This window comes from Nocardioides korecus, from assembly GCF_054778395.1.
In genome coordinates this window covers 222,183-279,853 of sequence record NZ_BAAGZO010000006.1, presented here as the reverse complement: position 1 = coordinate 279,853, position 57,671 = coordinate 222,183, and the positions used below count along the sequence as shown (strand labels likewise).

Here is a 57,671-nt window from a genome sequence, read left to right as displayed (position 1 = left end):
TGGGAGCGCTCGAGCACCGTCAGGCTGGCCCGGTAGGCGAACCGGTTCCACACCTGGGGCCGCGCCAGCATGTAGTGGCCGAGCCGCCCCACGTCCACGAAGTCGGCGGACGCGGCCAGGCCCTGCGCCCGCGCGACGTAGTCCCGGGTCGCGGCGGCCGAGGTGATGTGGTCACGGCTGCCGTGCCCGGCCACCAGGTGCTTGCCGGCCAGCGCCTCGACCGGGTCGGACGGCTCGAACCACGGCGCCAGGCCGACGACGCCGACGACCTGGTCGTGGTCGGCGACCTGCGCCGCCGTACGGCCCCCCATCGAGTGACCCAGCAGGACCACGGGCTTGCCCGGGTGCGTGCGCGCGACCTCCTCGAGCGCCCAGCGCGCGTCGGGCAGGGGCGACGGCTCCGGCCCGACGCCGGCGTTCCACCCCCGCATCCCGAACTTCAGCAGCCACAGCGAGAGGCCGGCCTCGTGGACCCGCGGCTCGATCACCTGGCGCATCCGGTCCGCGCGCCAGAACGACCCGCTGCGTCCGGCCACCGGCTCGACGCCCGTCTTCGCGCCGCCGTGCAGCATCAGCACGACGCCCCGGGACTCCCCCTCGGGCTCGGAACGGGTCAGCGATGGCTCGGGCACGCCGTCATCCTCTCGGGTCGATGTCTCGGCCGTGAGGATTCGGCGTACCCCGTCCGACCGGATTGCCCGCCGTGACCAGACGAGCCCCCTCGCCCGCCACACGGGCCTCCTCGCCCGCCAGACGAGCCCCCTCGGACGCCAGACGAGCCCCCTCGCCCGCCAGACGAGCCCCCTCGCCCGCCAGACGAGCCCCCTCGCCCGCCAGACGAGCCCCCTCGCCCGCCAGATGGGCCCCCTCGCCCGCCAGACGAGCCCCCTCGGCCCCAGAGGCCTCCCGGTCGGGGTGGGGGAGGTCACGTCGCGGACCGGGAACCCTGCGGGGGGTCTGCGGCGTCGTACCTGGGTACGCGCACCCGATCCCCCAGGAACTCATGACCCACGAGGACACGACCACGACACGACAGCCCCGCACGACCCCGACGGACCCGACGGCCACCAGCACCACGGTCACGGACGCCCCCCGCCCGACGCGGCTCGAGCTCTCGCCCGCGCAGGTGCTCGGCAGCGCGCTCGCCGCGGTCTCCAGCGCCTTCTTCGCCTCGTGGGCGGGGACGGCCGGCACCCTGATCGGCGTCGCCGCAGGCTCGGTGATCGCGACGGTGGGCGCCACGACGTACACCTGGTGGCTGCGCCGCACCCAGGAGGCCGTACGCCGACGGGCCGCCGTCGTGCGCCAGACCACCCTGGCCGCCAACGGGCTCCCCCGCACCGTCTCGGTGGGCCCGCTGCGCCGCCGCGACGGCGCCACGGGGACCACCCGGGACCAGGAGCGTCCTGACGGGACCGACGGGACCGACCCGGGCCCGCTCCCGGGTCGCTGGGCCCTGCCGTGGAAGAAGGTCCTGCTGACCAGCGTGGCCGTGATGCTGCTGGCGACGGCGGCGATCACCGGCTTCGAGACCCTGACCGGTCGCACCTTCGCCTCCTACGTCGGCAAGGGCGGCTCGGGCAGCACGGTCGGCACGGTCCTGGGCGGCGACTCCTCGACGAGGAAGGCGCCGTCGGCCCCGCAGAAGAGCACGCCGACGCCCACGCCGACCCCGACGCCGTCCTCCACGAGCACGCCGACGGCCACCCCGACGGAGCAGCCGACCTCGACCGGCGCCCCGACCCCGACGCCGACGGTGCCGACCCCCTCGGCCACCGCCACGCAGGACCCCGGGAGCACCCCGACCACCAGCGGGTCGGGCAGCAGCACCGCCCTCCCCTGAGCCGCCGGCGCCCCCAAGCACAGCGCCCCAACTCTGCACGACCGGGCCACTGGGCCACCCGCGACTAGACCACCGAGGCCGCGGGAATGTTCGTGCGGCACCCTGGGTTGGGCCCCGATGGAACGAAACCGTTCCGTTCCATCCGACCCATCCGCCCGGGAGGTGCACCGTGACACCAGCCACGCCGTCGGTCCGCCCCCGCATCGAGGGTGACCGCGAGGACGAGATCCTCGAGGCGACCCTGGAGGTCCTCCTCGAGGTCGGCTACGACCGACTGACCTTCGACGCCGTCGCCAAGGCGGCGCGCGCCGGCAAGGCCACCCTCTACCGGCGCTGGGCCGACAAGCCCAGCCTGGTCGTGGACGCCATGGTCCGGGCCAAGCAGGCACCGGTCGTCGGGCACCACGACACCGGCACCCTGCGCGGCGACCTGGTCAGCACGTTCTGCGGCCACCACGGTCCCGGTGGCAACGACGCCACCGTCCTGATGGGGTCGGTGATCACGGCGCTCGCCAGCGACGCCGACTTCGCGGCCCGCTTCCGCGAGGCCTTCATCGCCCCCAAGGTCGCGGTGTCGCAGGAGATCTACCGCCGTGCCGTCGCGCGCGGCGAGATCCCCGCCGACACCGACGTCGACGTGATCGCCCCGGCCCTGGCCGGGATCCTGCTGCACCGCTCGTTCGTCCTGGGTCTCCCGCCCGACGAGCAGACCGTCACCCGCGTCATCGACCACGTGATCCTCCCGGCGGTCGGACTCTGCGTCCCCGCCCCCACCGCCTCCCACCAGAAAGCCTGAGAACCCATGACCGACGTCTCCACGGCCCCGACCGCGCCCACCACGCGCGACGAGGGAGCCCCACGCCACCTCGGGTGGGCCCTCGTGCTCATCTCGATCGCCCAGCTGATGGTGGTGCTCGACAGCACGATCGCCAACATCGCGCTGCCCTTCATCCAGCACGACCTGAACATCTCCCAGGCCAACCTGCAGTGGGTCGTCACCGGCTACGCGCTCGCCTTCGGTGGCCTGCTGCTGCTGGGTGGACGCCTGGGCGACCTCTACGGTCGCCGCAAGGTCTTCATGATCGGCGTCGTCATCTTCGCCCTCGCCTCGGGCATCGGCGGGCTCGCGCAGAACGAGGCCATGCTGCTGGCCTCGCGCGGCCTGCAGGGCCTCGGCGCGGCCATCGCCTCCCCCGCGGCCCTCGCGCTGATCACCACGACCTTCCCGGCCGGGCCCCAGCGCAACCGCGCGTTCTCGATCTACGCCGCCATGTCCGGCGCCGGCGCGGCCGTCGGCCTGATCCTCGGCGGCTGGCTGACCGGTCTGACGCCCGACATCCTCGGCAGCACCGTCGACGGGTGGCGCCTGACCTTCCTGATCAACGTGCCGATCGGCCTGGCCGCGGCCTTCGCCGCTCCCCGCCTGCTGGCCGAGTCCGAGTCGCACCCCGGCGAGCTCGACCTGCCGGGCGCCGTCACCGGCACCGCGGGCCTGGTCGCCCTGGTCTACGGCCTGTCCCGTGCCGGTGACCAGCGCTACGGCTGGACCGACACCTGGACCGTCGTCTCGATCGTCGTGGGCGTCGCGCTGCTGGCCCTGTTCGTGGCCATCGAGCGTCGCGTCGAGCACCCGCTGCTGCCCTTCCGGATCCTGGCCAACCGCACCCGGGCCACGGCCTTCGCGACCATGATGATCGTCCCGGCCGCGATGTTCTCCATGTTCTTCTTCCTCTCGCTGTTCGTGCAGAACGTGATGGGCTTCAGCCCGCTGCGCACCGGCTTCGCCTTCCTGCCGTTCAGCTTCGGCATCGTCGCCGGCGCCACCATCTCCTCCAAGCTGGTCGCCAAGATCGACCCGCGCTTCATCGCCGGCGTCGGCACCCTGCTCGCCGGCTTCTCGCTGTTCATGTTCAGCCGCATCGGTGTCGACGACTCCGCGTCCGCGATCTCGCGGGCCGCGGCCGCCGGCGGGGCCAAGCTGGGCGACTCGGTGAACTACTGGACCGCGATCTTCCCCTTCATCGTCGTGATGGCGGTGGGCATGGGCATGGTCTTCGTGCCGATGACCCTGGCGGCCGTGCACGGCGTCGGCTCGCGCGACAGCGGCATCGGCTCCGGTGTGCTGAACACCATGCAGCAGGTCGGTGGCGCCCTCGGCCTGGCGACCCTGTCGACCGTGGCCGTGCACTTCACCCAGGACAAGGCCTCCACGATCGGTGCCGCCCTCCGCGCCGCGACCCCGGGCGGCGCCCCCGCTCCCTCGGGCAAGAGCGCGGCGGCGTTCCAGGACGTCGTCGGGCAGGCGGCGTTCACCACCGGCGCCACGCACGCGTTCATCGTGGGCGCGATCATGATGTGGGCCGCCTCGGCGATCGTGTGGATCTTCCTGAGCGTGCGTCACCAGGAGATGGCCACCGAGGGCCCCGAGCCCGTCATCGCCCACTAGGACGACCGAGCAGCACGACGGCCGCCGCACCCCTCACCGGGGTGCGGCGGCCGTCGTCGTACGCCGTGGGGCTCAGCCCACCAGCGCGTCGCTGATCGCCTCGACGAAGGCGGGCAGGTCGTCGGGGTCGCGGCTGGTGATCAGGTTGCCGTCGATCACGACCTCCTCGTCCTTCCAGGTGGCCCCGGCGTTCCTCAGGTCCACCGCCACGCTGGCGAAGCTGGTCAGCGTGCGGCCCTCGGCCACCCCGGCCGAGATCAGCAGCCAGGGCGCGTGGCAGATCACGGCGACGGGCTTGCCGCTCTCGAGCGCCTCGCGCACGATCGCCTGGGCGTCCTCGTCCTGACGGATGGTGTCGGCGTTGACGGTGCCGCCGGGGACGACCAGGGCGTCGATCGTGGCGACGTCGAGGTCGCCGAAGGTGCCGTCGACCGACACCTGCTGGGTCGGGTCGGTGTCGTTCTCGACCGCCTGGATGGGGTCGGTGGTGGTCGAGTAGACCTTGACCTCGGCGCCCGCCCGGGCCAGCTCGTCACGGGGCGTGACCAGCTCGGCCTCCTCGAAGTGGCCGGTGGCGATGATGGCGATCTTCTTGCCGGACAGGTCGTTCATGAAAGAGCTCCTCGGGGGAAGACTGTGGTCGGTCCCCCTGCCCGTACCCGCCGTCCAGGCGACCAATCGCCTCTCAGCCGAGCTCGGCAGCGGCCTCGGCCAGGACGCGCAGCGTCTCCCGGGCGTACGCCGGAGTGGCCCCGGCCAGCCCGCACGCCGGGGTGAGCACCAGCCGGTCGGCGACCTCCTCGACGTCGTACCCGAGCATGTCGAGGAACCGGCGCACCCGCTCGACCACCGCCCGGGTCGTGGGCGTCCGGGGACCTGCGGACCGGACCACGCCGAGGTAGACCTGGCCGCCCTCGTCGAGCACGGTCGCGACCTCGTCGTAGGCCCGGGCGGGCAGCACGTCGAGGTCGACCGAGACCGCCCCTGCCCCGGCGCCACGCAGCAGCGGGACGGGGGCGTCCGCGGCGCAGCAGTGCGCCACGACCAGCGCCTCGCCGGCCGCCTCGACGAACCACTCCAGGGCCTGCGAGGCCTCGGGCGGCTTGACCGAGCGGTGCCGGCCGAAGCCCGAGGCGGTCGGGACGGCGCCGTCGAGCACGAAGGGCAGCGCCGGCTCGTCGACCTGCACGACCAGCTCGGCGCCGGGCAGGCGGCGGCGCACGTCGGCCAGGTGGCCGCGCAGCCCCTCGGCCAGCGCCTGGGCCAGGTCGCGCCGGGCCCCGTGGTCGGCGAGCACCTTGTCGCCGCGCGGCTTCTCCACCAGGCTCGCCAGGGTCAGGGGCCCGGTCAGCTGGAGCTTGAACCGACCCGTCCAGCCCTGGGTCTGCTCCTCGAGGACGTCGAGGTCCTGGGCCAGCAGCGAGCGCGCGCGTCGGTGGTCGACACCGGGCGCGTCGGTCAGCCGCCACCCGGCGGGCTGCAGGTCGAAGCCGAGGTCGGTGATCGTGGCCAGCGCCCGTCCGCTGAGGTCCGCGATGGTGCCGCGGTCGGGGAGCTCGGGCAGGTGCGGCAGGTCGGGCAGGCTCCCCCGCACCGTCCGCAGGGACTCGGCGAGGTCCTCCCCGGGCATCGACCCGACGCCGGTGGCGGTGGCGGTCACGGGCGGGCCGTCGCGGTGGCGCGCTCGGCGGAGGCGGCCCGGCGCGTGCGCGCGATCGTGGCCGACCCGACCACACGGCTGCCGTCGTAGACGACCACCGCCTGGCCCGGGGCGATCCCCTCGGCCGGGTCGAGGAGGTCGACCTCGAGGCCCTCGGCGTCCTCGGCGCCCTCGGGACCGGCGGCCGTCGGTCGTACGACGGCCCGGTGCTCGCCCCCGTGGGCCCGCAGCTGGACGGTGCACTCCAGCGGACCGGTCAGCGGGGTGCCGCACCAGCGGGGACGGATCGCCTCGAGACCGTCGACGGCGAGCTCCTCGCGCGACCCCACCGTGACCGTGCCCGAGACCGGCTCGATGTCCAGGACGTAGCGCGGCCGTCCGTCGGCCGCGGGGGTCCCGACCCGCAGGCCCTTGCGCTGGCCGATCGTGTAGCGCCAGGAGCCCTCGTGGGTCCCGAGCACCTCACCGGCCGAGGACACGATCTCCCCGGAGCGGTTCACCTCGTCCAGCTTCTCCGAGAGCCAGCCGCCGGTGTCGCCGTCGCTGATGAAGCAGATGTCGTGGCTGTCGGGCTTGGCCGCGACGGCGAGCCCGCGGGCGGCGGCCTCCTCGCGGACCTGCGCCTTGGGGGTGTCGCCGAGCGGGAACAGCGAGTGCGCGAGCTGGTCCTGGGTCAGCACCCCGAGGACGTAGCTCTGGTCCTTGCCCGCGTCGACCGCCCGGTGCAGCTCGACCTGACCGTCGGGGCCGGTGCCCAGCGTGGCGTAGTGACCGGTCGCGACGGCGTCGAAGCCGAGCGCGAGGGCGCGGTCGAGCACGGCGGCGAACTTGATCTGCTCGTTGCAGCGCAGGCACGGGTTGGGGGTGCGGCCGGCGGCATACTCGTCCAGGAAGTCCTCGACGACGTCCTCGTGGAACCGCTCGCTGAGGTCCCAGACGTAGAACGGGATCCCGATGACGTCCGCGGACCGCCGAGCGTCGTTGGCGTCCTCGATCGTGCAGCACCCGCGCGCGCCGGTGCGGTACGACGCGGGGTTGCGCGACAGCGCCAGGTGGATGCCGGTGACCTCGTGACCGGCCTCGACCGCGCGGGCCGCGGCGACCGCGGAGTCGACGCCGCCCGACATGGCGGCGACGACGCGCAGGGGTGCGACGGGGTGCCTCGGGCCGGCGCCCATCAGGCGGGGGTCCGCGGGGCGTCGGTGCGCGGCCGGGTGGCGCCACCGGCGGCCGGGGTGCGGCCGGGCGGGCGGCGGGAGCGACCCGAGCGCGAGGAGAGCGCGGCGTTGCGGGCGCGCTCGACGACCGGACCGATGGCCTCGACCAGCGCCTCCACGTCGGCCGGCCCGGAGGTGTGGCCCAGGGAGAAGCGCAGCGAGGAGCGCGCGAAGCCGTCGGGCGCCCCCATCGCCAGCAGGACGTGGGAGGCCTGCGGCACGCCCGCGTCGCACGCCGACCCGGTCGAGCACTCGACCCCGCGGGCGTCGAGCAGCATCAGCAGCGAGTCGCCCTCGCAGCCGGGGAAGGAGAAGTGCACGTTGCCGGGCAGGCGGTGGTCGGGGCCGGACTCCGGGTCGCCGTTGAGGACCGCGTCGGGCACCACCCGGCGCACGCCCTCCACGACCTGGGAGCGGAGGTCCTCCAGGCGAGCGGCCAGCGCGGGCTGCCGGTCGACGGCGAGCTCACAGGCGACCGCGAACCCGGCGATGGCCGGGGTGTCGATGGTGCCGCTGCGGACGTCGCGCTCCTGACCGCCGCCGTGGAGCAGGGGCGTGGGGGTGAGCTCACGGCGCACGACGAGAGCGCCCACGCCGTACGGACCCCCGACCTTGTGGCCGGTGACCGTCATCGCGTCGACCCCGGACTCCGCGAAGTCCAGCGGCAGCTGGCCCAGGGCCTGGATGGCGTCGGTGTGCACCGGGATGCCGTGGGCGTGCGCCAGCGCGACCACCTCGGCGATCGGCTGGACCGTCCCGACCTCGTTGTTGGCCCACATCACCGTCACCAGCGCGACGCTCCCGGGGTCGGCCTCGATGGTGCGGCGCAGCGCCTCGAGGTCGATGCGACCGACGCGGTCGACCGCCACCAGCTCCACCCGCGCGCCCTGGGTGGAGAGCCACTGCAGCGGGTCGAGCACCGCGTGGTGCTCGATCGGCGTGCTCAGCACCCGCGTACGCCGGGCGTCCTGCGCGCGGCGGGCCCAGAACAGGCCCTTGACCGCCAGGTTGTCCGACTCGGTCCCCCCAGAGGTGAACACCACCTCACCGGGGCGGCAGCCCAGGGCGCGGGCGACCCGCTCGCGCGACTCCTCCAAGACCCGGCGCGAGTCGCGGCCCGAGGCGTGCAGCGAGGACGCGTTTCCGACCCGGGTCAGCTGCGCGGTCATGGCCGCGGCGGCTTCGGGGATCATCGGCGTCGTCGCCGCGTGGTCGAGGTAGACGGTCATCGCCGGCCAAGCCTACGCGGGGGCAGGGCGCCGTCGTCCGGGCCCGGGCTCCCGGTGCGCTCCGCCCACACATCTGTGCAGGCACCAGCCCCCTCCGGGGCTTGCCGTGGTCGGTCCGCTACACGAAAGTGTGGACCTGCGCACCCACCCCGTCCCGCCCCATCCCGCCCCATCCCGCCCCACCCGCCGCCCCCGCCGCCCCCGCCGCCCCCGGGAGGATCCCTCGTGATCACCGTCGACCTCACCTCGCCCACGCCGCCCTTCGAGCAGGTGCGCGAGCGCCTGCGCGAGCAGATCGAGGCCGGGGAGCTGGAGGTCGGGACCAAGCTGCCGACCGTGCGTCGCCAGGCCGACGAGCTGGGGCTGGCCACGAACACCGTGGCCCGGGCCTACCGCGAGCTCGAGGTGCTGGGGCTGATCGAGACCCGCGGGCGGGCGGGCAGCGTGGTCACCGGCAGCGGGGTCGAGCAGGCGACGCGGCAGGCCGCGCACGACTACGGCGTCCGCGCCCGCGAGCTGGGCCTGGACCTCCAGGCCGCGCTGGAGCTCGTGCGCCGCACCTGGGGCTGAGGCCGGGCGGGACGCCGGACGCCCCGGCCGCACCCTCGCGAGAGGGACGACCGGGGCGTCCGAGGACCTGGTGAGCTCAGCCCTTGCGCTTGGTGATCTCCTCGGTGGCGGCCGGGAGGACCGTGTGCAGGTCCCCCACGACGCCGAAGTCGACGAGCTCGAAGATCGGGGCCTCGTCGTCCTTGTTGACCGCGATGATCGTCTTGGAGGTCTGCATGCCGGCGCGGTGCTGGATCGCGCCGGAGATGCCGTTGGCGACGTACAGCTGGGGGCTGACGACCTTGCCGGTCTGGCCGACCTGGAAGGCGTGGGGCTTCCAGCCGGAGTCCACCGCGGCGCGCGAGGCGCCGACGGCCGCGCCGATCGAGTCGGCGAAGCCCTCCACCTCGGAGAAGTCACCGCCGGTGCCGCGACCACCGGAGACCACGATGGCGGCCTCGGTGAGCTCGGGACGACCCGAGGCCTTGCGGGCCTGGGAGGCGATGATCTTGGCCTTCTTGGCCGCGTCGGAGATGGTCGCCGCGAACTCCTCGGTGGCACCGGCGCCCTCGGACTCCTCGGGAGCCGCGGAGTTGGGCTTGACGGTGATGACCGGCGTGCCCTGGGTCACCTTGGCCTGCACGGTGTAGTTGCCGGCGAAGACCGACTGGGTGGTGACGGGACCGCCGTCGCCGCCCTGCACGTCGACCGCGTCGGTGATCAGGCCGGAGCCGATCTTGATGGCCAGCCGGGCGCCGACCTCCTTGCCCTCCGCGCTCGAGGGGATCAGGACGGCGGCCGGGGAGGTCTTCTCCACCAGCTGCTGGAGCACCTCGGCCTTGGGGGCGACGAGGTAGCCCTTGATCTCGGCGTCGTCGACGACGTAGACCTTCTCGGCGCCGTACTTCTTCACCGACTCCGCGACCCCGGCGGCGGCGTCGGCCGCACCGATGAACACCGCGGAGGGCTCGCCGAGGCGCTTGGCGATCGTGAGCAGCTCCAGCGTGGGCTTGCGGACCTTGCCGTCGACGTGGTCGACGAGGACGAGTACTTCACTCATGATGGTTCGAATCTCCTGGGGTCGACGCTCAGATGAACTTCTTGGAGGCGAGGAAGTCGACGAGCGCCTTGGCGCCCGACCCGTCCTCGTCGGCGACGATCTCGCCGGCCGTGCGCGGGGGGCGCTCCTCGGTGCCCTCGACCGCGGACCAGGACGCACCCAGCCCGACGTTGCCGGCGTCGACGCCGATGTCGGACAGCGACCAGGTCTCCAGCGGCTTCTTCTTCGCCGCCATGATCCCCTTGAAGGAGGGGTAGCGGGCCTCGCCGGACTGGTCGGTGACCGACAGCACGAGCGGGGTGGTGGCGCCGATGACCTCGGTGGAGGTGTCTCCGTCGCGCTTGATCCGGACCTGGTCGCCCTGGCGCTCGATGACCGAGCCGAGGGTGACCTGGGGCAGGTCGAGGCGCTCGGCGAGCATGGCCGGGACGACCGAGCCGGAGGCGTCGGTCGAGGCCATGCCGCACATCACGAGGTCGACGACTCCCTCCTCGCCGATCTTCTTGACCGCGGCGGCCAGGATCAGCGAGGTGCCGAGGTAGTCCGAGCCGGCGATCGCGTCGTCGACGACGTGGACGCCCTTGTCGACGCCCATCTGCAGGGCCTTCTTGATGGCCTCGGTGGCCTCGTCGGGACCGACGCAGAGCGCGGTGACGGTGACGTCCTCGCCCTCGGCCTTCTCCTTCAGCTGCAGGGCCTGCTCGACGGCGTACTCGTCGAGCTCGGAGAGCAGACCGGGCACACCGGCGCGGTCCACGGTGTGGTCGGACTCGAAGTGCCGGTCAGCCGTGGCGTCGGGCACGTACTTCACACAGACGACAATGTTCATGTTCGATCGGCCCTGGGCAGGGCCCCTCCTGAACGTAGATGCGGGTGGGAGTGAGGCTCCTCGGCCGAGGTTACCGCCGAGTCACCAACGCAGAAACGGATCCGGTGGGTGGGGTCAGTCACAGGCCCGCTGCGGAGCGGCGGCGCTGCGGCTGGGGTCCGGAACGCCTCAGCGGGTGGTCTTGGGAGCGAGCAGGTTGGAGATCACGCGGCCCAGCACGAGGTAGACGATCGCCGCCAGGCCCCAGTTGAGCAGGGCGTTCTTCGGGACCGCGTTCTTGCCCGAGAAGTCGAAGATGCCGTTGGTGCGGCTGAACGGGCCCGAGACCGCCTCGGCGATGTCGGTGATCAGCTTGACGATCGCGTTGTTCTCGTTGATGTTGCTGCGCAGCACGACCAGGATCGCCCCGAGCGCCAGGATCGTGGCCAGCACCGTGAAGACGATCTTGACGATGCGTGCCGCCTGGGCCCGCACGGCGTCGGTGCTGGCGGTCGATCGCTTGCTGGACTTGTCGTCGGTGCGGACTCTGGGTGACACGGTGGGCTCCTGGAAAGGGTTCGGCCGGGCTGGGCGGGCGGGCTGAGCTGGCTGGGCGGGACGAGCGGGTGCTGCGGGTGCGTGGGGGTCAGCGGCCGACGAACTCGGCCTTGCCCGGTCCGCGCTCAACGAACGACCCCATGCCCAGGGCACGGTCCTCGGTGGCGAACAGGGCGGCGAACTGCTGGCGCTCGATCTCCAGGCCGGTGTCCAGGTCGACCTCGAGGCCCCGGTCGACGGCCTCCTTGGCGGCCCGGACGGCGTACGACGCGGCGGTGCTGAACTGCCGCGCCCACGCCACGGCCTCCTCGTAGACCCGGTCGGCCGGGAAGACCCGGTCGACCATGCCGATGGCCAGCGCCTCGTCGGCCTTGACGAAGCGACCGGTGAAGATGATGTCCTTCGCGCGGCTGGGGCCCACCAGGCGGCTCAGCCGCTGGGTGCCACCGGCGCCGGGGATGATGCCGAGGAGCACCTCGGGCTGGCCCAGCGTCGCGTCGTCGGCGGCGAAGCGCACGTCGGCGCACAGCGCGAGCTCGCAGCCGCCGCCCAGCGCGTAGCCGGTGATCGCGGCCACCACGGGCTTGGGGATCTTGGCGACGGCGGTGAAGGCCGAGGTCAGGCCGTGGGAGCGCTTGATCATGTCCGTGTAGGACATCTCGGCCATCTCCTTGACGTCGGCGCCGGCCGCGAAGACCCGCTCCCCGCCGTACACGACCACGGCCTTGACGTCGTCGCGCTCGGTCGCCTCCGCGGCGGCGGCGCGGATCTCCTCCTGCACCTGCACGTTCAACGCGTTCATCTTCGGGCGGTCCAGCCGCAACGTGGCGACCCCGTCCTCGACCTCGAGACGGACGAACTCCGACATGCGCGCTCCTCAGCTGACGTGGGGCCTGTGACGCCCGCCACCCCGGGCGGACCTGCTCGGAGCCTAGCCGGACCGCGCCGAACCCCGGCGCCGATGTCGAGGAGCGGCGACAATCAGCGGGTGACACCTGGAGAGTGGTCGGCCGAGGGCGAGTCGGTGCCCGTGTGGCCTGGGCACAACTGGCCGCTGGGAGCGACCTGGAGCGAGGAGTCCACGAACTTCGCCGTGCACTCCCCCGACGCGACCGCGATGTGGCTGTGCCTGTTCGACGACGCCCCGGGCGGGCCCGACGACCCCGGCGAGCGTGAGGTCGAGACCCGCTACCCCCTGACCGAGCGCAGCCTGGGGATCTGGCACGGCGCCCTGCCCGGCCTGGCTCCCGGTCAGCGCTACGGCTTCCGCGCCGAGGGTCCGTGGATCCCCCACCAGGGCCTGCGCTTCAACCCCGCGAAGCTGCTCCAGGACCCGTACGCCCGTGCGGTCAGCGGCGAGTTCACGACCAGCCCGGAGGTCTACGGCCACGTCCGCGACGACCTGGGCCAGGACCACCTCGACGACCGCGACGACCGCGACTCCGCGGCCCACGTCGGCCGCAGCGTCGTGGTCGACGACTCCTTCGACTGGAGCGGGGACGTCCGGCTCCGGACCCGGTGGCGCGACACGGCCGTCTACGAGCTGCACGTCAAGGGCTTCACCGCCCTGCACGACCGGGTCCCCGAGGAGCTGCGCGGCACGTACGCCGGCCTGGCCCACCCGGTCGTCACCGACTACCTGCGCGACCTGGGGATCACCGCGGTCGAGCTGCTGCCCGTGCACCAGTTCACCTCCGAGGCGCACCTCTCGGCCCACGGGCTGGGCAACTACTGGGGCTACAACTCGCTGTCGTTCTTCGCCCCCCACCACGCCTACTCCTCCTCGGGCGACCGGGGCCAGCAGGTCACCGAGTTCAAGCAGATGGTCAAGGCCTTCCACGCCGCCGGCATCGAGGTCTTCCTCGACGTCGTCTACAACCACACCGCCGAGGCCGGCGTCGACGGGCCGACCCTGAGCTTCCGCGGGCTCGACGACCTCGGCGCCTACAAGCGGGTCTCCGCCCAGCCCACCGAGCGTCGTGCCCCGGACACCTACTGGGACGTCACCGGGTGCGGCAACACCGTGAACGCCGAGGACCCGATGATGCTGCGGCTGATCATGGACTCGCTGCGCTACTGGGTCACCGAGATGCACGTGGACGGGTTCCGGTTCGACCTGATGTCGGCGCTGGCGCGCACGGGGCACGCCGTCGACATGACCGGCCACCTGCTCACCACCATCGGGCAGGACCCGGTGCTGCGACACGTGAAGCTCGTGGCCGAGCCATGGGACGTCTCGGCCGAGGGCTACCGGGTGGGTGAGTTCCCGGCGCCCTGGACGGAGTGGAACGACCAGTACCGCGACACGATGCGCGACTTCTGGTGCGCGAAGACCGACGGGGTGCGGACCGTGGCGACGCGGCTGGCCGGGTCCTCGGACCTCTACCTCGACGACGGCCGGTCGCCGTACGCCTCGGTGAACTTCGTGACCGCCCACGACGGCTTCACCCTGCGCGACCTGGTCTCCTACGACCGCAAGCACAACGAGGCCAACGGCGAGCAGAACCGCGACGGCACCGACGACAACCGGTCCTGGAACTGCGGCGTCGAGGGCGAGACCGACGATCCCGACGTCCAGGCGCTGCGGCGACGACAGGCCGCCAACCTGCTGGTGACCCTGTGCCTGTCCAACGGCGTCCCGATGCTCACCGCGGGCGACGAGCGCGGACGGACCCAGGGCGGCAACAACAACCCCTACTGCCAGGACGGTCCGGTCTCGTGGGTGGACTGGCGGGCCGAGGACGCGTGGCTCGACGTCTACGAGCTCGCGCGGACCGCCCTGCGGCTGCGGCGCGAGCACCCGGCACTGCGCCAGCGGCACTGGTTCGAGGGCCGCCCCAGCATCGTCGGCGGCCCCAAGGACCTCGCCTGGGTGCACCCCGCCGGGCGGGAGATGACGCCGGAGGACTGGCACGACCACGACCTGCGCACGGTCGGGATGTTCGTCTCCGGCGACCCGCTGCGCTCCCCCGGACCGCACGGCGAGCAGCAGCGCGACAGCAGCTTCATGCTCTGGGTCAACGCCTCCCCCGACCCCCGCACCGTCACGCTGCCGGTCAACGACTGGGTGCAGGCCGGGCGGGTCGTGCTCTCCACCGACCCGGGGGTCCCGGACGGGACCCGGCTGAGCGCCGGCGACGCCCTGCCGCTGGCCGGACGCTCGCTGGTGCTCCTGCAGCAGGCCTGAGGGCTCAGCCCCGGGCGGTCAGGACGAGCGGGTCGCCCGCGGTGATCGCGATGGTGTGCTCGGAGTGCGCACCGCGGGAGCCGTCGCCGCTGCGCAGCGTCCAGCCGTCTCGGTCGGTGAAGAGCTGGTCGGTGGTCTGCAGGAACCACGGCTCGATCGCGATCACCAGGCCGGGCTGGAGCTTGAGCCCGCGGCCGGGACGACCGTCGTTGGGGACGTGCGGGTCGCCGTGCATGGTGCGCCCCACGCCGTGGCCGCCGAAGTCGGTGTTGATCGAGAGGCCCTCCGCGCGGGCCACCGCGGCGATGGCGGCCGACACGTCGCCGAGCCGCTGGCCCGGCCGCGCCACCTCGATGGCGGCGGCGAGCGCGCGCTCGGTGGTGTCGATCAGGTCGAGGTCGGCCTGCGCGGGCGTGCCGACCACGAGGCTGACCGCGGAGTCGGCCACCCAGCCGTCGACGGAGGCGGCGAAGTCGACGCTGAGCAGGTCGCCGTCGCGCAGCGTGTAGTCGTGGGGCAGGCCGTGCAGCACCGCGTCGTTGACCGAGGTGCACAGCACCTTGCCGAACGGCATCGCCCCGAAGGACGGGTGGTAGTCGACGTAGCACGACGTCGCCCCCCGGTCGGCGATCATCCGTGCGGCCAGGGCGTCGAGCTCGAGCAGGTTGACCCCGACCGCAGCGGCCCCCTGGAGGGCCGTCAGCACGTCGGCCACGAACCTCCCGGCCGGCCGCATCTGCTCGATCTCGGCGGGACTGCGCAGCTCGATCACCTGGTCAGCCTAGGCGAGGGCCACCAGTCCCAGCTCGGCCGGGGAGGCCAGGGAGGGGTTCTTCGGCAGCACGCGGACGGTGTAGCCGAACGACCCGGCGCGGGTCAGCGCGAGGTGGCCGTCGAAGCGGTGCCGCCCGCCCTCGAGGGTCTCGGCCAGGGCCAGCGGGGTGGTCGTGGTGTCGACGAGCTGGTCCTCGCCCTTGACCCGGCCGTGCACGACCTGGACCTCGACGTCGTCGGGTGCGAGCGCGCCCAGCGAGACGAAGACCTTGAGGTCGAGCCCGCCACCGATCTCCGGGGAGTCGGCGAGACCCTCGGAGTCGACGTGGTCCACGCGGACCTCGCCCCAGCCGCTGCGCACGCGCTGCTTCCAGGCGGCCAGCTCGGCCGCGCCCTCGTAGGAGTGGTTCATCGCGCGGGCGGCGACGGCGGCCGGGGAGTAGAGCGTGTTGGTGTACTCGCGCAGCATCCGGGTCGAGAGCACCTTGGGCCCCAGCGACTTCAGGGTGTGGCGCACCATCTCCAGCCAGCGGGTCGGCACCCCCTCGGCGTCGACGTCGTAGAAGCGCGGCGCGACCTCGTTCTCGAGCAGGTCGTAGAGGGCCGCGGCCTCGATGTCGTCACGCTGGTCGGGGTCCTCGACGCCGTCGGCCGACGGGATCGCCCAGCCGTTGTTGCCGTCGTACCACTCGTCCCACCAGCCGTCGAGGATGGAGAGGTTCAGGCCGCCGTTGAGCGCCGACTTCATGCCCGAGGTGCCGCACGCCTCGTAGGGCCGCAGCGGGTTGTTCAGCCACACGTCGGTGCCGGGGTAGAGCGGCTGGGCCATCGCGATGTCGTAGTTGGGCAGGTACGCGACGCGGTGGCGGACCTCCGGGTCGTCGGCCAGCGCCACGATCGCCTGGATCAGGCGCTTGCCGCCGTCGTCGGCGGGGTGGGCCTTGCCGGCCATGATCAGCTGGATCGGCCGCTCCGGGTGCAGCAGCAGGCGCTTGAGGCGCTCGGGGTCGCTGAGCATCAGGGTGAGCCGCTTGTACGACGCAGCGCGCCGCGCGAAGCCGATCGTCAGGACGTCGGGGTCCAGCGCGGTGTCGACCCAGCCGAGCTCGGCGTCGGCCATGCCGCGCGCCAGGCAGGACTTGCGCAGGCGCACGCGGGCCTCCTCGACCAGGCGCTTGCGCAGGTCGCGCTTGGTCGACCACAGGTCGGCACCGGGGATCCGGTCGACGACGTCCCAGACGTCGTCGGAGTCCGAGTCGGTGTCGGCCCCGGCCTTGCCGGCCAGCTCGAAGACCTCGCGGGCCACCCAGGTGGGGGCGTGGACGCCGTTGGTGATCGAGGTGATCGGGACCTCGGCCTCGTCGAACGCGGGCCACAGGCCGTTGAACATGCCGCGGCTGACCTCGCCGTGGAGCTCGGAGACGCCGTTGGCGCGCTGCGCCAGGCGGAACCCCATCACGGCCATGTTGAACACACCGCGGTCGCCGCCGGCGTAGTCCTCGGCGCCCAGGCGCAGGATCCGGTCCAGCGGGACGCCGTCGACCGGGCTGCGGCCGCCGAAGTACTGCTCGACCAGGTCGCGCGGGAAGCGGTCGATGCCGGCCGGCACGGGGGTGTGGGTGGTGAAGACGGTGCCGGCGCGGGTGACCTCGAGCGCGGTGTCGAAGTCCAGGTGCGGGCCGGCCGCGTCGACGGTGAGCTCGCGGATGCGCTCGAGACCCAGGAAGCCGGCGTGGCCCTCGTTGGTGTGGAAGACCTCGGGCTCGGGGTGACCGGTCAGCCGGGCGTGCACGCGGATGGCCCGGACGCCGCCGACGCCGAGGAGGAGCTCCTGGAGGAGGCGGTGCTCGGTGGTGCCGCCGTACAGCCGGTCGGTGACCTCGCGCAGGTGGGCGGGGTTCTCCTCGATGTCGGTGTCGAGCAGCAGCAGCGGGACGCGGCCGACCTGGGCGACGAACACGCGGGCCACGAGGTCCTGGTCGCCCTGGTCGCCGCCGGGGACCGCGACCCGGACCTGGGCCGGGGAGCCGTCCTGCTCGCGGAGCAGGGTGATCGGCAGGCCGTCGGGGTCGAGCAGGGGGTAGCTCTCCAGCTGCCAGCCCTCGCGCGAGAACTGCTGGCGGAAGTACCCGTACTGGTAGAGCAGGCCGACCCCGATCAGCGGGATGCCGAGGTCGCTGGCGGTCTTGAGGTGGTCGCCGGCCAGGATGCCGAGACCGCCGGAGTACTGCGGCAGCACCGAGGTGATGCCGAACTCCGGGGAGAAGTAGGCGATGGCGCGCGGCATCGGGTTCTCGGCGTCGGCGTGGGCCGCCTTGCGCTGGAACCAGCGGTCGCCGGTGAGGTACTCCTCGAGGTCGGAGTGGGCGTTGGCCAGGCGGCGCAGGAAGCGCTTGTCCTTGGCCAGCTCCTCCAGGCGAGCGGTCGGGACCGCGCCGAGGGTCTTGACCGGGTCCTTGCCGCTGGAGCGCCAGAGCTGGGGGTCCAGGGTCTCGAAGACGTCCTGGGTCTCGGGGTGCCAGGACCACCGCAGGTTCAGGGCGAGGTCGCCCAGGAGACGGAGGGGCTCCGGCAGGACCGGGCGGACTGTGAATCGTCGGATCGCGCGCACGGGCAGGACCGTAGCGCAGATCGGTTTGATCGATCCAACGAAAACGCGGAATGACGCGATCGCACCAGACCGCCCCTCCCCCGGGCCCGCCCCGACCCACCGTTTGCGTGATCGCCTCTCACCCGGAAGTCTGGGCGCCATGGTCGGACGCATCCCCGTCATGGACGTGGCACCCGAGGTCAACCGCGGAGCCAACCCCGCGAAGGCGGCCGTCGGCGAGCAGGTCCCCGTCAGCGCCCTGGTCTTCCGCGAGGGGCACGACCAGCTCGGCGCCGAGGTGGTCCTCACCGACCCCTCCGGCACCCGTCGCGCCCCGGTCCCGATGGACGACGTGCCCGAGGACCTCCTGCGCAAGCGCGCGTGGGTCGTGCTCGACACCGTGGGGGCCTGGACCTTCGAGGTGCAGGCGTGGGGCGACCCGGTCGGCACCTGGCTGCACGACGCGCCACTGAAGATCCGCGCCGACGTGGACACCGAGCTGATGTTCACCGAGGGCGTGCTGCTGCTCGACCGGATCCGGGCCGAGCACGACGTGGCGCCGACCGACGCCCAGGCCCTCGAGGACACCGCGACCGCCCTGCGCGACACCGGCCGTCCCGTCGAGGCCCGGCTCGCCGTCGTGGAGTCCGAGGCGGTGGCGCGGCTGCACGCGGCGTACCCCCTGCGCGACCTGCTGACCACCGAGGGACCGTTCCCGCTCTTCGCCGACCGGCAGCGGGCGCTCTACTCCAGCTGGTACGAGTTCTTCCCCCGTTCCGAGGGCGCCCGCCTCGACGAGACCAGCGGAAAGATCGTCAGCGGCACCTTCCGCACCGCGGCGAAGCGGCTGCAGGCCGTGGCCGACATGGGCTTCCACGTGATCTACCTGCCCCCGATCCACCCGATCGGCGAGGTCAACCGCAAGGGGCCCAACAACACCCTGACCCCCGGCCCCGACGACGTCGGCTCCCCCTGGGCGATCGGCAGCAAGGACGGCGGCCACGACGCCGTCCACCCCGACCTGGGCACGATCGAGGACTTCGACGCCTTCGTCGCCGAGGCGCACCGCCTGGGCCTCGAGGTGGCGCTGGACTTCGCGCTCCAGGCCGCGCCCGACCACCCGTGGGCCACCGAGCACCCCGAGTGGTTCACCACCCGCTCCGACGGCACGATCGCCTACGCCGAGAACCCGCCGAAGAAGTACCAGGACATCTACCCGATCAACTTCGACAACGACCCGGAGGGGATCTACGCGGAGAGCGAGCGCCTGCTGCGGCACTGGATGTCGCACGGCGTGCGGGTCTTCCGCGTCGACAACCCGCACACCAAGCCGCTGGACTTCTGGGAGTGGCTGCTGGGCCGGATCCGCGAGACCGACCCCGACGTGATCTTCCTGGCCGAGGCCTTCACGGTGCCCCCGCGGATGCGCGCGCACGGCTCGGTCGGCTACCACCAGTCCTACACGCACTTCACCTGGCGCAACACCCGCTGGGAGCTCGAGCAGTACCTCGCCGAGGTGTCGCACGAGTCCGCGCACGTCATGCGCCCGAACTTCTTCGTCAACACCCCCGACATCCTGCCCACGTTCCTGCAGCACGGCGGGCCGCCGGCCTTCAAGATCCGGGCCGTCCTCGCGGCCACCGGGTCCCCGAGCTGGGGCGTGTACGCCGGCTACGAGCTCTACGAGCACCTCGCGCTGCGTCCCGGTGCGGAGGAGTACCTCGACTCCGAGAAGTTCCAGATCCGGATCCGGGACTGGGCGCGCGCCGAGGCCACCGGCGACACGCTGGCGCCGTACCTCACCCGGCTCAACCACGTGCGCGACGCCCACCCCGCGCTCCAGCAGCTGCGCAACGTGACGATCCACCACAGCGACGACGACGCGGTGCTGGTCTTCGCCAAGCGGACGGTCGACCGGACGGTTGGGACCGACGCAGAGGGGAACGGAGCCGACGACACGGTGATCGTGGTCGTCAACCTCGACCCGTGGCAGACCCACGAGACCACCGTCCACCTCGACCTGCCCTCGCTGGGGCTGGGCTGGGAGGACCGGTTCCTGGTCCACGACGAGCTCACCGGCCAGGACTTCGAGTGGGGTGCTCACAACTACGTCCGGCTCGACCCGCACCACGAACCCGCTCACGTGCTGAGCGTCAGGAGAGGTCTGTGACCCAGCCGTCCATGGAGTCCCGCGCCACCGCAGGCGCAGCGTCACCCGACGGCGACGGGCCCGGTGAGAGCGGGGTGCTGCCGAGCACCTCGGGCGACCCGACGGCCGCCGGCTTCGACCAGCCGGACTGGTTCAAGACCGCGGTGTTCTACGAGGTCCTCGTCCGGTCCTTCAAGGACAGCGACGGCGACGGCGTGGGCGACTTCCGCGGCCTGACCGAGAAGCTCGACTACCTGCACTGGCTCGGCGTCGACTGCCTGTGGGTGCCGCCGTTCTTCACCTCGCCGCTGCGCGACGGCGGCTACGACGTCGCCGACTACACCAACCTCCAGCCCGAGGTCGGCACGGTCGAGGACTTCCACCACTTCCTCGACGAGGCGCACAAGCGCGACATCCGCGTGATCATCGACTTCGTCATGAACCACACCAGCGACCAGCACCCGTGGTTCCAGGCCAGCCGCGAGGACCCCGAGGGCCCGTACGGCGACTTCTACGTCTGGTCCGACACCGACGACCTCTACTCCGAGGCCCGGATCATCTTCGTCGACACCGAGCCCTCGAACTGGACCTGGGACCCGGTGCGCCAGCAGTACTTCTGGCACCGGTTCTTCTCCCACCAGCCCGACCTGAACTTCGACAACCCCAAGGTCATGGACGCCATGCTGGAGGCGATGGCGTTCTGGCTCGACATGGGTCTGGACGGCTTCCGGCTCGACGCCGTGCCCTACCTCTTCGAGCGGCCCGGCACCAACGGCGAGAACCTCCCCGAGACCCACGAGGCGCTCAAGACGGTGCGCCGCTTCGTCGACGAGAACTACCCCGGCCGGGTGCTGCTGTGCGAGGCCAACCAGTGGCCCTCGGACGTCGTGGAGTACTTCGGCGACCCGGAGGTCGGCGGCGACGAGTGCCACATGGCCTTCCACTTCCCGGTGATGCCGCGGATCTTCATGGCCGTGCGCCGGGAGAACCGCTTCCCGATCTCGGAGATCCTCGAGCAGACCCCGGCCATCCCGGCCAACTGCCAGTGGGGCATCTTCCTGCGCAACCACGACGAGCTGACGCTGGAGATGGTCACCGACGAGGACCGCGACTACATGTGGAGCGAGTACGCCGGCGACCCGCGGATGAAGGCCAACATCGGCATCCGCCGGCGGCTGGCCCCGCTCCTGGACAACGACGTCAACCGGATGGAGCTGTTCACCGCGCTCCTGCTCTCGCTGCCCGGCTCGCCGGTGCTCTACTACGGCGACGAGATCGGGATGGGCGACAACATCTGGCTCGGCGACCGCGACGGCGTGCGCACCCCGATGCAGTGGACGCCGGACCGCAACGCCGGCTTCTCCCAGGCCACCCCGGGCAAGCTGCACCTGCCGACGGTGCAGGACCCCGTCTTCGGCTACCAGCGCGTCAACGTCGAGACCGAGCTGGACAACTCCTCCTCGCTGCTGCACTGGACGCGCCGGATGATCCAGACCCGCAAGCAGCACCCCAGCTTCGGCCTCGGGGAGTTCCACGACCTCGGCGGCTCGAACCCCTCGGTGCTGTCCTACGTCCGCGAGCACACCGACCCCGCGACCGGCCGCACCGACTCGGTGCTGTGCGTGAACAACCTCAGCCGCTTCCCCCAGCCGGTCGAGCTCGACCTGCGCCGCTGGGAGGGCGTCACCCCCGTCGAGCTGATCGGCGGCGTGCGCTTCCCCAAGGTCGGCGAGCTGCCCTACCTGCTGACGCTGGGGGGCTACGGCTTCTACTGGATCCGGCTGCCCGACCCGTCGGAGTCCGTCGAGACGGGAGCGCCCTCGTGACCCAGCACCCCCTGATGACGGCGTACCTCGCCGAGGCCCGCTGGTTCGCCGGCAAGGGCCGCGCGCACGAGGTGGTCGAGGTGACCCGCGTGGGCACCCTGCCCGGTCCCCCGTCGGTGACCATCGACCTGGTGACGGTGCGCTACCCCGGCACCGACGGCGCGCCCGACGAGGTCGAGCACTACCAGATGCCGCTCTCGCACTACGACGAGCCGCAGGAGCGGATCGCGCACGCCTCGCTCGGCCCGCACCACGACGACCAGCTCGGCGAGGTGCACTCCTACGACGCGGTCCACGACCGCGAGGCGATGGGCGTCTACCTGCGCGCGTTCGCGACCACCGCACCCGACAGCTCGCAGCCGTACGGCGGCCTCACCTTCCACCGCCTGCCCGGCCACGACCTGGACCTCGAGTCGCACTCCACGCTGTTCCGCGGCGAGCAGAGCAACTCCTCGGTGGCCTTCGGCGACGACAGCCTGATGAAGGTCTTCCGCAAGGTGACCCCCGGCCGCAACCCCGACATCGAGATCCACCGCGCGCTGACCGCCGCCGGCAGCAGCCACGTCGCCGCGCTCTACGGCTGGATCGAGCACGAGCAGTTCGACCTCGCGATGATCCAGCAGTTCCTGCGCACCGCCGCCGACGGCTGGGACCTCGCGCTGAGCAGCGCGCGCAACCTGTTCGCCGAGGCCGACCTGCACGCCGAGGAGGTCGGCGGCGACTTCGCCGGCGAGGCCCACCGGCTCGGCGTCGCCGTCAGCGACGTCCACGCCCTGCTGCGCGAGGAGTTCGGCACCTCGACCCTCGACGCCTCCGCCCGCGCCGAGGGCATGCGCCGCCAGCTGGTCGCCGCGGCCGCCGTCGTGCCGGCCCTGGGCCGGTGGACGGAGTCGCTGAAGGCGGTCTACGGCCGGATGGCCGACCTGGGCGGGGAGGCCCAGCGGGTCCACGGCGACCTGCACCTGGGGCAGACCCTGCGCACGTCCCTGGGCTGGAAGCTGGTCGACTTCGAGGGCGAGCCCGCCAAGCCGCTCGAGGACCGGCGGCTGCCGGACTCGCCGTGGCGCGACGTCGCCGGCATGCTGCGCTCCTTCGACTACGCCGCCCAGTCGGTGGTCAAGGACCTGCACTCCGGCGACGAGCCGAGCCCGCAGATCGCCTACCGCGCCCAGGAGTGGGTGGCGCGCAACCGCGAGGCCTTCCTCACCGGCTACGCCCAGCGGCGGCTCGACGCCGGCGGCTCGCCCCTGACCCCGGACGAGCTCACCCTCATCGACGCCTACGAGGCCGACAAGGCCGTCTACGAGGTCGTCTACGAGGCCCGCAACCGACCCACCTGGCTGGACATCCCCCTGGCCGCCCTCACGAGCATCGGAGCCCCACGATGAGCGACACCACCGGCCACCTGCTCGGCGAGATGGACCTCCACCTCATCAACGAGGGCCGCCACGAGCGCCTGTGGGACGCCCTCGGCGCCCACGTGGTGCCCGGCGGCACGGCGTTCCGCGTGTGGGCCCCCCGGGCGATGGAGGTCCAGGTGCGCGGCGACTTCAACGACTGGGACGGCTCGCGCGGCGTCCTGACCGCGGTCGGGTCCTCCGGGGTCTGGGAGGGCTTCGTCCCCGGCGCCACCCACGGCGACGGCTACAAGTTCCACGTCCGCGGCGCCGACGGCCAGTGGCGCGACAAGGCCGACCCGATGGCCTTCCACACCGAGGTCCCCCCGGCGACCGCCTCGCGGATCTTCGCCAGCACCCACACCTGGACCGACGACGAGTGGATGGAGCAGCGGGTCGCCGAGACCCGCCCCGACCAGGCCCCGATGTCGGTCTACGAGGTGCACCTCGCCTCCTGGCGTCGGCACCCCCACGGCGGGTCCTACTCCTACGACGAGCTCGCCGAGAGCCTTACGGCGTACGTCGTGGAGATGGGGTTCACCCACGTCGAGCTGCTGCCCGTCATGGAGCACCCCTTCGGCGGCTCCTGGGGCTACCAGGTCACCTCCTACTACGCCCCCACCTCCCGCTTCGGCGACCCCGACGGGTTCCGCCGGCTGGTCGAGGCCCTGCACAACGCGGGCGTCGGCGTGATCGTGGACTGGGTGCCCGCGCACTTCCCCAAGGACGAGTTCGCGCTCGCGCGCTTCGACGGTAGCCCGCTCTACGAGGACCCCAACCCGACGCGGGGCGAGCACCCCGACTGGGGCACCTACGTCTTCGACTTCGGGCGCAAGGAGGTGCGCAACTTCCTGGTCGCCAACGCGCTCTACTGGCTCCAGGAGTTCCACGTCGACGGCATCCGGGTCGACGCGGTCGCCTCGATGCTCTACCTCGACTACTCCCGCGAGGCCGGTGAGTGGGAGCCCAACGTCCACGGCGGCCGGGAGAACCTCGAGGCCGTCGGGTTCCTCCAGGAGATGAACGCCACCGTCTACAAGAACGTCCCCGGCGCCATCACCGTGGCCGAGGAGTCGACGTCGTGGCCCGGCGTCACCCGCCCCACCAGCGCCGACGGCCTGGGCTTCGGCTTCAAGTGGAACATGGGCTGGATGCACGACTCGCTGGCCTACGTCGACCGCGACCCGGTGCACCGCGGCTACCACCACCACCAGCTGACCTTCTCGATGGTCTACGCCTACTCCGAGAACTACGTCCTGCCGATCAGCCACGACGAGGTCGTGCACGGCAAGGGCTCCCTGCTGACCAAGATGCCCGGCGACCGCTGGCAGCAGCTCGCAGGAGTGCGCGCCTACCTGTCGTGGCAGTGGGCCCACCCGGGCAAGCAGCTGGTCTTCATGGGCTCGGAGTTCGCCCAGGAGCACGAGTGGGCCGAGCAGCGCGAGCTGGACTGGTGGCAGCTGGAGGACCAGGGTCACGCCGGCGTGCAGCGCCTGGTCAGCGACCTCAACCACGTCTACGTCGACACCCCGGCGCTGTGGAGCCAGGACTGCGACCCGGCCGGGTTCGCCTGGCTCGAGGCCGACGACGCCTCGCGCAACACCGTGGCGTTCCTGCGCTGGGGCTCGGACGGGAGCGCGCTGGTCTGCATCAGCAACTTCTCGGCCGTGCCGCACGAGGGCTACCTCGTCGGCCTTCCCTGGACCGGTGAGTGGAGCGAGGTGCTCAACACCGACGCCGAGGTCTACGGCGGCTCCGGCGTGGGCAACCTCGGCACCGTGACCGCCCACCCGCAGGCGCACCACGGCCAGCCCGCCTCGGCCTCTCTGCGGGTCCCCCCTCTCGGCACGCTCTGGTTGACCTCGCGCCGGTGAACCACCTGCTCACCAGCCTCGGCGACGTCGCCGAGCGGGTCTGGCCCGTCCTGCTCTTCCTCGTGCTGATCCAGGTGGTCGCCGACCTGTGCGACGACGCCCGGCTCTTCGACGTCTCCGCCCACCTCGCCGCGCGTCTCGGGGGCGGCAGCCGGATGGTGCTGTTCCTGCTGTTCACGCTGCTGGCCACGGTGGCCACGTGGGTGCTCAGCATCGACACGACCGCGGTGCTGCTCGCGCCGATCGGGCTGGCGCTGGCCGCCGAGCTCGGGATCAGCGCGCTGCCGTTCGCGTTCGCCTCGATCTGGCTGGCCAACACCGCCTCGCTGCTGCTGCCGGTGTCGAACCTGACCAACCTGCTCGCGCAGTCGCGGATGGGCACCGGCGCGGTCGGGTTCATGGCCGAGACCTGGGCTCCGCAGCTGGCCGTGCTCGTGGTCGTCGTGCTCGTGCTGGTGCTGCGCCACCGGGCGGCGCTGAGGGGCTCCTACGAGGTCCCGACCAGCCTCCCGGCGTACGACCCGGTGCTGCTGCGGACCGCGACGGCCGTCGTGGTGCTGTTCGGCCCCGCGATCGTGGTCGGGCTCGAGGCATGGGTGGTGGCCCTGGTGGCCACGGTCGTGCTGGTCGTCGCCTTCGCCGTACGCCGTCCCGCGGCCGTCGCGCCCCGCCGCCTGCTCGGCCTGGTCCCCTGGTCGGTCCTGGTCTTCGCGATCGTGCTCTTCGTGGTCGTCCAGGTGCTCGTCGACGAGGGGTCGGGCGTGCTCACCGCCTTCTTCGGCACCGGCGGGTCGCTGGTGGACCTGCTCCGGCTGGCCGGGACCAGCGGGGTGCTGGCCAACGTGGTCAACAACCTGCCCGCCTACCTGGTCGCCGAGCCCTTCGCCGGCAGCCACGAGCGCCTGGTGACGGTCCTGATCGGGGTCAACGTCGCCCCGATGCTGCTCGCCTGGGGCTCGCTGGCCAACCTGCTCTGGCTGCGCTCCTGCCGCGCCCGCGGGCTGTCGGTCTCGATCGTGCGCTTCGGCCTCGAGGGCCTGCTCGTCGTCCCCCTCGCGCTGGTCGCCGGGGTCCTGGCGGTCCACCTCCTGTGAGGCGGCTGCTCACGCAGGTCCCGATGTCGGTCGCCGGGGCGACCTGCTCCGCCGACGGAGGGTCGCGGCCCTAGGGTGGCGGGCGTGGCTGCCGACCTCACCCCCGTCTCCCCCGGCGTCGTCCGGGTCTCCTGGACCGACGAGCTGCAGGACCAGGGGCTGCGTCCGTCCGCCGACCGGGTCCGGGAGCTGGTCGAGTCGGCGTTCAAGGGCGGCGCGACCCGGGTCGAGGCCCACGTCGACCCCGACGACGAGGCCGCCCAGCGCGTCGCGACGTTCTCCGGCCTGATGCGCGAGGGCGTCGCGCGCGGGGCCGTGGAGTCGGACGGCGCCCACCACGACCGGGTCGTCTACGCCCGGCTCGCCCACGACGCCCCGCTGGAGGACCCCTCCGGGTTCCGCACGCTGCTCAACTCGTTCCTGCCGCGCAAGCGCGCGATCTCGCAGCTGCTGGTGCGCAGCACCGACGGGCGCGTGCTGCTGTGCCAGCTGACCTACAAGCGCGACCTCGACCTGCCCGGCGGCGTCGTGGAGGTCGGCGAGTCGCCGCAGCTCGCGGTCGAGCGCGAGATCACCGAGGAGCTCGCGCTCGAGCTGCCCGCCGGCCGGCTGCTGCTCACCGACTGGCTGCCCCCGTGGGGCGGCTGGGACGACGCGGTCTGCCTGGTCTTCGACGGCGGCGTCCACGACCCCTCGATCGTGGACGCGGTGGTGCGCCAGGAGCGCGAGATCCGCTCGGCGGGCTTCTTCGGCATCGCCGACGTGCGCGCGCGCTGCGCCGACTTCACCGCGCGGCGGATCGAGGCGGCGCTGCGCAACACCACGAGCGACCCGGGGCCGGCGTACGTCGAGAGCGGTCGGGGGCTCCCGGGCTAGGAGCCGGCCCTCACCACTGCTCGTCCTCGGGCGTCACCGGCGCCGGCGGGCCGACGCGCAGCGCGGACCAGCCGCGGCGCAGGATCTTCTCGGTCATCCGGGCGTTGATCCAGGCGGTCGTGCCCCACACGAGCACCCAGGCCAGCACCACCGGCCAGGTCGGGCGGGACGCCTCGGCCCCGACCAGGAGCCCGACGGCGAGGCTGGCGTAGAGCGCCACCCACAGCGCGAGCAGGCTCAGCGGGAGCGTGAGGACGACCAGGGCGACGTACCACACCTCGCTCTCGGCCAGCATCGCGACGCCGGCGACCACCGCCACCGTGGTGACGTAGGTCTGCCCCAGCGGTGAGAGCCGCACGTAGGGCTGCACCCGGTCCATGGGCGCCATGCTGCCACGCGCGCCCGGCAGCCGCCGGACCTGTCCGGGCCCGACCGGGGCGTGGTAGGCAGGGCGGTGTGCTGGAGGACTTCACCACGACCGACGTCGACGTCGACGGGACCCGCGTGCACGCGGTCGTGGGCGGGGAGGGGCCGCCGCTGCTGATGCTGCACGGCTACCCCCAGACCCACGTGATGTGGCACGCGGTGGCACCGGTCCTGGCGCGCACGCACACGGTGGTGCTGCCCGACCTGCGGGGGTACGGCGACTCCGACCGGCCCGCCTCGCAGCCGGACCACGCCCAGGCCTCCAAGCGGGCGATGGCCGCCGACCAGGTCGGGCTGATGCGGCACCTGGGGTTCGAGACGTTCGCCGTCGTCGGGCACGACCGCGGGGCACGGGTGGCCCACCGGCTCTGCCTGGACCACCCGGCGGCGGTCACGCGGGTGGCGCTGCTCGACATCGCCCCCACCCGGCACGTGCTCACCCACGTCGACCTCGCGCTGGCCACGGCGTACCACCACTGGTTCCTGCTCGCCCAGACCGCCGACCTGCCCGAGCGGCTCCTCGGGGCGGACCCGGCGTACTGGGTGCGTCGCAAGCTGGTGCAGTGGTCGGCCGCCGACGGCATCGAGGCCTTCGACGACGAGGCCGTGGCGGCGTACGTCGCGGCGTTCGAGGACCCCGAGGTGGTGCGCGCGACCTGCGAGGACTACCGCGCCGGGCTCGGGGTCGACCTCGTGCACGACGAGGCCTCGCACGCGGCCGGGCAGCGCGTGACCTGCCCCGCCCTGGTGCTGTGGGGCGCGGACGGCTTCGTGGGGTCGGCGTACGACGTGCCCGCGGTGTGGCGGGCGTACGCCGAGCAGGTCACCGGCCGTGCCCTGCCCGGCGGCCACTTCCTCCCCGAGGAGAACCCGGCCGGCACCCTGGAAGCACTCGTCCCCTTCCTCACCTGACCCCAGCCCCCTCCAGCCCCCCAGCCCCCCAGCCCCCTCCAGGAGGGCCCACCCGCCGGCCGACGAGGCTCGTCTGTCGGCCGAGGAGGCTCATCTGGCCGCCGAGGAGGCTCGTCTGGCGGCCGAGGAGGCCCACCTGGTCCGCGAGGAGGCCTCGTCTGGTCCGCGAGGAGGCTGGTCCCGTGCTGGATCGGCGGCGCACCGGGGCCCGCCGCAGGACGGGCAGCCGACCGGAGGAGACGGAACTGTCGGCCCAGCCGGGATCGGGGACGCGTGGTGGTAGCCCGGACCGGATCGAGCTGTGTCCGGCTGCCTGCGCGCCCCACCAACAGTCGAGCCCCTCTCAGCGACCAGATGAGCCCCCTCGGCCACCAGATGAGCCCCCTCGGCCACCAGATGAGCCCCCTCGGCCGCCAGATGAGCCCCCTCGGCCGCCAGATGGGCCCCCTCGGCCGCCAGATGGGCCGCTTCGGCCGCCAGATGAGCCCCCTCGGCTAGAACAGGGCGGAGGCGAGCTCGCGGCGGGCCCGCTGGACGCGGGGGTCGTCGTTGCCGACGGCGCCGAAGAGGCTGACCAGGTGCGTGCGGGCGCGGTCGCGCTCGGGGCCGGCGGAGCGGCGCACGAGGTCGATCAGGCGGCGGAACGCGTCGTCGACGTGGCCGCCGAGGAGGTCGAGGTCGGCGACCATGATCTGGGCCTCGACGTCGTCGGGGGCCGCAGCGGCGGCGGCGCGGGCGGTGTTCAGGTCGACGCCCTCGGTGCGCTGGAGCAGCTGGGCCATGGCCAGGCCGGCGGCGGCCTCGGCGTCGGCGGGGTTGGCGCTGACCAGCTTCTGGTACTCCACGACGGCGGCATCGACGTCACCGCGCTCCAGGGCGTCCTGGGCCGGGGCGTAGCGCGGGTCGAGCTGCTCCTCGCCGGTCTCGGCGTCGACCTCGCCCGCGCCCGAGCGGGGTTGGTGGCGCCCGGTGATGCCGCTGGCGGTGAGCTGCTGGAGCACCGAGGTGATCGCCTGGCGCAGCTCCTCCACCGGCGCGGCGTCCTGGAGCAGCGGCATCGGGCGGCCCTGGGCGACGAGCACCACGAGCGGCACCGACGGGATCTGCATCGCCTGGGCGATCTGCGGCACGGCGTCGACGTCGACGCGCCCGAGCAGGAACCGGCCCTCGAACTCGGCGGACAGCGCCTGGAGGTCGGAGGCCAGGGTGACGCTCGCGGGCGAGCGGCCGGGGCTCTCGAAGGCGAGCAGGACCGGCGCCGTGCGCGAGGCCTCCAGGACGTCCTGGAAGTTCTCCTCCGTTACCACCACGGCGTACGCCGCGCTGGCCCCGGGCGCCGCGGCGCCACCTGCCGCAGGAGCACCCGCCGGGGCCTGCAGGCCGGAGAGGTCGATCGCGCCGGGACGGGAGAAGGACTGCTGACTCATGCCGGTGAGGATACTGAAGGCCGCTGCGACGTCGGGGCGGTGCACCCGAACGGGGGCACGGGTGCACCGCGTCCCTCAACGTGGCACGCCCCCCACCCACGGTCAACGACGTGGTCCGAGACCCGGCGACCGGTCAAGACCACCGGGGTCAGAAGCGGGCCGGCTCCCGGTACTCGCCCCACTCGGCGCGCAGGGCGTCGCAGATCTCACCCAGGGTCGCCTCGGCCCGGCACGCCTCGACCATGGCCGGGACCATGTTGCGGTCCTCGCGGGCCGCGGCCAGCATGTCGGCGATCGCGGCCTGGACGGCGGCGTCGTCGCGACCGGCCTTGCGCTCGGCCAGCAGTGCCACCTGCTCGGTCTCGACCTCGTGGGAGACGCGCAGGATCTCCAGGGTGCTGGTCACCGACTCGGGCAGCACGTTGACGCCGACGACCTTCTTCTCCTTCTTCTCCAGCGCGATCTGGTAGGTGAAGGCCGCGTCGGCGATCTCGGACATGAACCAGCCGTCCTCGATGCCGCGCAGGAGGCCCTGGGTGACCGGGTCCTCGCCGTTGCGCGCGGACTCCGCGAGGCGCTCGACCTGGTCGTGGCGCAGGTCCGAGCCGCCCATCTCGAGGATCTTGTCGAAGATCGCGTTGGCCTCGGCCTCGATGCGGTCGGTGAGCGCCTCGACGTACCAGGACCCTCCGAGCGGGTCCGCGACGTTGACCACGCCGGTCTCCTCCATGATCACCTGCTGGGTGCGCAGGGCGATCTCGGCGGCCTGCTCGCTGGGCAGCGCCAGGGTCTCGTCGAGGGCGTTGGTGTGCAGCGAGTTGGTGCCGCCCAGGACGGCGGCGAGCGCCTCGATGCCGGTGCGGACGACGTTGTTGTAGGGCTGCTGGGCGGTCAGGGAGACCCCGGCGGTCTGGGTGTGGAAGCGCATCCACTGGGCCTTCTCGGTCTTCGCCCCGTAGACGTCGCGCAGCCAGCGCGCCCAGATCCGGCGACCGGCGCGGAACTTGGCGATCTCCTCGAAGAAGTCGAGGTGGCTGTCGTAGAAGAAGCTCAGGCCCGGGGCGAAGACGTCGACGTCCAGCCCGCGGGAGAGGCCCAGCTCGACGTACCCGAATCCGTCGGCGAGGGTGAAGGCGAGCTCCTGCGCGGCCGTCGAGCCGGCCTCGCGGATGTGGTAGCCCGAGACGCTCAGGGGCTTGTACGCCGGGATGTTCTCGACGCAGTACTCCATCAGGTCGCCGATCAGCCGCAGGTGCGGCTCGGGACCGAAGAGCCACTCCTTCTGGGCGATGTACTCCTTGAAGATGTCGGTCTGCAGGGTGCCGTTGAGCTTGGACAGGTCGGCGCCCTGGCGCTCGGCGGCGACGAGCATCATGCAGAAGACCGGCACGGCCGGCCCGCTGATCGTCATCGAGGTGGTGACCTGCTCGAGCGGGATGCCCTCGAAGAGCACGTCCATGTCGGCCGCGGAGTCGATGGCCACGCCGCAGTGGCCGACCTCGCCCAGCGCGCGCGGGTCGTCGGAGTCGCGGCCCATCAGCGTCGGCATGTCGAAGGCGACCGAGAGGCCGCCGCCGCCGCGGCCCAGGATCATCTGGTAGCGCTCGTTGGTCTGCCGGGCGTTGCCGAACCCGGCGAACTGGCGGATCGTCCAGGGCCGCCCGCGGTAGCCGGTGGCGTGCAGGCCCCGGGTGAAGGGGAACTCCCCGGGCCACTCGGAGTCCTCGGTGCCGTACGCCGGGTCGACCTCGGTGCCCGACAGGGTGGTGAAGTCGGCGTCGCGGACCCGGCCCCCCGCCAGTGCCGCGTCGTACCGCTGCGTCCAGCGCTGCCTGGCTGTGTCCCCGGTCACCTCGTCCATGCAGGCGATCGTAGGTGGCGGAGTGAACGAGCGCTAACAGACCTGTCCCGTTCCTCGCACCCGGCCGCCCGGCGCGACCCCGGGGCAGTAGTCTCCCGGAGGATCAGCCCCACCCACGAGGAGTGCCGTGCCCGAGGTCAAGCCCCTGCAGAAGGTCCTGGTCGCCAACCGCGGCGAGATCGCCGTCCGCGTCATCCGTGCGTGCAAGGACGCCGGCCTCGGCAGCGTCGCGGTGTACGCCGAGCCCGACCGCGACGCGCTCTTCGTGCGCCTGGCCGACGAGGCCCACTCGCTGAACGGGTCGACCCCGGCGGAGTCCTACCTCGACATCGCCAAGATCGTCGCCGCGGCGCAGGAGTCCGGCGCCGACTCGGTGCACCCCGGCTACGGCTTCCTGGCCGAGAACGCCGACTTCGCCCAGGCCGTCATCGACGCCGGGCTGACCTGGATCGGCCCGCCGCCGGCCGCCATCGAGGCGCTGGGCGACAAGGCCAAGGCCAAGCACATCGCCGAGCGGGCGAACGCGCCGCTCGCCCCGGGCACCAAGGACCCCGTCAAGGACGCCGACGAGGTGATCGCCTTCGCGAAGGAGGCCGGGCTGCCGGTCGCGATCAAGGCCGTCTTCGGTGGCGGCGGGCGCGGCCTCAAGGTCGCCCGCACCATGGAGGAGATCCCCGACGCCTACGAGTCGGCCGTGCGCGAGGCCGTCTCGGCCTTCGGCCGCGGCGAGTGCCTGGTGGAGAAGTTCCTCGACCAGCCGCGCCACGTCGAGACCCAGTGCCTGGCCGACCAGCACGGCAACGTCGTGGTCGTCTCGACCCGCGACTGCTCGCTGCAGCGCCGCAACCAGAAGCTGGTCGAGGAGGCGCCCGCGCCGTTCCTGACCGAGGACCAGACCACCCGGCTCTACGAGAGCTCCAAGGCGATCCTGCGCGAGGCCGGCTACCACGGTGCCGGCACCTGCGAGTTCCTCGTCGCCCAGGACGGCACCATCTCCTTCCTCGAGGTCAACACCCGCCTCCAGGTCGAGCACTGCGTCTCCGAGGAGGTCACCGGCCTGGACCTCGTGCGCGAGATGTTCCGGATCGCAGCGGGCGAGGAGCTGGGGTACGACGACCCGGAGATCCGCGGCCACTCCATCGAGTTCCGGATCAACGCCGAGGACGGCGGCGCCGGCTTCATGCCCGCCCCCGGCACCCTCACCCGCTGGTCGCCCCCGTCGGGCCCGGGCGTGCGCCTGGACGGCGGCTACGAGGAGGGCGAGACCATCCCGGGCGCCTTCGACTCGCTGATCGCCAAGCTGATCGTGTCGGGCCGCGACCGCACCCAGGCCCTGGAGCGCTCGCGCCGCGCCCTCGACGAGTTCGTCGTCGACGGCATGCCGACCGTGATCCCCTTCCACGCCGCCGTCGTCCGCGACCCGGCCTTCGTGGGCGACGAGGACGGCTTTACCGTCTACACCCAGTGGATCGAGACCGACTTCGACAACCAGATCCAGCCCTACAGCGGCGGGTCGGCGGACGCCGCGGAGGCGGGCGAGCGCCAGAAGGTCACCGTCGAGGTCGGCGGTCGCCGGCTCGAGGTGGTCCTGCCCGGCGACCTCGCCGTCTCCGGCGGCACCGGCGCGCGCGGCGCCGCGAAGAAGCCGCGCCGCAAGGGCGGGTCCAAGGCCGCCGCGGTCTCCGGCGACGCCGTCGCCTCGCCCATGCAGGGCACGATCGTCAAGGTGACCGTCGAGGACGGCGCGACCGTCGCCGAGGGTGACGCCATCGTGGTGCTCGAGGCGATGAAGATGGAGCAGCCCCTCAAGGCCCACAAGGCGGGCGTCGTCACCGGCCTGACCGCCCAGGTCGGCGCCACCGTCACCAACGGCGAGGTCGTCTGCGAGATCAAGGACGCCGAGTAGGCGCACCCCGACCAAGCCCCACGAGCCCTCCCGGCGCCACGCCGGGAGGGCTCGTGCGCGTCGGGCCCACCTCCGCTACTCTAAGTCAATCCAGTTACTCGACTTTAGGTGGTGGCGCCATGCGCGGTGACCCGAGCTGGGGCGGCCATGGACGCGGCGGGGAGGGTGACTGCTGCGTGGTGGTCGTCGGGGCCGGCGCCGGCGGTGCGCTCACGGCGTGCCACCTGCTGACCGGGCTGTCGCCGCGCTACCGGGTCGCGCTGGTGGACCCCTCCCCCACGACGGGCCGCGGGCCGGCGTACGCCACGACCGACGACCGGCACCTGCTCAACGTCCCGGTCAGCGGCATGAGCGCGTTCCCGCGCGACGCCGAGCACTTCCACCGCTGGGTGCGCCGGCACCACGACGCCGCGACGCAGCCGCAGGACTTCGTGCCGCGTCGGGTCTACGGCGACTACGTCGAGGACCTGCTCACCCAGGCGGCCGACTTCCCGGGCAACGCCCGTCTCGAGCGGCGCCACGACACCGTGGTCGGGATCGACCGCCGCGGGGACCGGTTCGTCGTGCGCCTCAACTCCGGGCCCGCGATCGTCGCCCGCGCGGTGGTGCTGGCCACCGGCGCCCGCCCCGGGACCGCGTGGGCGCCGGCCGAGCTGCGCGCCTCCGCCCGCCTCGTGGACGACCCTTGGACCCAGGAGCTGCCCGACGGCGACCTGCTGCTGGTGGGCACCGGCCTGACCATGGTCGACGTGGCGCTCTCCGCCGCCCGCGAGGGCCGCACGCTGCACACGGTCTCGCGCCACGACGAGCTCCCGCGCGCCCACCGGGTGCCGACCACCCCGGCCGTGCCGCCCCCGCCCGGGATCACCCGCGTGACCGACCTGGCCGGGCTGCGGCGCACGGTGACGGCCCACGTGGAGCGCACCCGCGCGGCCACCGGTGACTGGCGCCCGGCGGTCGACGGCCTGCGACCCGTCACGGCCCAGCTGTGGCAGGGGCTCGACGAGGCCGACCGGCGCACCTTCGTCGAGCAGGACGCCCGCGACTGGGACGTGCACCGGCACCGGATGCCCCCGGCACGGCCCGGCGGCTGGACGACCTGCTCGCGTCCGGCCGCCTCGTGCGCCACCGCGGCACCGTCTCGACCGTGCGCGGCTGCCCCCAGGGCCTGGAGGTCGGCCTGTCCGACGGCTCCACCCTGCGGGTCGCCGGGGTCGTCGGCTGCACGGGCCCGGTCGGCACGCTCGCGGCCAACCCGCTGCTGCACGCCCTCGCCCGGACGGGCCTGGTGCGCCCGGGACCGTCCGGGCTGGGCATCGACACCCGCGACGACGGCCGGGTCACCGGGGTGCTGCCCTCGGGGATGCCGTTCTACGCGCTCGGGGCGCTGCGGCGCGGCAACCTGTGGGAGACCACGGCGATGCCGGAGATCCGCGAGCAGGCCTACGACGTGGCCCGGGCGGTCGTGCGCGGACTGCACGGGGAGTCGCGACGCCGTCCGCGCGACCTGCTCGGCCTCACCCTGACCGCGAGCAGGCGCGCCGCGACGGCGTACGACGTGGCCCTGGGGCGCCTGCTCCGCCTCCAGGACGGTGTCGAGGAGGGGCTCGAGCGCGCCGTCGCGCTCGACCCCGGGTTCGCCCAGGCCCACGCCGCGCTGGCCCTGCTGGGTCACGAGTGGGGCGAGGCCGGGTCCTGGCGCTCGGCGCTGGCGGCCGCCCACGCCGCGGCCTCCGAGCGGCACCTGGACGACCGCGAGGTCAGCTTCCTCGACGCCGTCACCACCCGGCTGCGCAGCGACGAGGCCACCGGGGCCGCGGCGCTGCTGCGCCACGTGCGGCTGTTCCCGCGCGACGCCCTCGCGGTGGGCGTGGCCCTCCCGACGGTGGCCTTCGGCGGCCTCACCTCGGGCTCGCAGACCGCCGACCTGGTCGAGAGCCTGGGCCGGGCCTACGGCGACGACTGGTGGTACGCCGGCCAGCTGGCCTTCGTGCGCCAGGACCAGGGCCGGTGGGCCGAGGCCGAGGCGCTGGCCGACCACGCGCTGTCGGTCGAGCCGGCCTCGGGGCACGCCGTGCACGCCCGGGCCCACGTGCTCCTCGAGACCGGGCGGCACGCCGAGGGCCTGGCCTGGCTCGACGGGTGGATCCGCAGCTGCGGCCGCGACGCCCGGCACCGCTCCCACTTCTCCTGGCACGCAGCGCTGCACGAGCTCGCGCTCGGCGACGTCGAGGCGGTGGGTGCCCGCTACGTCCGCGAGCTGGCACCGCCGGCCGTCACCGGGTCCCGCGCCCTGGTCGACAGCGCCGCCCTGCTGTGGCGCTGCCGGGTCACCGGCGTCGAGCTGCCGGCCGCGGCCGCCCCCTCGGTGCGGGCGGCGGCGCCCGACGGCTGGCTGATCTCGCCCCCCACCCCGTTCGCCGCGCTGCACGCCGCGCTGGCCCTCGCGGTCGAGGACGACGCCGCCGGCCTGGCCGCCCTGCGCGCGACGTCCCTCGCCCACGCCGACCCGGTCTTCCGCGAGGTGCTCGCCCCGGTCTGCCGGGCGCTCCAGTCGGTCGTCGAGGGCGACCACGCGGGCGCGGCGACGGTGCTGCGCGACGTGCTGCCGCGCACCGGCTCGCTGGGCGGGAGCGCCGCGCAGCGCGAGGTGCTCGAGGACACCCTGGTCCACGCGCTCGCCCGCTCGGGCCGGGGCGAGGAGGCCGCCCGCGTGCTCGACCGGCGTCTCCACCGCCGCCCCTCGGTCCTCGACGCACGGCTGCGCGACCGGGCCCGCTCGGTGGCCGGCCGGACCGCCTGAGGGCCCGGGCCCTACCGGAGCCCGGGGTGCACCCGGGCCAGCCCGCGCGACAGCAGGCCCTTGGGGGCCAGGTGGGCCAGGGCGGCGCCGACCCGGTTGGCCGCTCCCGGCACGACGACTGCGCGACCGGCGTCCAGCCCCGCCACCGCGGCCCGCGCCACGTCCTCGGGAGAGACCCAGAGCGGGCCGGGCAGCGCCTTCTCGAAGTCGTCGTGGTCGAAGCCGGCGGCCTCCCCGAACCCGGTGCGCACGGGTCCGGGGCACAGCGTCGTCGCGCTGACCCCGGTGCCGCGCAGCTCGACGGCCAGGCCGCGGGTGTAGGACAGCACGAACGCCTTGCTCGCGGCGTACGCCGCCTGGCCCGGCAGCGGCTGCCACGCCGCGGTGGAGGCGACGTTGAGGACCGCGCCGGCGCCCCGCTCGACCATGCCGGGCAGGAACCGGCTGCACAGGTCGACGACCGCGGTCACGTCGACCTCGACCATCGCCACCTCGCGCTCGGGGTCGCTGCGGTGGACGGCGCCGAGCGTGGACCACCCCGCGTTGTTGACCAGCACCTGCGGCACCCACCCGCGACCCGTGAGCTCGCCGAGCAGGCCGGCCCGCGAGTCACGGTCCCCGAGGTCGGTGGGCAGCACGTGGGACGGGGAGGGCAGGGTCGAGGCGACGGCCTCGAGCCGCTCCGCGGACCGGGCCACCAGGACGATCTCGTGGCCGCGCCGGGACAGCTCCCGCGCGATCTCGGCACCGATGCCGCTCGAGGCGCCGGTGACGAGGGCGACGTGGCCTGGGACGGGGCGCGGGATCGACATGCCGCCGAGGCTAGCGAGCGTGACGCACCTCACCCGACGGCGTCCCACGGGTCGGCTCAGGCGGGCTCCGGGCGATCACGGGGCGCCGGCACGCGAGGTATGTCCGACCTACTCGCGAGTTGGATGACGACATGACGTCAACCTCGTAAAAAACGCGAGGAGAGTTTCAGGTTCGAGCGCCGAACATGACACACTCCTCACATGACTCAGCTCCCTCCCAGCACGCTGACCCAGGACCACACCTCTCCCGAGCCCGCCCGCTCGCTGGCCGACCGGCTGCGCGACGGCGACCGGTTCGCGGTCACGTTCGGCGGCCAGGGAGCCGACTGGTTCCAGACGCTGGCCGAGATCGGCGACGAGTCCTCGGACCTCACCCGGGTCACCGAGCTGGTCGAGGCCTCCGCGGCCCGGGTCGCCCCCGTGGCGTCCGAGCTGGCCGCGGCGCTCCCGCGCCCGTTCGAGCCGCAGCTCTGGCTGCGCGCCGAGGAGCGCCCCGCGGCCACCGACACGGTCGGCGCCGCGCTCGGCCTGCCCGGCGTGCTGCTCACCCAGCTGACCCTCCTGGACCTGCTCGCCGACGAGGGGCTCGACCTGGCCTCGATGTCGCCGGCCGCCGCGGTTGGCCACTCCCAGGGGATCCTCGGCGTCGCCGCGTTCGCCGGTCGCCGGGAGGGCGACCCGGGCACCGACGTGGACCTGATGGCCGTGGCCCGCCTGATCGGCGCGGCCGCCACGATCGTCGGTCGTCGCGCCGGCCTCGTCGCCCACGGCGAAGACACCGCGATGCTGGCCGTCAGCGGTGCCTCCGTGGCCGAGGTCGAGGCGCTGCTGGGCGCCGGTCCGGACAGCGTGGAGGACACCGATCGGGCCGTGGTCGCCGCCGTCAACGGCCCCCGTCGGCTCGTGCTGAGCGGCACCCCACAGGCCCTGCGCCGCTTCCGCGCCGCGGTCGAGGAGCGCTCCGCCCGCGAGGCCGCCGAGGTCGAGTCCAAGTCCCGCGGCGGACGCGCGTTCGCCCCCACCCTCGAGCCCATCCCGGTCGCCCTGGGCTTCCACCACCCGGGCCTGGCCCCCGCCGTCCCCATGGTCCGCGCCTGGGCCGAGGCGTGCGGTCTCGACGCCGGCCTCGCCGAGCACCTCGCGCAGGCCATCTGCGTGGAGAGCCTGGACTGGCCCCGTCAGCTCACCGACGCCGTCGGCCGCGGCACCGAGTGGATCGTCGACCTCGGGCCGGCCGACCTCTCGGCCAACATGACCGGCCGGGCCCTGCGCGGTCGCGGCGTGACCGTCGTCCCCGCCGCCACGAGCGCCGGGCGCGACCTGATCTTCACCGCCGGCGCCGAGGTGCGTCGGGCGGCCGACTGGTCGGCGTACGCCCCCCGCCTGGTGGACCGCGGTGACGGCAAGCCCGTCGTCGACACCGCCTTCACCCGCCTGACCGGCTTCTCGCCGATCCTGCTCGCCGGCATGACCCCGACCACCGTGGACCCCGCGATCGTCGCGGCGGCCGCCAACGCCGGCCACTGGGCCGAGCTCGCCGGCGGCGGCCAGGTGACCGAGGAGATCTTCGCCGAGAACGTCGCGCGCCTCGGCGAGCTCCTCGACGAGGGCCGCACCGCGCAGTTCAACACCCTGTTCCTGGACCCCTACCTGTGGAAGATGCAGGTCGGTGGCCAGCGCCTGGTCCAGAAGGCCCGGCTCGCCGGCGCCCCGCTGGACGGCCTGGTGATCAGCGCCGGCATCCCCGAGACCGACGAGGCCGTCGCGATCATCGAGGACCTCCACGACGCGGGCATCGCCCACGTGGTCTTCAAGCCCGGCACCGTGAAGCAGATCCGCCAGGTCCTGGCCATCGCCCGCGAGGTCGAGACGCCGGTGATCGCGCACATCGAGGGCGGCGTCGCGGGCGGCCACCACTCGTGGGAGGACCTCGACGAGCTCCTCCTGGCGACGTACGCCGACCTGCGCTCGGTGCCGAACCTGGTCGTCTGCGTCGGCGGTGGCATCGGCACGCCCGACCGCGCCGTGGACTACCTCACCGGAACCTGGGCGCGCGAGCACGGCGAGGCCGCCATGCCCGTCGACGGCGTGCTGATCGGCACCGCCGCGATGGCGACCCTCGAGGCCACCACCTCGCCGGCCGTCAAGCAGCTGCTGGTCGACACCCCCGGCGTCACCACCGACGAGAACGGCGGCTGGGTCGGCGCCGGTCGCGCCGCCGGTCGGGTGACCTCGGGCCGCAGCCAGCTCGGGGCCGACATCCACGAGATCGACAACGCGGCCTCGCGCTGCGGCGCCCTGCTGGACGAGGTGGCCGGTGACGCCGACGCCGCCCGGGCCCGCAAGGACGAGCTGGTCGCCGCGATGGCCGTGACCGCCAAGCCCTACTTCGGCGACGTGGCCGAGATGACCTACGAGCAGGTGCTCCGGCGCTACCTGGAGCTGTCCGGACCCCGCGGCACCACCTGGCTGGCCCCGAGCTTCTCGGCCCGCTTCGAGGCGCTGCTGGACCGCGCCCTGGCCCGGGTGCACCCCGCGACCTCGGGCGCCATCGACCGGCTGCCCGTCGACCTTGAGCACCCCGAGGCGGCGGTCGACGCGCTCGTCGGGGCCCACCCGCAGGCCGCCACCCTGGTCCTGCACCCGGCGGACGTGCACCGCTTCGTCGAGATCTGCCGGATCCCCGGCAAGCCGGTCGACTTCGTGCCCGTCATCGACGGCGACGTCCGTCGCTGGTGGCGCTCGGACTCGCTGTGGCAGGCCCACGACGCGACGTACGCCGCCGAGGAGGTCATCGTCATCCCCGGGCCCGTCGCCGTGGCCGGCATCACCGAGGTCGACGAGCCCGTCGCGCACCTGATGGACCGCTTCGAGGCCGCGATCGTGGCCGACCTGAGCCGCGTCGACCCCGCCACCGGCGCTCCGTCGGCGACCCCGACCCCGGGTGTCAGCCGGACCACCGTGGGCGCCGACGCGACGCTGCTGGACGCACTGGCCGCCTCGCCCGACGTCGTCTGGGCCGGACGCACCGTGCGCAACCCCCTGCACCGCCTCGAGGGCGTCCCCCACGAGCTGGTCCTCGACGGCGAGACGGCCGTCCTGAGCGTCCCCCTGACCGAGGGCACCCTCGTGCTGCGCCTCGACCTGTCCGGCGTCCCCGCCGGACGCCTGCCGGTGGTCTCGCACGAGTCGGCCTCCGCCGCGACGGGGGCGCTGCTCGCCGTCACCGCCGGCGGTCACCTGCCCCAGGTCGAGACCGGCCCCGAGGGCGACACCGCGTCCGTCACCGCCTCCTGGACCCGCGCCCTGGTCGCCGACCACGTCGGCGTCACCGACCCGACGCGCACCCGTCGCGGCGACGCCGTCGCCGACCCGCAGCAGGACCTCGTCCCCGACACCCTGGTCGGCCTGGCGTGGCCCGCGGTCTTCGCCTGCATCGGCCCGGTCGAGGGCCTGCTCGACCTGGTCCACCTCGACCACGCCGTGGTCGTGGCCGACGACGCCCCCGCCCTGCTGGCCCGGGACCGCGAGCTGACCCTGGTCGCCACCCGCACCGACGTCGTCGACAGCACCGTCGGCCAGGTGATCACCGTCGCGGTGACCGTCACCGCCGACGGCTCGCCCGTCGCCGACCTCACCGAGCGCTTCATGGTGCGCGGCCGGACCGGCTCGGCCGCGCTGGCCACGCCCACCTCCGTCGTCGGCGAGGTCCAGGACACCCCGCGGGCCCGCCTGGACCGGTTCACCGTCACCGCGCCGCACCACATGGGCGCCTTCGCCGCGGTCAGCGGCGACCACAACCCCCTGCACGTCGACACCGCCGCCGCCCGCCTGGCCGGCTTCGACGGCCCGATCGTGCACGGCATGTGGACCTCCGCCGTGGCCCAGCGCGCGGCCGCCTCGGTCGGCGCCACCCACCACCCCCGCCCGGTCCGTCGCTGGCTGACCCGCTGGGTCGCACCGGTCCTCCCGGGCGCCTCGGTCGAGGTGACCGTGGAGCGCACCGGGGTGACCCGCGGCGACACCGTCCTCGAGGTCTCCGTCCGCGCCGACGGTGAGCTGGCGATGGTCGCCGAGGCCGTCGTCGCGGCCCCCCGCACGGCGTACGCCTTCCCGGGGCAGGGCATCCAGAGCCAGGGCATGGGCCTGGACGCGCGCTCGCGCTCCGCGGCCGCCCGCAAGGTCTGGGACAGCGCCGACGCCCACACCCGCGAGGCCCTCGGCTTCTCGATCCTGGCCGTCGTCCGCGACAACCCCACCGACCTGTGGGCCGACGGCGAGCTGCACCGCCACCCCGACGGCGTGCTGTTCCTGACCCAGTTCACCCAGGTCGCCATGGCCACGCTCGCGGTCGCCCAGGTGGCCGAGATGCGCGAGGCCGGCGTCTTCGTCGAGGGCGCCATCACCTGCGGCCACTCCGTGGGCGAGTACAACGCCCTCGCGGCCGTCACCGGCATCCTCCCGCTCGAGGCGCTGCTGGAGATCGTGTTCCGCCGCGGCATGGCCATGCACCACCTGGTCCCCCGCGACGGCCAGGGCCGCAGCAACTACCGCCTCGCCGCCATCCGTCCCTCGCAGATCGAGCTGGCCGACGACGACGTCGCCGACTTCGTGGCCGAGATCGCCGAGCGCTCGGGTGAGTTCATCCAGATCGTCAACTACAACCTCCGCGGCTCGCAGTACGCCGTCGCCGGCACCGTCGCCGGCTGCGCGGCCCTCGAGGCGGAGGTCGAGGAGCGGCGCGCCCGCGTCGGCGGCAAGCCCGCGTTCATCCTCGTGCCCGGCATCGACGTGCCCTTCCACTCCTCCGAGCTGCACGCCGGCGTGGCGGACTTCCGGGCCAAGCTCGACGGCCTGCTGCCCGCGACCATCGACCCGTCGGTCCTGGTCGGCCGCTACATCCCCAACCTGGTGCCGCGGCTGTTCACCCTCGACAGGGACTACGTCGAGGAGGTGGCGGCGTACGTCGACTCGCCGCTGCTCAAGCCGGCCCTCGCCGACTGGGACACCTGGTCGGCCGACCCCGCCCGCCTGGGGCGGGCCCTGCTGATCGAGCTCCTCGCCTGGCAGTTCGCCAGCCCGGTGCGCTGGATCGAGACCCAGGACCTGCTCTTCGGCGACCCCGAGCACACCTACGCCACCGGCGCCGGGCTGGGCATCGAGCAGTTCGTCGAGGTCGGCGTGGCGAACGCGCCCACCATCGCCAACCTGGCCGCCCAGACCACCAGGCTCGCGTCGTACGACGGGGTCGCCCCGCGGATCGTGAACTCCTCGCGTGACGCCGCGGTCGTCTTCGCCACCGACACCCCGGTGGTCGACGAGCCGGAGGAGGAGACGACCGAGGCACCGGCGTCGTCCGAGGCGCCCGCCGAGACCAAGGCCGCCCCGGCGGCCCCCGCCGCACCGACCAGCGCCCCCGGCGCCGACCGCCCGGCCGACCTGACGTACTCCGCGGCCGACGCGACCCGCACCCTGGCCGCCCTGCGCACCAAGGTCCGCCCCGAGCAGATCGGCTCGGCCGACACGATCGAGGCGCTGTGCGACGGCGTCTCCTCGCGCCGCAACCAGCTGCTGGTCGACCTCGGCGCCGAGCTGGGCCTGGGCGCGATCGACGGTGCGGCCGAGGCGGCCTGGACCGCCCTGGGCGTCACGGTCACCAAGCTGGCCCGCACCTACAGCCCGTTCGGCCCCGTGCTGACCGAGGCCGTCAGCGAGAGCCTGCGCAAGTTCGCCGGCTCCGTCGGCGCCAAGCCCTCGGCCGTGACCGACCGGGTCAAGGACACCTGGCAGCTCGGCCCCGGCTGGGTCGCCCACGTCCAGGCCGAGCTCGCCGCCGGCGTGCGCGACGGGTCCTCGACCCGCGGCGGCGCGCTGGGCTACGACGGCGACCTCTCCGACCTGGCCTCGGTCGTGGACCGCGCGGTCCAGGCCGTCGGCCAGGCCCAGGGCGTCAGCGTCACGCTGCCCGCCTCCGGTGGCGCCGACGGCGCCATGGTCGACTCGGCCGCGCTGGAGGAGATCACCTCCGCCATCACCGGCACCGACGGCGTGCTCGCCACCACCGCCCGGCACCTGCTGGGCCGCCTCGGCCTGGGTGACGCCGGCGTGGGCGAGCCCGACGAGCAGGCCGGCCTCGACGCCGAGCTCGCGCGCCTGGTGGAGTCCGAGCTCGGCCCCGACTGGGCCCGCAAGGTCAGCCCTGCCTTCGACGCCAGGCGCGCCGTCCTCCTGGACGACCGCTGGGCCTCGGTCCGCGAGGACCTGGCCCGTGCCTGGACCGGCGACGAGGAGGTCCGCACGCGCTCCTTCACCGGGCTCGACGCGGCCGCCCAGGCCCAGGCGCGCTGGTGGCTGGACCGCGCCCGCGCCGAGCGCGCCGACCTGGTGCCGTTCTACGACGAGGCGATCTCCGCGGCCACCGGCGCCCGGGAGTGGATCGACGACGTCGCGGTCGTCACCGGCGCGGCCCCCGGCTCCATCGCCGGCGCCGTGGTCGCGGACCTGCTGCGCGGCGGGGCCACCGTCGTGGCCACCACCTCGCGGCTGGACCAGGACCGCCTGGCCTTCTTCCGCGACCTCTACCGCGACCACGCCTCCGTCGGCGCGGCGCTGTGGGTGGTCCCGGCCAACCTGGCCTCGTTCGCCGACGTCGACGCCCTCGTCGAGTGGGTCGCCTCCCCCGTCGTGGAAGAGGCCGGCGGCCAACGCACCGAGCTGCGCCCGGGCCTGGACGCCACGCTGGTCTTCCCCTTCGCGGCCCCGTCCGTGCAGGGCACCGCTGCCGACTCCGGCCCCCGCGCCGAGGTCGAGCTGCGGATCCTGCTGTGGGGCGTCGAGCGCCTGGTCACCGGGCTCGCGGCCCGCGGTGCGGACCACCGCATCGGCCGCCGCGTGCACGTCGTGCTCCCGGGCTCGCCCAACCGTGGCCGCTTCGGCGGTGACGGGGCGTACGGCGAGGCCAAGGCCGCCTTCGACGCCTTCGTCCAGCGCTGGCACGCCGAGCGCGACTGGTCGGCCCGGGTCTCCCTGGCCCACGCCCACATCGGGTGGGTGCGCGGCACCGGCCTGATGGGCGGCAACGACCCGCTCGTGGAGGCGGTCGAGGCCGTCGGCGTACGCACCTGGGCGCCGGACGAGATGGCCGCCGAGCTCCTCGAGCTCTGCCGGCCCGCCTCGCGGCAGGCCGCGGCCACCGCCCCCGTGGTGGTCGACCTGACCGGCGGGCTCGGTGAGGCCGACCTCGACCTCGCCCAGCTGGGCCGCGACGCCCGGGCCGCCTTCGAGGCCCGCGCCGCACGCTCCGCTGACGAGACCGAGGCCGACGAGCCGCTGCTCGCCCTGACCCACCCGGCCGGCTGGGGCGTCTCCCAGCCGACGATGGACTGGGGCCAGGTCCCGACGGCCCCCGAGGACCTCGTGGTCATCGTGGGCGCCGGCGAGGTCGGCCCCGTCGGCTCGGCCCGCACCCGCTTCCAGCTCGAGGTGGAGGACGCCCTGTCCCCCGCCGGTGTGCTGGAGCTGGCGTGGACCACCGGCCTGATCATCTGGGAGACCCAGCCGGTCGCCAGCTGGAGCGACGTCGCCACCGGCGAGCCGCTGACCGAGTCCGAGGTCGTGGAGAAGTACGCCGCGCAGCTCGAGGCCAGCGTCGGCATCCGCCGCTACCGCGACGACAACCAGATGATCGACGGCACGGCCCCGCTGATGGTGTCGGTCTTCCTGGAGGAGGACACCTCGTTCGTGGTCCGCACCCGTGACGAGGCCGACGCCTTCGCCGCGGCCGACCCGGCCCGCACGCGGATCTCCGCGGGCGAGGACGGCGACTGGACCGTGACCCGCCTGGCGGGCAGCGAGATGCGGGTCCCCCGCCGGTTCAAGCTCAGCCGCTTCGTCGGCGGTCAGATCCCCGACGGCTTCGACCCCGCGGTCTGGGGCCTGGGCTCGATGGTGGAGTCCGCCGACCGGCTGGCCGCGTGGAACCTCGTGGCCACCGTGGACGCGTTCGTCTCCAGCGGCGTGACCCCGGCCGAGCTGCTGCGGTGGGTCCACCCCACGCAGTTCGCGAACACCCAGGGCACCGGCATCGGCGGCATGCAGTCGACCCGTCGGATGTACGTCGACGCCCTGCTCGGCGAGCAGCCCCCGAACGACGTGCTCCAGGAGGCGCTGCCCAACGTGGTGGCCGCACACACCGTGCAGTCCTACCTCGGTGGGTACGGCGTGATGGTCCACCCCGTCGCCGCCTGCGCCACCGCGGCCGTCTCGGTCGAGGAGGGCGTGGACAAGATCAAGCTCGGCAAGGCCAGCGTGGTCGTGGCCGGCGGCTTCGACGACCTGGGCATCGAGGGCATCCTCGGCTTCGGCAACATGAGCGCCACCGCCGACACCGCCCAGATGCTCGGCAAGGGCATCGACGAGCGCTTCGTCTCCCGGCCCAACGACCGCCGTCGCGGCGGCTTCGTCGAGGGCCAGGGCGGCGGCACGACCGTCCTCGCCCGGGGCGACGTGGCGCTGGAGCTGGGCCTGCCCGTGCTGGGCGTCGTGGCGTACGCCGGCTCCTTCGCCGACGGCATCCACACCTCGATCCCCGCCCCCGGCATCGGCGCCCTCGGCGCCGGCGTCGGCGGGACCCGCTCGCCGCTGGCCAAGGCGCTGCGCTCGGTGGGCCTGAGCGCCGATGACGTGTCGCTGGTCTACAAGCACGACACCTCGACGGCGGCCAACGACCCCAACGAGTCGCAGCTGCACGAGAAGCTCGCGGCGGCCCTGGGGCGCACCGACGGCAACCCGCTCTACGTGGTGAGCCAGAAGGCGCTGACCGGTCACGCCAAGGGCGGGGCCGCGGCCTTCCAGCTCAACGGCCTGTGCCAGACGCTGGTCGGCGGCACCGTCGCGCCGAACCGCTCGCTGGACTGCGTCGACGACCAGCTGTCGGAGAACGAGCACCTGGTCTGGCTGCGCCAGCCGCTGACGACCGGCGCACTCAAGGCCGGTGTCCTGACCAGCCTCGGCTTCGGGCACGTCTCGGCCATGATCGTGGTGGCGCACCCCGGTGCGTTCGTCGCGGCCCTGGACCCCGCGCAGCGCGAGTCCTGGCTCGAGCGGGCCACCGCGCGGCTGGTGGCCGGCGAGGCCCGGTTCATCGACGCCATGCACGGTGGGGCGCCGCTGTTCGAGAAGGCCGAGAAGCGCCGGTTCGCCTCCGCCGACCTCGCGGCCACCAAGGCCGACGAGAGCGCCATGCTCGTCGACCCGGAGGCGCGCCTGGGCGAGGACGGGGTGTATGCCCGAGCCGGTCGTTGACGCAGGTCCGGGCTGGCCGGGGGGCGGCCCGGACACCACCCCTGCCCCTGCTGCCCAGCAGGGGGCGGGGGTGGGCGACAGCCCTGCCTCCGGTGCGCCACGGGCCGCGGGCGTGGGTGTCGACGTCGTCGCGGTGACCGCGTTCGCCGCCCAGCTGGCCGAGCCGGGCACGCGGTTCGCCCGGGCCTTCACGCCCGGGGAGCGGCGTGCGGCGCGTCGCGGCGGACGCTCCGCCTCCCAGGAGGCCCAGGGTCTGGCGGCCCGGTGGGCGGCCAAGGAGGCCGTCCTCAAGGCGTGGTCGAGCACGCACTTCGGTGGCCCCGAGGTGATCGACCCGGCCGCGGTCGACCTGCGCGAGATCGAGGTGGTCACCGACGCGTGGGGTCGTCCCGGCGTACGCCTCCACGGGGCGATCGGCGCAGCCCTCGCGGGCCGCCGGGTGCTGCTGTCGCTGTCCCACGACCCCGACGCCGACGTCGCGATCGCCTACGTGGTGCTGCAGGAGGCCTGAGGGCGTCCGTGGTCCTCGCCCTGTCCCGGGGAGGGCGAGTGGCCGGCCCGGGCGACGGGCCCGACCTGCCCCTCCGCGCACGCTGCGTCGTGCGTGGAGGGGCAGCGTCGTGCGCGCGGACGAGAGCTCGGCACCTGTCCACAGCCTGGATCCGACCCTGGACCGAGCCGGCGTCGCGCCCTAGAATCGAACACGTGTTCGACATTCTCCTCGGCCGTGACGGGACCGGCGCCCCCTCGGTCGCCGATCTCGACCGAGCGCTGGCGCAGCTCGCGGGTCTCGACGGCGCGGACGCCGGCGAGGACGGACAGATCTCGCTGGTCGCCGCGCTCGAGCGCCTCAAGGGCGCGGTCGCCGCGGCCCAGGCCCGGGTCACCGACAGCCTGGTCCACTCCCGGAGCACCCGCGAGGCCGAGCGCGGCGTCCCGGAGGCGAGGCGGTGCCAGGGCCTCGCCGCCGAGATCGCCCTGGCGCGCCGCTGCAGCCCCCACCGCGGGTCCCGCGACCTCGGGCTGGCCAGGGCGCTGGTCCGCGAGATGCCGCGGACCCTCGACCTGCTGACCCGCGGTGAGATCAGCGAGTGGCGGGCCACGATCGTGGCCCGCGAGACGGCCGTCCTCTCCGTCGAGCACCGCGCTCACGTCGACGCCGAGCTCGCGGAGAAGCTGGCCGGGCTGGGTGACCGCGAGGCCGGGGCGAGGGCGCGCTCCATCGGCTACCGGCTCGACCCGGAGTCCGCGGTCCGACGAACGCGCCTGGCCCGGGCCGACCGGTTCGTCAGCCTGCGACCCGCGCCCGACGCGATGAGCTACCTGACCGCGCTCCTGCCGGTCCAGCAGGGGGTCGCCTGCCTGGCCGCCCTGCGGCAGGCGGCCGACACCGTCCGCAACGACGGAGGACCGGGTCGTGGGGCGGCCGGCACGGCGGGTGACGAGCCCGACGACGAGCCTCGTTCGCGCGGGCAGGTCATGGCCGACACCCTCGTCGAGCGCCTCACCGGCCAGGCCCGCGCGACCGACGTCGACGTCGAGGTCCACGTGGTGATGACCGACAGCAGCCTGCTCACCGACGACCACACCCCGGCCGAGGTCGTCAGCTACGGGCCGATCCACGCCGCCCTGGCCCGCGAGATCGTCCGCGACGCCCCGCGCGCCTGGCTGCGGCGTCTCTTCACCCGGCCCGGCTCCGGCGACCTGGTCGCGACCGACTCCCGCCGCCGGACGTTCTCCGGCGAGCTGCGCGAGCTCCTGGTCGTCCGCGACCAGGTCTGCCGCACGCCGTGGTGCGACGCCCCCGTCCGCCACACCGACCACGTCGTGCCGGTCTCCGACGGCGGCGAGACCTCGTTGAGCAACGGCCAGGGGTTGTGCGAGGCGTGCAACTACGCCAAGGAAGCCCCTGGGTGGCGGGCGATGCCGCTCCCGAGCGACCGGCACCAGGTCCTGACCGTCACGCCGACCGGACACACCCACGTCTCGACGGCACCCGACCCGCCGGGGTGGTGGTCCCCACCGATCACGGCGGACCTCGGGGACGTGGCTCACACCTACACGGTGTGGCGCACCCTGGAGGAGGACCTCCGACTCGTGACCGCCGGGGGACCTCGATGAGGACGCCACCCGTGGACGTCGGGCGGGCAGCGCCGGACCGACGCGAGGGGTGAGGCAGGTCAGCCGACGAGCGCGCGCAACCCGGCCGTGACCAGGACCGCCACGAGCACGCACAGCACCAGCGGGAGGCGCCGCCACAGCATCACCCCGGCCACGGCGACACCGACCGTGTGGGCGCCGACCGACCACGACCGGCCGCTGGCGAACACCGAGGTCACGACCAGGGCACACAGCAGCGTCGGTGCCATCAGCACGACCACGCGGGTGAAAGCCGGTGGCAGCTGGCGCCCCCCGAGCAGCACCGGACCGAACGCCTTGATCAGTCCCGTCAGCACGGCGCAGCCCAGGATCAGGACCCAGACCTGGGTGTGGGTCAGCGTCACGCCGACCTCCTCACCAGGCCGAGCAGCGCCACCGAGCTCGCGGCGAGGATCGGGATGCCCGGCGGGCTGATCGGCACCAGGGCCAGGGCGAGGAGGCCCCCACCCACGGCGGCCCGCCGGGCGGTCGGGTCCCGGAGCTCGGCGATCAGGAGCGAGAGGAAGAAGACCGGGTAGATCGCGTCGAGGCCGAGCCGGTGGGTGTCACCGAGGGCGTTGCCGAAGGACGCGCCCACGACCGAGCCGAGCGTCCAGGTGACGTACTGCGGGAGCGTCGTGCCGAACAGCAGCCACCGGTCGAAGGTGCCGTCGCCCCGGTTGGCCAGCGCCCACGACGCGTCGACGACCGTCTGCCCCTGCGCCGCCCGCTTGAGGACCCCACCCGGCAGGGAGGGGGCCAGGGCGACGCCCATCGCCAGGAACCGTGCGTTCATCAGGCTCGCCGCTGCCAGCGCCGCGGGGATGCTGCCCCCGACGGTGATCACGGACAGCATCGCGAACTGCGCCGACCCGGCGAATACGATCACCGAGGTGACGATGGCCTGGACGACGCTGAAGCCCGCCTGCCGGGCGAGGACGCCGAAGGAGAGGCTCAGCAGGAACCCGACGACCGCGAAGGGCACGCTGAGCCGGAGCCCGCGCCGGAAGGCCGCGCGCGCTCCCTCGTCCCCCGTCGCCGTCACGGCTGCAGTCTAGGAACGTGCCGCCGCCCGCCCACGGCGGAGTCGCGGTTCCGTGACGACTACCCGGTGTACGCCTCGATCGCCCCCACGATCTCGGGCCGCAGGCGCGCGGCCGGGATGACCGCGTCGACGGACCCGACCTCCACCGCCCGGTGGATGTCGTGGATGCCGTCGAACTCGGCGGCGACCTCGCTGATCTTCTCGGCGCGCGTGGCGGCGCGCAGCTGGGCGCGCTCCACGACCAGGCCGATCCGCTCGGCCCCGCGGGCCGCGGCGATCCGCTCGTCGAGCGCCTTCATCGCGGCCGTGGCGGCCGTGCGCTTCTCCACCTCGCCGGTGAACACCACCGCGGCGGCGGGGGCGCCACCGATCACCGAGGCGTAGGAGCCCTCGACGGCGAGCACGGTCATGCTCGGGTTCAGCGCCTTGGAGAAGACCACGAACGCGCCACCGTGGTAGCGGGAGATCACGCAGAAGACGATCGGGCCGCGGAAGTTCACGATCGCGCGGCCGATCTCCGCGCCGTACTCCAGCTGCAGGTTGCGCATCGACTCCGGCGACCCGTCGAAGCCCGACAGGTTCGCCAGCACGACCAGCGGCCGGTTGCCGCTCGCGGAGTTGATCGCCCGGGCCGCCTTCTTCGACGACTTCGGGAACAGCGTGCCGGCGGTGTAGGTGCCGGGCCCGTCGGTGGGCGGGAAGCCCGCGCGGCGCACGGACCGGCTCTCGATGCCCAGCAGGCACACCGGGTGGCCGCCGACGTGCGCGTCCTGGACCACGGCGGTGTCGGCGTCGGCCATGCCGGCCCAGCGCTCGAGGACGTCGTGGTCCTGGTCGGCGACGGCCCGCATCACCGTGCGGATGTCGAAGGCCTTCTTGCGGTCGGGGTTCGACTCGGCCGAGAAGATCTCGCCGACGCACGTGAAGTCGCTGCCCTCGACGCTGTGCGGGAAGGAGGAGATGTCGCGGTCGACCGGGTCCGTCGACGGCGCGCGCCGGGGCCCGGACTCCCCCGGCGCCACGTAGGTGTGCTCGTAGTGGGCCATCAGCACGCCGAACGCGCCGGCCAGGTCGGGCGCCCAGTACTGCGCCTGCCCGTTGGGGCCCATCACCCGGTCGTAGCCGCCGATGCCGTAGTTGTCCTCGGCCGAGACGCCGCCGGAGAAGTCCAGCGACTGCTTGCCGGTGAGCACCATCGCGCTCTCCGGCGTCATCACCAGGATGCCCTTGGTGTGCATCAGCATCGTGGCCTCGGCGTTCCAGTACGGCTGGGCGCCGACGTTGATGCCCGCGACCACGACGTTGATCTCGCCGCCGTCCTGGGTGAACTCCACGATCCGGCGCAGGGCCTTGGCCACCCAGTCCATGTTCTCGGTGCCGGAGTCCATCGAGATCCGGGCGCCCGCGGAGAGCGCGAACCACTCGACCGGGACCCCCAGCTCCTCGGCGAGGTCGCAGGCCGCGATCACGCGCAGGCACTCCTGCTCCGCGACCGAGCCGAGCGACTTGGTCGGGTCGCCGCACAGCACGACGCGCGTCACGCCCTGGGGGTGCAGCGGGGTCGGGGTGGTGACGACGGCCGCCAGGATCCCCGACGTGTTGAGCCCGTAGGGACGGTCGACGGGCACGAGCCGGCCGCTGTCGTCCAGGTCGTGCTCGACGAGCGTGCCGCCGGGACCGGCCAGCACGCCGCTGAGCTCGTAGGGGTAGACCAGCCCGCGGCGGCGCGAGCGCACCACCTTGGAGCGGTAGTCGTCCAGCGGCTGGAGCAGCTCGGTCGGCGGCTCCTCGACCGAGGTGGTCACGCCCGCGCCGGGGCGGGCGCTGAAGCGCACGGCCATCGGGACCGGGTCGGAGCCGGGTACGGCGAGCCGGCCCTGCGCCACGACCTCCTCGACCCCCGCACCGTCGGTCAGCGGGCTGATCTTGGCGCCGAGCGCCCCCAGCGCGTCGAGGTCGAGGTCGACGACCGGCCAGACGTGCACCCACACGTGGTTCAGGTCGAGCTTGGCCCCGTCGCGACCACGGGCGACGCGCTCGCGACGGATCGACTCCAGGCAGCTCTCCACCGCGCGCTCGGCGTGCGGCAGGGCGGTGATGGTGCCGTCGTCGTCGCGGACGACCGACATCTGCCGCACCTGCGCCAGCGCCACCAGGCGACGGTCGGAGGCGTTCTCGCGGGCGACGCACTCGTAGAGCAGGACGTCGTCGGGCCCCTCGATCCGGGTGACGTGGAAGTTGCGCAGCCGCCACAGGTCCAGGCGACGCCCGACCATCGGGTGCACGCCGCGGGTGAGGTCGTCCTCGACGAGCCCCTGGTCGTCCGTGGACGCCTCGGAGGCAGCGGCGGGACGGAAGGTGTGGTAGCCGACGCGACGGTCGCCGCCACCGGAGCAGACGGCGACGCAGACGCGGCGTACGTCCTGGGCCAGCGGGAGGGCGGCGAGCAGGGACCGCAGCCGGGCACTGGCCTCGTCGGGGGTCGCGGGGGCGTCGGGCCAGGAGAGGTAGAGGTCGACGACTGCGTCCTCGCCGTCGGTCCGCGAGGCGAGGTGCTCGCCCACCGCGGTCACCAGCTCGGAGCCCTCCACGAGCTCGGCGACCGAGCCGATCGAGGAGACCAGCCGGGTCGGCCGCTCGTCGAGGGTGTACGCCGCGACCACGACCGGCCGGGGCGCGTCGAGGGACCGCACGTCGTGCAGGTCGTACTCGCGGTAGTGGCGCCGGGCCAGCACCTCGAGCATCGGCTCGCGCTCGGGCACGCCGTCGACGAGCCGGTCGCACAGGAAGCCGACGGTCTGCTCGGGGATCGCGGCCAGGGCCTCGATGCGACGCTCCCGGTCGGGGACGTCGGCGGAGGCGGCGAGCGCCTCGACCTCGTCGCGCATGCCGAGCAGCACCCCGGTGCGCTCGGCGTCGACGGCCGGCTGGTCGAACCAGCGGAACCGGACGCTGCGGGCCAGGTCGCCGACCGCGGGGTAGCGCGCCTGCGGCACCCGGCCGAGCCGCTCCAGGAGCTCGCGCGCCCGAGCCGCCAGGTCGCCGACCGGCGGCAGCTCGCGGCTCCACGCGCCGAGCAGGGCCGCGACCAGCGCGACCTCGGGGGTGGTGCGCTGCTGGGCCAGGAAGATCCGAAAGACCGCCGCCTCCAGCTCGGGGGTGCGGTCCAGCGAGGTCAGGCCGTAGTGGCGCAGCACCCGCTGGAGCCGCTCGCGGAACTGCTCGGGGAGCCCGCCGCGGTCGGCGTCGAGGCTGAGCAGGTAGGTGTGGAAGTGCTCGCGCGAGCTGTGCACGCGCAGCTCGGTGTGCCGGTCCTCGTCGGCCGGCCGGTTGCGGCTCAGCTCGGCCAGGTCGACGAAGGTCTCCAGCAGGGTGACCTCGTCGGCCAGGACGGAGTCGTCGTCGGCGAGCGGCTCGGCGTCCCGCACGGAGAGGTACGCCGACAGCGCGGCGTCCTGGTCCTCCGGCGGCACGTCGTAGCCCAGCACCACGGCGCTCAGCGCGGCCCGGGCCCGCTCGCGACGGGTGGCCGGGTCGATGGCGGCGTCGACGGGCAGGTCGACTTCCTCGCCGGCGTCGGTGACCTCGTTGGCGGCCTCGCCCAGCTGCTCGAGCTTGATCAGCGCGGCGCCGGTCTCGACCTGGCTGCCGGTGATGACGTGCAGCTCCTTGACGCGGGCGGGGAACGGCGCGTGCAGCGCGGTCTCCATCTTCATCGACTCCAGCACGACGACGGTCGCGCCCGCCTCGACCTCGTCGCCGACGGCCACCGGGGTGGCCACGACCAGCGCGGGGGCCGGTGAGCGCAGCACGCCGCCCTCGTCGCGGCTGACCCGGTGGGCGACGCCGTCGACCTCGACCAGCGTGGTCGGGCCGTGGGTGGCGGTGACGACGGCGTAGCGACGACCGCCCACGACGAGCCGGCGGCGCACGTCGTCCACGTGGGTCATCGCCACGTCGACGGTCTGGGTGCTCGCCCCCGTCGTGACGCCGACGCGGAACCGGCCCGGGCCGGTGTTGATCGTCGCGACCTGGTGGGCCACGCCCCGCAGCTTGAGCTCGACGGGGCGACCCACCTCGTGGGCGGCCGAGGGACGACCACCCTGGGCGGTCTCGATCAGGCGGGCGGTCTCGATCCGGACGCCCTCGAGGTAGGCCTCGATGCCGGCCGCGACCACCGCGACGCCCGCGTGGGCGTGGGAGGCCAGCCGGCCCTCGGCGCGGACCCGGTCGATCCAGCCGGTGTCGGCCCAGGCGACGCCGTGGGTGGGGGCCGCCACGACCTCGGGCTGGGCCAGCAGGTCGAGCACGAAGCTCTTGTTGCACGCGCCGCCCTCGATCACCACGGTGGTCGAGGTCATCGCCCGGCGCAGGCGGGCCAGGGCCTCGTCGCGGGTGCGGCCGTGGGCGATGATCTTCGCGATCATCGAGTCGAAGTCGGGCGGGATGGTGTCGCCCTCGGCGACGCCGGTGTCCACGCGGACGCCCGGGCCCGAGGGCAGGTCGAGGCGCTCGATGCGGCCCGGGGCGGGGGCGAAGTCGCGGTCGGGGTCCTCGGCGTTGAGCCGGGCCTCGACGGCGTGCCCGACCTCGGCCGGCTTCTCGCCCTCGAGGCGGCCGCCCTGCGCGACGTGGATCTGGGCGCGGACCAGGTCGATGCCGGTGGTGGCCTCGGTGATCGAGTGCTCGACCTGGAGGCGGGTGTTGACCTCGAGGAACGCGAAGGTCCGGAGCTCGGGGTGGTAGAGGAACTCCACGGTCCCGGCGCCGACGTAGCCCACGGCCAGCGCGAGCTGCTCGGCCGCGGTCTTGAGCTCCTGGGCCTGCTCGGGGCTCAGCAGCGGCGAGGCGGACTCCTCGATGACCTTCTGGTTGCGGCGCTGGATCGAGCAGTCCCGTACGCCGAGGGCCCAGGCCGTGCCGTGGCTGTCGGCGATCAGCTGCACCTCGACGTGCCGGGCGCCGGTGACCAGGCGCTCGAGGAACACGGTGCCGTTGCCGAAGGCCCGCAGCGCCTCGTCGCTCGTGCGCTGGTAGGCGTCCTCCAGGTCGGCGGGCGAGGCCACCATCCGGATGCCGCGGCCGCCGCCGCCGGCGGTCGCCTTGAGCATCAGCGGGTAGCCGACCTGCTCGGCGGAGGCCAGCGCGTCCTCGAGGGTGTCGACGGCGCCGCGGCTCCAGGGAGCGACCGGGACCCCGACCTCCTCGGCGATCAGCTTCGAGCCGATCTTGTCGCCCAGGCGTCGCATCGCGTCGGCGCTCGGGCCGATGAAGGTGATGCCGTGCTTGTCGCACAGGTCGACGAAGGCGGGGTCCTCGGCCACGAAGCCCCAGCCGGGCCACACGGCGTCGGCACCGGTCTCGAGCAGGGCGCGCTCGAGGACGGCGAGGTCGACGTACGGACGTGCCGAGGCGGGCCCGAGGTCGAAGGCGAGGTCGGCCTCGCGGACGAACATCGCCCCGGCCTCGCCGGTGACGTGGAGGGCGACGGTCTGCACGTGCTCCTCGGCCGGGCGGGCGGCGTTGAGCTCGTGCACGGCGTGCAGCAGACGCATGGCGGACTCGCCGCGGTTGACGATCGCGATTCGACGGAAAGACACGACGGACCCCTCGGGTTGAACGCTGGAAACGCGAGGATCGTCTCGCGTTGAACCCACCGTCCCACGAGTGCGGGGTTACGGGCCAGTCACAAGGCCCACCCGTGGCGTGTCGGCCCTCCTAGGACACGGAGCGGTGGTGGGCCGCCTCGGCCTCGGCCGCGATCAGGTAGCCGGTCAGCAGCGTCTTGAGCTGCACGACGGCGTCGGGGTGCGACTGGCCGTCGCGGATCGAGAAGTTGAGCATCGAGTAGGTCACGTGCACGATCACCTCGGCCAGGGTCTGGCGGTGGGTGATCTTCGACCCGGGCGTCAGCGGCGCGAGCAGCCGGCGCACGGCGGAGGCCAGCTCGCGCTCGTGGGCGGCCGCGATCGCGCGGGTCGGCGGCGTGGCCTGCATCGCCAGCCACACCGCGCGGCGCGACGGGTCGGTGCGCCACAGGGTGGCCAGGTGGTCGAGCAGCTTCTCCAGCAGCTGGGCCCAGTCCAGCGTGGGGATCTCGCCGCCGAACTCCTCCAGGGCCTTCTCGACGTTGGCGGTGTCGAGCCGGTCGAGCTCGCAGATGATCGCGTACTTGTTGCCGAAGAACTGGTAGAGCGAGCCGATCGGCACCCCCGCCCGCAGCGCGACCTGCTCGGAGGTGAACGACTCGAAGCCGACCTCGACCAGCAGCGCGCGAGCGGCGCGCAGGATGTCGTCGAAGCGTCGACGGCTGCGCTCCTGCGCGGGACGGCGTCGCGGCAGGAACTCGGCCGGGTCGTTGACCTGCGTCGTCATGGCCGACAGGCTACGCGAGCACGGGCGCCCGGCTGCGTGGTTCCACGAGGGCGTCCCAGCCCGCGGTGGACGGGCCGGGCCCGGCTCAGCCGAAGGCGAACCAGCTCGTCCGCAGCCCCAGGGTGGAGCGGAACGTCGGTCCCCCGACGGTGACGCTGCCGGCGGTGCCCTTCAGGACCAGCTGCTCGACGCGGCCCGACCACTGGCCGTGGCCGTCGCGCTGGGTCACCACGACCCGCTGCAGGGTGCCCACGGCCGGCCACCGGCGCTGCAGGGTCGCCCGCGAGACGGTGGTGGTCCAGGTGTGCACCGGGTTGCCGGCGTAGTCGTCGTACGGGTCGGCCTTGGCGACCAGGTAGGGCTGCCCGCCGTCGGTCAGCCAGCCCCCGCTCGAGGAGCCGAACTGCGTGAACGCCGGCCCCCCGGCGTACGTCACGACCTGGGCGGCGGTGGCGCTCACGGCCGCGTCGGACCGGGAGTCCTCCGCGGCGACGCCGCCGTAGACCTGGCACGAGGTGGTGTCGCAGGTCTGCCACGAGCGGTTCGGGTGGGCCGCGCGGTCGAAGGCGGCGTACGTGCGCGCGGCCACGGCCTGGGCCTGCAGCGCCGCGGGCATCCAGGAGGGCGGCATCTCGCGCGGGACCACGCCGCGGACGTAGTTGTCGATCCCGACGACGTCGACCGTGCGGCCGGCCGAGAGCCGCAGCGCGCCGCGGTAGACGCGCGTGGTGCCGGCGACCTGGAGGGTCACCGGTCCGTTGCGGTGGAACTCGGCGTCCCCGGAGAGCGCCTTGCCGCCGGGGAGGTAGGGGTGCCAGCCGGCCTTGGCGTACTCCAGCCGGGTCGCGCCGGCCACCGTGCGCAGCCGCCACGAGGTGATCCCCGCGGTCGTCGGGAGGGCGTACGACGCGCGGCCGGCCACCTGGCGCACCCGCAGGCCGGCGGCCGGGGCGACCCGGACGTCGCCGTCGGTGTCGGCCGAGATCAGCACCCGGATCGTCCCGCCGAGCGAGGTCAGGGTGGTGCCGGGGTAGTAGAACTTCAGGATCTGGGCCGCGGTCAGGCCCTGCTTGGCGGCCCCCTGCGCGCCGTACTGCGACATGCCGTGGCCGTGCCCGAACCCGTGGCCGGTGATCTTCAGGACCCCGTCGGCGGGCACGGCGTACGACTGCGAGACGGTGACCGAGGCGTCCGCACCCGCCACCGGCGCGAGCAGCGCCGTGCCGACGACGGACGCTCCCAGCACCCCCGCGAGGACGCGGCGGGACCGTGCGTTCGGTGCGTGCGGAGCGTGCATGGGACGGACCCCCGAGGGCAGTCGCAGGTGACGGGACCGCCTCAGTATGCGCAGCGTCAACGGCGCCTGACCGGCGTTCGGCGAGACGCATCGAGGCCCCGCCTGAACCACACCGGTGTGGTTCCGCGGGCGGCGCCTAGGCCCGCTCGGGCGAGTGGTGCAGGCGCCGCGCGGCCTCGGCCACGGAGCCGCTCATCGAGGGGTAGACGGTGAAGGCGTGGGCCAGCT

The 57,671-nt window shown here is 73.7% G+C and carries 39 protein-coding genes (2 of these 39 cut by a window edge); 18 read left to right on the top strand and 21 right to left on the bottom strand.

Annotated elements, in window-relative coordinates; translation table 11 throughout:
• Window positions 1-632, bottom strand: partial view of an alpha/beta hydrolase gene (locus tag ACYVDA_RS14010; protein WP_460819005.1) — the 5' portion only. 37 nt of this gene lie to the left of the window's left edge; only the first 632 of its 669 coding nucleotides appear in the window; the start codon lies at window positions 630-632; its stop codon lies off the left edge, out of view.
• Window positions 633-1,003: 371 nt separating this feature from the next.
• Here ACYVDA_RS14010 and ACYVDA_RS14005 point away from each other — a divergent pair, with 371 nt between their 5' ends.
• The 3 genes from ACYVDA_RS14005 to ACYVDA_RS13995 all read left to right on the top strand — a co-directional run bounded on the left by ACYVDA_RS14005 (window position 1,004) and on the right by ACYVDA_RS13995 (window position 4,289).
• Window positions 1,004-1,843, top strand: a complete 840-nt coding sequence (locus ACYVDA_RS14005; RefSeq protein ID WP_460819004.1) for a hypothetical protein — start codon at window positions 1,004-1,006, stop codon at window positions 1,841-1,843.
• A gap of 169 nt (window positions 1,844-2,012) precedes the next feature.
• Window positions 2,013-2,639, top strand: coding sequence for a TetR/AcrR family transcriptional regulator (locus ACYVDA_RS14000; protein ID WP_460819003.1), 627 nt, complete (start codon window positions 2,013-2,015; stop codon window positions 2,637-2,639).
• 6 nt (window positions 2,640-2,645) lie between these two features.
• Entirely contained in the window at window positions 2,646-4,289 is a 1,644-nt protein-coding gene (locus ACYVDA_RS13995) for an MFS transporter (protein WP_460819002.1), read from the top strand.
• Window positions 4,290-4,361: 72 nt separating this feature from the next.
• Here ACYVDA_RS13995 and ACYVDA_RS13990 read toward each other — a convergent pair whose 3' ends face one another.
• The 4 genes from ACYVDA_RS13990 to ACYVDA_RS13975 all read right to left on the bottom strand — a co-directional run bounded on the left by ACYVDA_RS13990 (window position 4,362) and on the right by ACYVDA_RS13975 (window position 8,395).
• Window positions 4,362-4,901, bottom strand: coding sequence for a type 1 glutamine amidotransferase domain-containing protein (locus tag ACYVDA_RS13990; RefSeq protein WP_460819001.1), 540 nt, complete (start codon window positions 4,899-4,901; stop codon window positions 4,362-4,364).
• 73 nt (window positions 4,902-4,974) lie between these two features.
• The gene (locus ACYVDA_RS13985; protein WP_460819000.1) at window positions 4,975-5,949 is read right to left on the bottom strand and encodes a uroporphyrinogen decarboxylase/cobalamine-independent methonine synthase family protein; all 975 of its coding nucleotides are present in this window, start codon (window positions 5,947-5,949) and stop codon (window positions 4,975-4,977) included.
• Window positions 5,946-7,094 (bottom strand): tRNA 2-thiouridine(34) synthase MnmA, encoded by a 1,149-nt coding sequence (gene mnmA / locus ACYVDA_RS13980; protein WP_460819086.1) that lies wholly within the window; start codon window positions 7,092-7,094, stop codon window positions 5,946-5,948. Before mnmA ends, ACYVDA_RS13985 begins: the two co-directional genes overlap by 4 nt.
• Before the next feature lie 32 nt (window positions 7,095-7,126).
• The gene (locus ACYVDA_RS13975; protein ID WP_460818999.1) at window positions 7,127-8,395 is read right to left on the bottom strand and encodes a cysteine desulfurase family protein; all 1,269 of its coding nucleotides are present in this window, start codon (window positions 8,393-8,395) and stop codon (window positions 7,127-7,129) included.
• Window positions 8,396-8,620: 225 nt separating this feature from the next.
• On the opposite strand from ACYVDA_RS13975, the gene ACYVDA_RS13970 reads away from it, so the two are divergent.
• Window positions 8,621-8,965, top strand: coding sequence for a GntR family transcriptional regulator (locus ACYVDA_RS13970; protein ID WP_460818998.1), 345 nt, complete (start codon window positions 8,621-8,623; stop codon window positions 8,963-8,965).
• A 76-nt stretch (window positions 8,966-9,041) separates the two neighbouring features.
• On the opposite strand, the gene ACYVDA_RS13965 is transcribed toward ACYVDA_RS13970, so the two are convergent.
• The 4 genes from ACYVDA_RS13965 to ACYVDA_RS13950 form a co-directional block, all read right to left on the bottom strand.
• Window positions 9,042-10,004 (bottom strand): electron transfer flavoprotein subunit alpha/FixB family protein, encoded by a 963-nt coding sequence (locus ACYVDA_RS13965; protein ID WP_460818997.1) that lies wholly within the window; start codon window positions 10,002-10,004, stop codon window positions 9,042-9,044.
• A gap of 28 nt (window positions 10,005-10,032) precedes the next feature.
• Complete coding sequence (locus ACYVDA_RS13960; RefSeq protein WP_460818996.1) at window positions 10,033-10,815, bottom strand: electron transfer flavoprotein subunit beta/FixA family protein; 783 nt, start codon at window positions 10,813-10,815, stop codon at window positions 10,033-10,035.
• A 186-nt stretch (window positions 10,816-11,001) separates the two neighbouring features.
• Window positions 11,002-11,370, bottom strand: coding sequence for a hypothetical protein (locus ACYVDA_RS13955; protein WP_460818995.1), 369 nt, complete (start codon window positions 11,368-11,370; stop codon window positions 11,002-11,004).
• 88 nt (window positions 11,371-11,458) lie between these two features.
• Entirely contained in the window at window positions 11,459-12,238 is a 780-nt protein-coding gene (locus tag ACYVDA_RS13950) for an enoyl-CoA hydratase/isomerase family protein (RefSeq protein WP_460818994.1), read from the bottom strand.
• Between the two features lie 120 nt (window positions 12,239-12,358).
• Between ACYVDA_RS13950 and glgX the strand changes: the two genes are divergently transcribed.
• Window positions 12,359-14,557, top strand: coding sequence for a glycogen debranching protein GlgX (gene glgX, locus ACYVDA_RS13945; RefSeq protein WP_460818992.1), 2,199 nt, complete (start codon window positions 12,359-12,361; stop codon window positions 14,555-14,557).
• 4 nt (window positions 14,558-14,561) lie between these two features.
• Here the strand turns inward: glgX and map are convergent, their stop codons facing one another.
• Together map and glgP are read right to left on the bottom strand one after the other, a co-directional pair.
• Entirely contained in the window at window positions 14,562-15,329 is a 768-nt protein-coding gene (gene map, locus ACYVDA_RS13940) for a type I methionyl aminopeptidase (RefSeq protein ID WP_460818991.1), read from the bottom strand.
• Between the two features lie 9 nt (window positions 15,330-15,338).
• On the bottom strand, window positions 15,339-17,942 hold the full coding sequence (gene glgP, locus ACYVDA_RS13935) for an alpha-glucan family phosphorylase (RefSeq protein ID WP_460818990.1): 2,604 nt from the start codon (window positions 17,940-17,942) through the stop codon (window positions 15,339-15,341).
• Between the two features lie 139 nt (window positions 17,943-18,081).
• On the opposite strand from glgP, the gene ACYVDA_RS13930 reads away from it, so the two are divergent.
• The 6 genes from ACYVDA_RS13930 (at window position 18,082) to ACYVDA_RS13905 (ending at window position 27,137) form a co-directional block, all read left to right on the top strand.
• The gene (locus ACYVDA_RS13930) at window positions 18,082-20,091 is read left to right on the top strand and encodes an alpha-1,4-glucan--maltose-1-phosphate maltosyltransferase (RefSeq protein ID WP_460818989.1); all 2,010 of its coding nucleotides are present in this window, start codon (window positions 18,082-18,084) and stop codon (window positions 20,089-20,091) included.
• On the top strand, window positions 20,088-21,896 hold the full coding sequence (treS, locus tag ACYVDA_RS13925) for a maltose alpha-D-glucosyltransferase (protein ID WP_460818988.1): 1,809 nt from the start codon (window positions 20,088-20,090) through the stop codon (window positions 21,894-21,896). Before ACYVDA_RS13930 ends, treS begins: the two co-directional genes overlap by 4 nt.
• A complete protein-coding gene (locus tag ACYVDA_RS13920) occupies window positions 21,893-23,284 on the top strand; it encodes a maltokinase N-terminal cap-like domain-containing protein (protein WP_460818987.1) in 1,392 nt (463 codons plus the stop codon). The genes treS and ACYVDA_RS13920 overlap by 4 nt, the downstream gene beginning before the upstream one ends.
• Window positions 23,281-25,167 carry a 1,4-alpha-glucan branching protein GlgB gene (gene glgB, locus ACYVDA_RS13915; RefSeq protein ID WP_460818986.1) on the top strand — a complete coding sequence of 629 codons (1,887 nt, stop codon included), beginning with the start codon at window positions 23,281-23,283 and terminating at the stop codon, window positions 25,165-25,167. Before ACYVDA_RS13920 ends, glgB begins: the two co-directional genes overlap by 4 nt.
• Complete coding sequence (locus tag ACYVDA_RS13910) at window positions 25,164-26,261, top strand: SLC13 family permease (RefSeq protein ID WP_460818985.1); 1,098 nt, start codon at window positions 25,164-25,166, stop codon at window positions 26,259-26,261. Before glgB ends, ACYVDA_RS13910 begins: the two co-directional genes overlap by 4 nt.
• Before the next feature lie 84 nt (window positions 26,262-26,345).
• Window positions 26,346-27,137 (top strand): NUDIX hydrolase, encoded by a 792-nt coding sequence (locus ACYVDA_RS13905; RefSeq protein ID WP_460818984.1) that lies wholly within the window; start codon window positions 26,346-26,348, stop codon window positions 27,135-27,137.
• Between the two features lie 10 nt (window positions 27,138-27,147).
• Here ACYVDA_RS13905 and ACYVDA_RS13900 read toward each other — a convergent pair whose 3' ends face one another.
• Window positions 27,148-27,516 carry a hypothetical protein gene (locus tag ACYVDA_RS13900; RefSeq protein WP_460818983.1) on the bottom strand — a complete coding sequence of 123 codons (369 nt, stop codon included), beginning with the start codon at window positions 27,514-27,516 and terminating at the stop codon, window positions 27,148-27,150.
• 77 nt (window positions 27,517-27,593) lie between these two features.
• On the opposite strand from ACYVDA_RS13900, the gene ACYVDA_RS13895 reads away from it, so the two are divergent.
• Both ACYVDA_RS13895 and ACYVDA_RS13890 read left to right on the top strand, forming a co-directional pair.
• Window positions 27,594-28,475 (top strand): alpha/beta fold hydrolase, encoded by an 882-nt coding sequence (locus ACYVDA_RS13895; RefSeq protein ID WP_460818982.1) that lies wholly within the window; start codon window positions 27,594-27,596, stop codon window positions 28,473-28,475.
• A 354-nt stretch (window positions 28,476-28,829) separates the two neighbouring features.
• Window positions 28,830-28,973: a hypothetical protein gene (locus ACYVDA_RS13890; protein ID WP_460818981.1), complete on the top strand. Its 144-nt coding sequence runs from the start codon at window positions 28,830-28,832 to the stop codon at window positions 28,971-28,973.
• Here ACYVDA_RS13890 and ACYVDA_RS13885 read toward each other — a convergent pair.
• Both ACYVDA_RS13885 and ACYVDA_RS13880 read right to left on the bottom strand, forming a co-directional pair.
• Window positions 28,970-29,902, bottom strand: coding sequence for a co-chaperone YbbN (locus ACYVDA_RS13885; RefSeq protein ID WP_460818980.1), 933 nt, complete (start codon window positions 29,900-29,902; stop codon window positions 28,970-28,972). The genes ACYVDA_RS13890 and ACYVDA_RS13885 overlap by 4 nt on opposite strands.
• Before the next feature lie 148 nt (window positions 29,903-30,050).
• Entirely contained in the window at window positions 30,051-31,763 is a 1,713-nt protein-coding gene (locus ACYVDA_RS13880; protein WP_460818979.1) for an acyl-CoA mutase large subunit family protein, read from the bottom strand.
• 127 nt (window positions 31,764-31,890) lie between these two features.
• Here ACYVDA_RS13880 and ACYVDA_RS13875 point away from each other — a divergent pair, with 127 nt between their 5' ends.
• Entirely contained in the window at window positions 31,891-33,669 is a 1,779-nt protein-coding gene (locus ACYVDA_RS13875; RefSeq protein WP_460818978.1) for an acetyl-CoA carboxylase biotin carboxylase subunit, read from the top strand.
• Between the two features lie 119 nt (window positions 33,670-33,788).
• A complete protein-coding gene (locus ACYVDA_RS13870; RefSeq protein ID WP_460818977.1) occupies window positions 33,789-35,195 on the top strand; it encodes an FAD/NAD(P)-binding protein in 1,407 nt (468 codons plus the stop codon).
• A gap of 1,288 nt (window positions 35,196-36,483) precedes the next feature.
• Here the strand turns inward: ACYVDA_RS13870 and ACYVDA_RS13865 are convergent.
• Window positions 36,484-37,284: an SDR family NAD(P)-dependent oxidoreductase gene (locus ACYVDA_RS13865; protein ID WP_460818976.1), complete on the bottom strand. Its 801-nt coding sequence runs from the start codon at window positions 37,282-37,284 to the stop codon at window positions 36,484-36,486.
• A 201-nt stretch (window positions 37,285-37,485) separates the two neighbouring features.
• On the opposite strand from ACYVDA_RS13865, the gene ACYVDA_RS13860 reads away from it, so the two are divergent.
• The 3 genes from ACYVDA_RS13860 to ACYVDA_RS13850 all read left to right on the top strand — a co-directional run bounded on the left by ACYVDA_RS13860 (window position 37,486) and on the right by ACYVDA_RS13850 (window position 48,708).
• Window positions 37,486-46,587, top strand: a complete 9,102-nt coding sequence (locus ACYVDA_RS13860; protein WP_460818975.1) for a fatty acid synthase subunit beta domain-containing protein — start codon at window positions 37,486-37,488, stop codon at window positions 46,585-46,587.
• A 70-nt stretch (window positions 46,588-46,657) separates the two neighbouring features.
• Entirely contained in the window at window positions 46,658-47,098 is a 441-nt protein-coding gene (gene acpS, locus ACYVDA_RS13855; protein ID WP_460818974.1) for a holo-ACP synthase AcpS, read from the top strand.
• Window positions 47,099-47,292: 194 nt separating this feature from the next.
• Complete coding sequence (locus ACYVDA_RS13850; protein WP_460818973.1) at window positions 47,293-48,708, top strand: HNH endonuclease; 1,416 nt, start codon at window positions 47,293-47,295, stop codon at window positions 48,706-48,708.
• A 59-nt stretch (window positions 48,709-48,767) separates the two neighbouring features.
• Here the strand turns inward: ACYVDA_RS13850 and ACYVDA_RS13845 are convergent, their stop codons facing one another.
• The 6 genes from ACYVDA_RS13845 to ACYVDA_RS13820 form a co-directional block, all read right to left on the bottom strand.
• The gene (locus ACYVDA_RS13845; RefSeq protein ID WP_460818972.1) at window positions 48,768-49,091 is read right to left on the bottom strand and encodes an AzlD domain-containing protein; all 324 of its coding nucleotides are present in this window, start codon (window positions 49,089-49,091) and stop codon (window positions 48,768-48,770) included.
• On the bottom strand, window positions 49,088-49,771 hold the full coding sequence (locus tag ACYVDA_RS13840) for an AzlC family ABC transporter permease (protein WP_460818971.1): 684 nt from the start codon (window positions 49,769-49,771) through the stop codon (window positions 49,088-49,090). Before ACYVDA_RS13840 ends, ACYVDA_RS13845 begins: the two co-directional genes overlap by 4 nt.
• Window positions 49,772-49,830: 59 nt before the next feature.
• Window positions 49,831-55,371 (bottom strand): ATP-binding protein, encoded by a 5,541-nt coding sequence (locus ACYVDA_RS13835; RefSeq protein WP_460818970.1) that lies wholly within the window; start codon window positions 55,369-55,371, stop codon window positions 49,831-49,833.
• A gap of 118 nt (window positions 55,372-55,489) precedes the next feature.
• Entirely contained in the window at window positions 55,490-56,146 is a 657-nt protein-coding gene (locus ACYVDA_RS13830) for a TetR family transcriptional regulator (RefSeq protein ID WP_460818969.1), read from the bottom strand.
• A gap of 85 nt (window positions 56,147-56,231) precedes the next feature.
• Window positions 56,232-57,392 (bottom strand): SpoIID/LytB domain-containing protein, encoded by a 1,161-nt coding sequence (locus ACYVDA_RS13825; RefSeq protein ID WP_460818968.1) that lies wholly within the window; start codon window positions 57,390-57,392, stop codon window positions 56,232-56,234.
• A 187-nt stretch (window positions 57,393-57,579) separates the two neighbouring features.
• Window positions 57,580-57,671, bottom strand: the 3' portion of a protein-coding gene (locus ACYVDA_RS13820) for an NAD(P)H-quinone dehydrogenase (RefSeq protein WP_460818967.1). Its footprint extends 1,336 nt past the window's final position; the window shows 92 of its 1,428 coding nt (coding positions 1,337-1,428); its start codon lies off the right edge, out of view — the gene reads right to left on this strand; its stop codon occupies window positions 57,580-57,582.

Bases quoted from the DNA above. Each gene is read 5' to 3' on its own strand.
- ACYVDA_RS14005 (WP_460819004.1), top strand. From the start codon at position 1,004: ATGACCCACGAGGACACGACCACGACACGACAGCCCCGCACGACCCCG.
- ACYVDA_RS13995 (WP_460819002.1), top strand. From the start codon at position 2,646: ATGACCGACGTCTCCACGGCCCCGACCGCGCCCACCACGCGCGACGAG.
- ACYVDA_RS13990 (WP_460819001.1), bottom strand. From the start codon at position 4,901: ATGAACGACCTGTCCGGCAAGAAGATCGCCATCATCGCCACCGGCCAC.
- ACYVDA_RS13975 (WP_460818999.1), bottom strand. From the start codon at position 8,395: ATGACCGTCTACCTCGACCACGCGGCGACGACGCCGATGATCCCCGAA.
- ACYVDA_RS13965 (WP_460818997.1), bottom strand. From the start codon at position 10,004: ATGAGTGAAGTACTCGTCCTCGTCGACCACGTCGACGGCAAGGTCCGC.
- ACYVDA_RS13950 (WP_460818994.1), bottom strand. From the start codon at position 12,238: ATGTCGGAGTTCGTCCGTCTCGAGGTCGAGGACGGGGTCGCCACGTTG.
- ACYVDA_RS13930 (WP_460818989.1), top strand. From the start codon at position 18,082: ATGGTCGGACGCATCCCCGTCATGGACGTGGCACCCGAGGTCAACCGC.
- glgB (WP_460818986.1), top strand. From the start codon at position 23,281: ATGAGCGACACCACCGGCCACCTGCTCGGCGAGATGGACCTCCACCTC.
- ACYVDA_RS13900 (WP_460818983.1), bottom strand. From the start codon at position 27,516: ATGGACCGGGTGCAGCCCTACGTGCGGCTCTCACCGCTGGGGCAGACC.
- ACYVDA_RS13890 (WP_460818981.1), top strand. From the start codon at position 28,830: ATGAGCCCCCTCGGCCACCAGATGAGCCCCCTCGGCCACCAGATGAGC.
- ACYVDA_RS13885 (WP_460818980.1), bottom strand. From the start codon at position 29,902: ATGAGTCAGCAGTCCTTCTCCCGTCCCGGCGCGATCGACCTCTCCGGC.
- ACYVDA_RS13880 (WP_460818979.1), bottom strand. From the start codon at position 31,763: ATGGACGAGGTGACCGGGGACACAGCCAGGCAGCGCTGGACGCAGCGG.
- ACYVDA_RS13870 (WP_460818977.1), top strand. From the start codon at position 33,789: ATGCGCGGTGACCCGAGCTGGGGCGGCCATGGACGCGGCGGGGAGGGT.
- ACYVDA_RS13865 (WP_460818976.1), bottom strand. From the start codon at position 37,284: ATGTCGATCCCGCGCCCCGTCCCAGGCCACGTCGCCCTCGTCACCGGC.
- ACYVDA_RS13860 (WP_460818975.1), top strand. From the start codon at position 37,486: ATGACTCAGCTCCCTCCCAGCACGCTGACCCAGGACCACACCTCTCCC.
- ACYVDA_RS13830 (WP_460818969.1), bottom strand. From the start codon at position 56,146: ATGACGACGCAGGTCAACGACCCGGCCGAGTTCCTGCCGCGACGCCGT.